This is a genomic window from Pseudomonas sp. 34 E 7 (assembly GCF_900005715.1).
Classification (GTDB): domain Bacteria; phylum Pseudomonadota; class Gammaproteobacteria; order Pseudomonadales; family Pseudomonadaceae; genus Aquipseudomonas; species Aquipseudomonas orientalis_A.
The window spans coordinates 1-53796 of record NZ_CVTX01000105.1 but is presented as its reverse complement, the minus strand read 5'-3'; the positions used below and the strand labels follow the sequence as shown (position 1 = coordinate 53796).

Below are 53796 nucleotides of genomic sequence, written 5' to 3'. Positions count from 1 at the left end.
TGGCGGGCAGTTTGGGCGGCCAGGGGTGCTGATCATCGAGTTCGACGGCCACCAGCAAGGCTCCATCGCTTTGCATCTCGCTGACGCCGCCGCTGACGTGATGCAACTGTTCGGGGGCGGCATCGTTGACCCCAAGCCGTTCGCTGCTGGGCATCAGGCGTTCGCGCAGTTGGGCGTAGCCGGGCAGGTTGAGGTCCAGGCGCAATGCCGCACGTCCGATTTTCCAGCGCCACAGGCAGAACAGGGCAAGGACCGCTCGGGGCAACAGGCCGTAGACCAGCAGCACGCCCACCAGCCAGGCGGCCCAGGCTTGGCGGGCGCTTTCGATATTCAGGGCGGAGTCGCCGCTGGCGCGGATCATGTCGACGGTCGGCACGTTGAAACCGAGCAAAGCGGGCAGGGTGCCGAGGGCCTGGGTGACAGCGATGAAGGTGTCGGCACCGAGGATGGTGGTTTCCCACACAAAGCCGTAACGCCGGGTGGCGAGCAGCATCAGCAACATCAGCATGGCGCTGAGCAACGCCAGTGACCACAGGCTGTTGACCAGGACGCCGACGGCCCAGCGATTGAGCTTCTGGCGCTGTAGCAACAGCAGCAGCGCCGGCGCCAGTTGTGCGGCCTTGGCGTCGCGGGCGAGTTTTTCACTGAGCCACAGCCACAGGCGACCGAGGCTGGCGCTGTGTTCGCCGGCAAACACCAGGCCCAGGGCCCAGCTGAGCAGCAGGATCAGGTTCAGGCCGAGCAGGCTGCCCAGGGCCCAGAACACATTCACTGGGGTCAGGCCATTGCCCAAGGCGGCAAACGCCAGGCCGGCGCCGCTGATAATCGCGACGATCGCCAACAGCACCAGGGCCAGGCGTGCGCCTTGCAGCCAGCGTGTGAGGGCGCCGGTCAGGCCATCGCGTTCGGCCAGGTGCAGCGCGCGATGCACGATGCGCGTCGGCAGGTCGCCACCGGCCGTGCGGGCCAGGCGGTTGGCTTCGAGATCTTCCAGAGGGCCTGCGTGTTCTTCGCGCAGGCGCACGGTTTCGGTCAGCCAGAGGTTGTGCAGCGGGTTTAGTGCAGTCACGCGCCATCCTGTTGTGTTCGTGAGGTTGGAGCATAACTGCTGACTCGCAGCTCTGGTATTCTCGTGACCATGAAAAAAACTCTCCCTTTAAGCCTGATCGCAGCCCTCGGTGAAAACCGCGTGATCGGCGTCGACAACAGCATGCCCTGGCATTTGCCGGGGGATTTCAAGTATTTCAAGGCCACCACCCTGGGCAAGCCGATCATCATGGGGCGCAAGACCTGGGATTCCCTGGGCCGACCGTTGCCGGGGCGGCTGAACATTGTGGTCAGTCGTCAGACCGACCTGGTGCTCGAAGGTGCGCAAGTGTTTGCGTCACTGGAGGCGGCGATAGCGCGCGCGGAGGAATGGGCCAAGGCCCAGGGCGCGGACGAGCTGATGCTGATCGGCGGCGCGCAGTTGTATGCCCAGGGGCTGGAGCAGGCGGATCGCCTGTATCTGACGCGGGTGGCGTTGAGCCCTGAAGGGGATGCGTGGTTTCCGGCGTTTGATGCGAACCAGTGGAAGCTGGTGTCGAATGTGGAGAACCCGGCCGAAGGGGATAAACCGGCTTACAACTTTGAAGTCTGGGAGAAAGCTTAAAAGCATCGGGGGCAATCCCCCTCCCACATTGGACCGCATTCTTCTGTTGGAACTCGGTCAACTGTGGGAGGGGGCTTGCCCCCGATAGCGCTCTATCAGACCTGCGCTAACTCAGCATGCTCATCGGCATCGAGCAACGCCTTGTCCGTCTGCCCCATGATCTGGCTGGTAATCGCCCCCGCCGTCATCGAGCCATTCACGTTCAGCGCCGTACGGCCCATGTCGATCAGCGGCTCCACGGAAATCAGCAGCGCCACCAGTGACACCGGCAAGCCCATGGCCGGCAGCACGATCAATGCCGCGAAGGTCGCACCACCGCCCACGCCCGCCACACCGGCCGAGCTCAGGGTCACAATCGCCACCAGCGTCGCGATCCACAGCGGGTCCAGCGGGTTGATGCCGACGGTCGGCGCGACCATCACCGCCAACATCGCCGGATAGAGCCCTGCACAGCCGTTCTGGCCGATGGTTGCCCCAAACGAAGCGGCGAAACCGGCAATGGACTGCGGGATACCCAGGCGGCGTGTCTGCGCTTCAATACTCAAGGGGATCGAGGCGGCGCTGGAGCGGCTGGTGAAGGCAAAGGTCAGTACCGGCCACACCTTGCGGAAAAAGCGCAGCGGATTGACCCCGGCCAGCGACAGCAACAGGCCATGCACCACAAACATCAGGCCCAGGGCCAGGTACGACACCACGACAAAGCTGCCGAGCTTGATGATGTCCTGCAGGTTGGAGCTGGCGACCACCTTGGTCATCAGCGCCAGAACACCGTACGGGGTCAGCTTCATGACCAGGCGCACCAGGCGCATCACCCAGGCTTGCAGGGTGTCGATGGCGTTGAGCACCTTCTGGCCTTTTTCCACGTCGTCCTTGAGCAGTTGCAGCGCGGCAACCCCCAGGAACGCGGCGAAAATCACCACGCTGATGATCGACGTCGGCTTGGCCCGGGCCAGGTCGGCGAACGGGTTGGCCGGCACGAACGACAGCAGCAATTGCGGGATATTCAGGTCGGCGACCTTGCCCGCGTAATCGTTCTGGATCACTTGCAGGCGCGCCATTTCCTGGGTACCGGCGACCAGCCCTTCGGCGGTGAGGCCGAACAGGTTGGTCAGGCCGATACCGATCAGCGCCGCGATCGCGGTGGTGAACAGCAAAGTGCCGATGGTCAGGAAGCTGATCTTGCCCAGGGACGAGGCGTTGTGCAGGCGCGCCACGGCACTGAGGATCGAGGCGAACACCAGCGGGATCACGATCATTTGCAGCAGTTGCACATAGCCGTTGCCGACCAGGTCGAACCAGCCGATGGAGGCCTTGAGTACCGGGTGACCGGCCCCGTAGATGGCGTGCAGCACCACACCGAACACCACGCCAAGCACCAGGGCGAACAGGACCTTCTTGGCCAGGCTCCAGTTCGTACGGCCGGTTTGTGCCAGGCCCAGCAGCAGGGCCACGAACACCAGTAAGTTGAGAATCAGGGGAAGATTCATTGAAGCTCCGTTGAGAAGGCAGCCAATCGCGTGAGCCTGCGATTGCGAACCGGGAAGCCTAACAGCTTGAAATATATTGATTTAATACCGATATGGAATGGTGACTGTCGTTTTTGGAATAAGCGCTTGACGCTCTGGCGTACGACCGTGGCGGGATCAGGATGCACACGGTCGGGCTCGACACGGGAACTGTCACAGGGATTTGTTAGCGTCGATGTTTTTCACTCAGGAAGAAACGCTTATGAAGCTCGCGCCGAAATTGCTTGCCGCCGCGCTTTGCCTCGGACTCGCCAGCCAGGTATTCGCCGCCACCGAGTTGAAACACTGGCCGGCGCCTGCCGCCAAACAGTTGAACGAGATGATCGCCGCCAACGCCAACAAGGGTAACTTCGCGGTGTTCGACATGGACAACACCAGCTACCGCTACGACCTTGAAGAGTCCTTGCTGCCGTACATGGAAAACAAGGGCCTGATCACCCGCGACAGCCTTGATCCGTCGCTCAAGCTGATGCCGTTCAAAGACACCGCCGACCATAAGGAAAGCCTGTTCAGTTACTACTATCGCCTCTGCGAAGTGGACGACATGGTGTGCTACCCGTGGGTGGCCCAGGTGTTTTCCGGGTTTACGCTCAAGGAACTCAAGGTCCAGGTCGACGAGTTGATGGCCTCCGGCAAACCCGTTCCCGTCAGCTATTTCGAAGGCGATACGGTGAAAAAGTCCGAGGTGCAGCCACCGAAAGTCTTCACCGGCCAGGCCGAGCTGTACAACAAGCTGATGGAAAACGGCATCGAGGTGTACGTGATGACCGCCGCCTCCGAGGAACTGGTGCGCATGGTCGCCGCCGATCCGAAGTACGGCTACAACGTCAAACCCGAGAATGTGATCGGCGTGACCACCCTGCTCAAGGACCGCAACACAGGCGAACTGACCACCGCGCGCAAACAGATTGCCGCCGGCAAGTATGACGAGAAGGCCAACCTCGGCCTGGAGCTGACGCCTTACCTGTGGACTCCGGCCACCTGGATGGCCGGCAAGCACGCGGCGATCCTCACCTATATCGACGAATGGAAAAAACCGGTGATCGTCGGCGGCGACACGCCAACCAGCGATGGCTACATGCTGTTTCATGACGTGGATGTGGCCAAGGGCGGCATTCACTTGTGGATCAACCGCAAGGACAAATACATGACCCAGCTTAATGGCATGATCGCCAAGCATGCGGCGGCGCAGGCCAAGGAAGGGTTGCCGGTGACGGCGGACAAGAACTGGGTGATCGTCAAGCCGGAAGACATTCAGTAACAGGCTGGGCGCAGTAAAAAATGTGGGAGGGGCTTGCGCTAATAACGCTCTTTGTAGGAGCGAGGGGGGCGCCTAGCTCTTGCTCGCGAAAAACTCACAGGCACCGCGTTCATTCAGGAAGCGCGCGTTATCGTTGACGTTTTTCGCGAGCAAGCTCGCTCCTACAGACGGCGGTTTACGCCCTTTCCTGATTTTTCAGGCAATTCAGTGCTGGGTATTTAAAAAGTACCTATAAAATCAATGCCTCGAGCGTGAAGTGTTCAATAATTTGCAGGCATCAAGTACTCTTTGATAAGCGTATTCTACTGCGTCGGCGTTATATTGGTCCGCACCTGCCAGTTGATTGAATAATAAAGGCGTGAAGTTTTTTTGATCGTTATACGAAAACACCGTATAGGCTTCGTTAAGCGAGTGGCCTCCGCTGAAGGTGAGATAGGCCGCCGTCAGGGTTTTCGCATGCTCCATGGAAAATACCTTGCCTTCCTCGATCAGACTTTTAAATAAGTAGTTCAACACGTTGGTGCTGCCGGACATGCCGGTGCCTATTGCACGCTCAGCGTGCAGCGCGGCTCGATTGTGTGGAGTTATTTTCTGTGTGGTAAGTTGGTAGCAGTCAATCGGCCTGATGCCCTTGGTGCCCTGCAGGCGGGTCGGTTGCTGTGGTGCTGACTGGTAAGGTAGCAATAGCCCGTATCGATCGCTGCGAAAGTTGCTGTTTTCAAGAGATTCAATCCGCTCTCGCTGGTTCTCGATGACATCGATATAGTGCTGCGTTGCCACCTCCGCCAGTGGCCGTAAATTGGGGGCCACCAACATATATTTCACTGCCAGCGACAAGGTCAATGGAATCGCATAAGGGTCGCGACTTTGCAGCATGGCGGTAAATTTTTGCGTATCGAAGGCTCGCAGGAATTCTTGAGTTTCCTTGATCTGTTCGCGCCATCCGGGTGGGTCGTCGCGCATCCTCTGATGGATTTCCGCGCACAGCGCGATTTGCATGGCAGGTGGATAACTATTGAAGTCCGTTAGAAGTTTTTGCGTCAGCAATTCGTTGATGTGGTGCGATTGTGCCGTGGGATTATTAATTACATATTCTGAAAACGCAGTGTCGAAAAGCCGTCCATAGTAATTGTCATTGCGTTTGGTAATATAAAATTCCTTTTCCAGGGTATTTGATATCTCCTCTATTCTCGACAGCAACGCCTGGTTTTTTTCCGGTTCGAATGACAGGTCGCGCTGAAGCTGCGTTATAAGGTTTTGCGTAATGTCTCTTGAACTCCTGTTATCCAGCCAGCTTACTTTAAGGTGCTCGATGATGGGCGTTTTGATCGAGGTATCCAGTTCCGACTCTGCAATCGCAAGGGTCAACGCCAACAGCACTTCCTTGGGCGTCCTTATCAGCTCTTGCGCAGGCTGTGGGCGCTGAGTCAGTGGCGCAGTGATTGAATTGGAGATGTCTGTAAAGTTGCTGTTGGACAAGTGCCTGGGTTGAACTTTAGTGATCATGCCTCGGCTGTCCACCGTGACCATTTCCCTCATCCGAAACGCAGTTTCAGGGCTTATGGTTTTGCCGAGCAAGGTGTTGGCCATTTCGTCAGGACGTAAACGCCTGGTGCTTTTTTCAGAGCGCTGAGGTGCAGAGGGGGCGTAGTCCTGGGCCCGAAATTCTGCTGGAGGAACGCCGTCCGATATTTTCATCGCACACCCTTTGGTTAATCGATCGTCTCGCTTGGTGGGCGATTCGGTAAAAGGGTTCCAGATGGCAGTGCAAGGGACGCGGCGCGTCAGGCAGGGTAAAAAAATGCCCCGTGGGTACGGGGCATTTTTCAGGGGCAGCGATAGAGCGAAGGCAGATTAGACTTACAGCCCATCCAGCATCGCCTTGTTACGCACGGCGCCCTTGTCGGCGCTGGTCGCCAGCAGTGCATACGCCTTTAACGCGGTGGTCACCTTGCGTGGACGTTTCTCCACCGGTTTCCAGCCCTTCTTGTCCTGCTCGACCCGGCGCGCCGCCAGTTCTTCATCGCTGACCAACAGGTTGATCGAGCGGTTCGGGATGTCGATCAGCACCTTGTCGCCATCCTGCACCAGGCCAATCGCGCCACCGGCAGCGGCTTCCGGCGAAGCGTGGCCGATGGACAGGCCCGAAGTACCGCCGGAGAAACGGCCGTCGGTCAGCAACGCGCAGGCTTTGCCCAGGCCTTTGGATTTCAGGTAGGACGTGGGGTAGAGCATCTCCTGCATACCCGGGCCGCCTTTGGGGCCTTCGTAGCGGATGATCACGATGTCGCCTTCTTTCACTTCGTCGGCGAGGATGCCGCGTACCGAGCTGTCCTGGCTTTCGTAGATCTTGGCGCGGCCTTCGAACACGTGGATGGACTCATCCACACCGGCCGTTTTCACCACGCAACCGTCGAGGGCGATGTTGCCGTACAGCACGGCCAGGCCGCCTTCTTGCGAGTAGGCGTGCTCGACACTGCGGATGCAGCCGTTTTCACGGTCGTCGTCCAGGGTGTCCCAACGGGTCGACTGGCTGAACGCGGTCTGGGTCGGGATGCCCGCCGGGCCGGCCTTGAAGAAGTGATGCACCGCTTCGTCGTCAGTCTGGGTGATGTCCCACTTGGCAATGCCTTCGGCCAGGGATTTGCTGTGCACGGTCGGCAGGTCAGTGTGCAACAGGCCGCCACGGGCCAGGGAGCCGAGGATCGAGAAGATCCCGCCGGCGCGGTGCACGTCTTCCATGTGGTACTTCTGGATGTTCGGCGCGACCTTGCACAGCTGCGGCACGTGGCGTGACAGGCGGTCGATGTCGCGCAGGTCGAAGTCGATCTCGGCTTCCTGGGCGGCGGCCAGCAAATGCAGGATGGTGTTGGTGGAACCGCCCATGGCGATGTCCAGGGTCATGGCGTTCTCGAACGCCTTGAAGTTGGCGATATTGCGCGGCAGTACCGACTCATCATTCTCGGTGTAGTAACGCTTGCACAGCTCGACGATGGTGCGGCCGGCCTGCAGGAACAGCTGCTCGCGGTCGCTGTGGGTGGCCAGTGTGGAACCGTTGCCCGGCAAGGCCAGGCCCAGGGCTTCCACCAGGCAGTTCATCGAGTTGGCGGTGAACATGCCGGAGCACGAACCGCAGGTCGGGCAGGCGCTGCGCTCGTATTCGGCGACTTTCTCGTCAGACGCGCTGGAATCGGCGGCGATGACCATGGCGTCGACCAGGTCCAGGCCATGGGAGGCAAGCTTGGTCTTGCCGGCTTCCATCGGGCCGCCGGAGACGAAGATAACCGGGATGTTCAGGCGCAGGGCGGCCATCAGCATGCCGGGGGTGATCTTGTCGCAGTTGGAGATGCACACAATGGCGTCGGCGCAGTGGGCGTTGACCATGTACTCCACGGAGTCGGCGATGATCTCGCGGCTCGGCAGCGAATACAGCATGCCGTCATGGCCCATGGCAATGCCGTCATCCACGGCGATGGTATTGAATTCCTTGGCCACGCCACCGGCGCGTTCGATCTCGCGGGCGACCAGTTGACCCAGGTCCTTGAGGTGGACGTGGCCGGGTACGAACTGGGTAAACGAGTTGGCAATCGCGATGATCGGCTTCTTGAAGTCGTCATCTTTCATCCCCGTGGCACGCCACAATGCGCGCGCGCCGGCCATGTTGCGGCCGTGGGTGGATGTTTTCGAGCGGTAATCAGGCATTGGAGCACTCCGGGCGGCTAATCGGTATCAAAGGGGAGTGAGCTTCTATTGACGTCTGGAACACTCAGAAAATGGCCGTGTGTCCGGAAGTTGCCACTCGCGTCGCGGGATCGCCGCGTGCTTGGGCCTCGAGCTCATAAACCCGCCGGGGGATGACTGGCGATGAATAGGGCCGATTCTACACCGCTGGCGGCTGGAGGGAATGGCCGTCTACCTGTAGGAGCGAGCTTGCTCGCGAAGATCGTCAACGATAACGCAGCGCTATCAGGTAGCCGGTGGCGTCTATTTGTTTTTCGCGAGCAAGCTCGCTCCTACAAGGACGGACATATCCAGAACAATTGTTTGAGGGCTGATTGGCGCTTCAGCTCCTACGGTTTCTCTTCCAATCACAGAAGAGGACGAAGGAATGTCCACTCAGCAAAATGCTTATCGGCTGCGCAAGGGGCGCTATTCAGAGTCGGGCCGTATCTACTTGCTAACGGCTGTCACCCATCAACGGCAACGCATTTTTCAAGACTGGCTTATCGGTCGCTTGCTGGTCCGCGAATTTAGAAAGGCTCAGGAAGATGGAGATGCAACGTCACTGGCCTGGGTGGTCATGCCCGACCATTTCCACTGGCTGGTGGAATTGCACAACGGCGATTTGCCCAGGCTCATGCAGCGAACCAAATCGCGAAGTGCCCGTGCAGTCAATAAGGCAAGACAGTCCTTCGGAGTGCTTTGGCAAAAAGGCTATTTCGACAGGGCGCTGCGTCGTGAGGAGGACTTGAAGGCAATGGCTCGCTACATTGTCGCAAACCCACTGCGCGCAGGCTTGGTCGAGCACATTGGCCAATACCCGCTATGGGACGCCATCTGGCTATAAGGCACCTTCCCCTGTAGGAGCGAGCTTGCTCGCGAAGAACGTCAACGATAACGCAGCGCTATCAGGTAGCCCGTGGCGTCTATTCGTTCTTCGCGAGCAAGCTCGCTCCTACAAGGGGAAGGCGTCAGCGACGGATCCTGGCATTCGTCAACCAACCCCACAGGCTCAAAACAATGAAGCTGACAGCAATGGTCATCAGTAAATGGGCACCGGTTTGCGCGAGGGCGGCGCTGCTGACGGCGGCGGTGAGGAACATGATGCTGTTACCCGCTGATGCCGCCGTCCCCGCGCTGCTTGAAAACAGCAACATTGCCGCCGAAATGGCGGCCGGGCGCACCAAGGTCACGGCCAGGGCGCTGATCAGCATCGGTATCAGCAGGGTCACGCTGGTGATGGCTTGCAGGCTGACGATCAGCGTCAACAACACACCGGCGCCGAGCAACAAGCCGAGGCCGATATTGATCTGCCGTGACAGCGGGATGCGTTTCTGCAGGTAGGAAGCCACCAGGCCACCCAGCAGATAGGCGACGCCGTACACCATTAACACGAGCGCGTACTCGTATTCAGAGAGTTTCAGCGCATCCATGAAGATCAGCGGTGTCACACTGATCAAGGCGAAGTAGCAGGCGAACACCAACGCTGCAATCCACCAGTAGCGCAGGAAATCGTGGTTGGCGGCGACGGCCTTGAGTGTGCCGACGATGGACACCGGTGCTCGATGCGTACTGGCGGATTTGGTGGGCAGGATGCACTGCGCATGGATCAACATGCCCGTAGCCATCAGCGCGAAGCCGTAGAAGCTGCCTTGCCAGTCGAACGTGGTTTGCAGCCAGGAGCCGATCAGCGGCGACAGCGCGACGAACGAGCCACTCAAGGTCATGTAATACAGACGAACGCGGGCGCGGTCTTGCTCGTCGAACAGGTCTTCCACCAGCGCATGGCCCAGCACAAAGAAACCACAGCCCATGGCTTGCACTGTGCGAAACAATAGGAACGTCAGGTAGTCCGGTGCCCATGCACAGCCTATCGCGCCGAGGATGGAAAGCAGGATGCACCCGAGCAGGACTTCCTTGCGCCCCCATTTATCCGACAATGGGCCGGCGATCAGTTGCGAGATCGAAAACACCAGGGTGAACAGGCTGATGGACAGCGCGATGTCTGCGCTGGGCGTGTCGAATTGGGCAGACAGGGCAGGGAACGACGGGAGCAGGATATTGATCGGGAAGAAGCTAATCAGGGAAATGCAGGTGATGAGGGTGAAGCGGGAGAGCGTGGGCCCAGACATTGTTTTTGTTTTCCGGAGTAAAACCAGAAACCGATACTAGCCTGCGAAAAATGGAATTCAATCAGAAGTGCTGTGAGCCATTTCCTTTAATGGTGTGAGCCATCACTGTAGGAGCGAGCTTGCTCGCGAAGAACGTCAACGATAACGCGGGGTATTTGATACTCCGCGGCGTTCTCGGGTTTTTCGCGAGCAAGCTCGCTCCTACAAGGTGGTCGGTGTTAGCTATTGGGCAACAAACGGCACGTAATGCTCTTGATATACCGCGTTTCGACAATCGCCGGGTGCACCGGATGATCCGGGCCCTGGCCGCCGCGTTCGAGCATCTGGATGTTGCGGTCCAGGTGGCGGGCGCTGGTGAGCAGGATGTTCTGCAGGTCGTCTTCGGGCAGGTGCATGGAGCACGAGGCGCTGACGAGGATGCCGTCCTTGCTGAGCAGGCGCATGGCTTGCTCGTTCAAGCGGCGGTAGGCGCCTTCGCCGTTTTTCATGTCTTTTTTGCGTTTGATGAAGGCCGGTGGGTCGGCGACGATCACGTCGAAGCGTTCTTCGCTGGCTTTCAGTTCTTTCAACGCTTCGAAGACGTCGCCTTCGATGCAGGTCATCTTCTCGGCCACGCCGTTGAGCGCGGCGTTGCGCTCCACGCCGTCGAGGGCGAAGGCTGACGCGTCGACGCAGAACACTTCACTGGCGCCGAAAGCGGCGGCTTGCACGCCCCAGCCGCCGATGTAGCTGTACAGGTCGAGCACGCGCTTGCCTTTGGCATACGGCGCCAGGCGTGCGCGGTTCATGCGGTGGTCGTAGAACCAGCCGGTTTTCTGGCCCTGGATCACCGGGGCTTCGAATTTCACGCCGTTTTCTTCCAGCGCCACCCATTCCGGCACCAGGCCGAACACGGTTTCGACGTAGCGGTTGAGGCCTTCGGCGTCGCGCGCGGCGGAGTCGTTCTTGAACAGGATGCCGCTGGGCTTGAGCACCTGGGTCAGGGCAGCGATCACGTCTTCTTTATGGGCTTCCATGGTCGCCGAGGCGATCTGCACGACCAGGATGTCGCCGAAACGGTCGACCACCAGGCCCGGCAGCAGGTCGGAATCGCCATAGACCAGGCGGTAGAACGGCTTGTCGAACAGGCGATCGCGCAGGGACAGGGCGACGTTCAGGCGGTGCACCAGCAGCGACTTGTCCAACGGCAACTTGATGTCACGCGACAGCAGGCGGGCGCAGATCAGGTTGTTCGGGCTCATGGCCACGATGCCCAGGGTCTTGCCGCCGGCCGCTTCCAGGATAGCCTGGTCGCCTGCCTGGAAGCCGTGGAGTGGGGTGGCGGCCACGTCGATTTCGTTGCTGTAGACCCACAGGTGGCCGTTGCGCAAACGACGATCGGCGTTGGCTTTGAGACGCAGGCTTGGCAGGGACATGACGTCGCTCCGGAAAAAAGAGCGGGAGTATACCGTGTTGTGCATTGCTTGGCGGCGCCGCCGGACATGTGGGAGGGGGCTTGCCCCCGATAGCGGTGGGTCAGTCAGCTCATCTTTCACTGATATACCGCAATCGGGGCAAGCCCCCTCCCGCATTTGATCGAGTTTCAATCGGGCATTTGGGTGTCGGCCCGGTCTGCTTAAAGGGTAGAATCCACACCTAGCCCAGAGTGTGTACTTATGTCCCAAGAGCTTTCCGCCGAACAGATCCAGCAGGTCCTGCAAGGCATCAGCGTACCGCCCCAGCCGCAAATCATGGTGGATTTGCAGATGGAGCAGTACATGCCCGACCCGGACCTGGAAGTGATCGCCCGGTTGATCGCCCAGGACCCGGGCCTGTCCGGCGCATTACTGAAGATCGTCAACTCGCCGTATTACGGCCTGAGCAACAAGATCGCCTCGATTCAGCGCGCGGTGAACCTGTTGGGCAGCCGCTCGGTCATCAACCTGATCAATGCGCTGTCGATCAAGGGCGAGATGAGCGACGACACCATTGTCACGCTCAACCGCTTCTGGGACACGGCCCAGGATGTGGCCATGACTTGCCTGAGCCTGGCCAAGCGCACCGGCTCCCAGACGGTTGACGAAGCCTATGCCCTGGGCCTGTTCCACGACTGCGGCGTGCCGCTGATGCTCAAGCGGTTCCCGAACTACATGACGGTGCTGGAGCAGGCCTACGCCAATGCCGGTCCGGATTGCCGCGTGGTCGACACCGAGAACAACGCGTTCAACACTAACCATGCCGTGGTGGGTTACTACACCGCCAAGTCCTGGCGCCTGCCGGAGCATGTCACTGACGCCATCGCCAATCACCACAACGCCCTGGCGATTTTCAGCGATGAGTCGTCGCGCAACCCCGTCCTCAAGAACCTGCTGGCGATCCTGAAAATGGCCGAGCACATCTGTTCGTCCTATCGCGTGCTGGGCAACCAGACCGTTGACCATGAGTGGGATGCGATCAGCCCTCTGGTGCTCGATTACGTGGGCCTGTCGGACTACGACTTCGAAAGCATGAAGTTGTCGATCCGCGAACTGGGCGCGCACTGAGCCTTTCTTCCCGAGGTACACATGCCTGAGTTACCAGAAGTCGAAACCACCCGGCGCGGGATTGCCCCTCACCTGGAGGGCCAGCGCGTCAGCCGAGTGGTGGTGCGTGAGCGTCGCCTGCGCTGGCCGATCCCCGAAGACCTTGATGTGCGCCTGTCCGGGCAGCGCATCGTGCTGGTGGAGCGGCGCGCCAAGTACCTGTTGATCAACGCCGAAGTGGGCACCTTGATCAGCCACCTGGGCATGTCGGGCAACCTGCGCCTGGTGGAAGTGGGCATGCCTGCGGCCAAGCATGAACATGTGGACATCGAGCTGGAATCCGGCCTGGCCCTGCGCTACACGGACCCCCGGCGTTTCGGCGCAATGCTCTGGAGCCAGGACCCGCACAACCACGAGCTGCTGATCCGCCTGGGGCCCGAGCCGTTGACCGCGCTGTTTGATGGCGAACGCTTGTTCCAGCAGTCCCGTGGACGGTCGATGGCGGTGAAGCCGTTCATCATGGATAACGCCGTGGTGGTGGGCGTGGGCAATATCTATGCGACCGAAGCGCTGTTTGCGGCGGGGATCGATCCGCGTCGTGCGGCGGGCGGTATATCGCGGGCGCGTTACCTGAGGCTGGCGATCGAAATCAAGCGCGTGCTGGCTGCAGCGATCGAGCGGGGCGGTACCACCTTGCGCGATTTTATCGGCGGCGACGGGCAGCCGGGGTATTTCCAGCAGGAACTGTTCGTGTATGGCCGAGGCGGCGAGGCGTGCAAGGTCTGCGGGACCGAGTTGCGCAATGTGCTGCTGGGGCAGCGGGCGAGTGTGTTTTGTCCCAAATGTCAGAGCTGATTGCTGTGTGATGGCTGATATCGCCATCGGGGGCAAGTCGAATCGTCGCCCCGCCCCTCCCACATTTTGAATGTATTCACAAATCAAAGTGTGGGAGGGGGCTTGCCCCCGATGAGGCCTTTACAGGCGCTAAAGAACCTCAATCCTTACCGGTAATCTTCCGATACTTCTCCATCAACTGCTCTTCAGTCTCCGGATGCGCCTCATCCAGCGGAATGCAATCCACCGGGCACACCTGCTGGCACTGGGGTTCGTCGTAGTGGCCGACACATTGCGTGCACAGGTTGGGATCGATCACATAGATCTCTTCACCCTGGGAAATCGCAGCGTTCGGGCACTCGGGTTCGCATACGTCGCAATTGATGCAATCGTCGGTGATGATCAGGGACATGAAAACTCCTGCCAGGGCTGTCAGCCAGGGCATTGAAAACGAATGCGCGCAATTGTGCCGCATTGGCGCCCGCAGTGCGAGCGGGCGCCGAGTGAGCGGTCTTACTTCTTGAAGCGCAGGGTGAGCGCATCCGCGACGGCCGGGTGCACGAACTTGGTGATATCTCCGCCTAAAGCGGCGATTTCGCGCACCAACGTCGAGGAAATGAACGAATAACGTTCCGACGGCGTGAGGAACAGGCTTTCCACGTCCGGCGCCAATTGGCGGTTCATGTTGGCCAGCTGGAATTCATATTCGAAATCCGACACCGCGCGCAGGCCACGCAGGAACACATTGGCGTTCTGCTCCTTGGCAAAGTGCGCCAGCAGTGTCGAAAAGCCCACCACTTCCACATTAGGCAGGTGCCGGGTGACTTCACGTGCCAGCTCCACGCGTTGCTCCAGGGGAAACAACGGGTTTTTCTTGGGGCTGGCGGCAACCGCGATGATCACATGGTCGAACAGGCGAGAGGCGCGTTCGACCAGATCGCCATGGCCTTTGGTAATCGGGTCGAAGGTACCTGGGTACAACACTCGGTTCATCGCGTCGTCCTGGCGGAGTCCGTTGGGGAATCGGATGGTATCGCAGCCATCCCGGTCGGCCAAGTCGACTTATGGAGATAAATGCCGTGAATCGAACGGTTTTTCACGCTGTTTTCAGACGTTCGGCCAAGGCTGACGCCAGTTGGGCGCTCAATCCATACACCGACAACTGGGGATTTGCCCCAATGCTGGTGGGAAACAGCGAGCCGTCGTGAATCGACAGGTTGCGCAATTGGTGGTGGCGCCCAAGGCTGTCGGCCACCGCGTTTTTCGGGTCTTCGCCCATGGCGCAACCGCCCATCACATGGGCGCTGCCCAGGGTGGTCCGATGCAATTGGAGGTTCAACCCGTCAATTACGCTGCGCGCCTCGGCCAAGGTGTTCACGTAGCGGGCGTCGTGATGCAGGGGCTTGACCGAGTTGGCGCCCGCCGCGAACTGAATCTCGGCCATGCTGTGAAAGGCCCGGCGCAGGCCGTCCCAGGCATAGGGCGAGACTTGATAGTCGAGCACCGGCGTACCGTCACCGCGCAGTTCTACTGCGCCGCCGGGGCTGTCGGGGTGAAACCCGTCGCGCAACAGCGCGAGCATGGCGTGGGTATGGGGCAATCGGCTCATGTCCAAGGCATTCTGCGCCCCGTAGCCGCCAAACAAGGTACTCGCCAGCCCTGGATGTAAGGGCGGTGCTTCTAGCTTGTAGGACATTTTACCGGTAGTGCCGTCCTGCCACTGGAAGTGGTCGGAATAGATCGACTGCGGCGCCCCGTAGAACGGATTGATCACCTCGTCGAACAACCCGGCGGAGAAATTCACCAGGTGCAGGAAGGTGCGCTTGCCCAGCCGTGAATGCGGGTCGGGCGCGTCCGAGCGCATCAGCAGTGCCGGGCTGTTGATGCCGCCGCCCGAGAGTACGTAATGCTTGGCTTTCACGCTGATCGTGCGCCCGGTAGGGGCTACGCAGCGTGCGTCCATGGCCACGCATTCCAGGCTGCTGATCGTGTCGCCGCTGTAGTTGAGGCGCTCGGCTCGGGCCAGGTAGAGCAGCTCGCCGCCTTTGTCCAGGGTGGCGGGGATGGTGGTCACCAGCATCGACTGCTTGGCGTTGACCGGGCAACCCATGCCGCAATAACCCAGGTTGAAGCAGCCGCGCACATTGCGCGGGATCACGTGCCAGCTGTAGCCGAGCTTTTCGCAGCCTTTGCGGATCACGTCGTTGTTGGCGTTCGGCGGCAGGGCCCACGGCGCAATACCCAGGCGCTGTTCCATGGTCTCGAACCACGGCGCCATTTCGGCGCTGCTATGGCCCTTCACCGCGTATTCGCTGGCCCAGTGGGCGAGGGTGGCATCGGGGGTACGGAAGCTGGAGGTCCAGTTGATCAGCGTGGTGCCGCCCACTGCCCGGCCCTGCAGGATGGTAATCGCACCGTCCTTGCTCATGCGCCCGATCCCTTCCTGGTACAGGCTGGCATAGGCTTCGTCTTCCAGCAGCTTGAAATCGCTGCTGGTCTTGAGTGGGCCTTCTTCGATCAACAGCACCTTGTAGCCGGCGGCGCTGAGAATTTCCGCGGTGGTGCCGCCACCGGCGCCGCTGCCGATGATGGCCACGTCGGCTTCCAGGGTCAGGTCGCTGTCGAGGGCGGCGCCATTGTGGGTTTTCCAGCCGCGGGCCAGGCCGTCGCGGAACAGATCGGGTACGGGCATCAGGGTCGTCTCTTTTTTATTGTGAGGGATGCAGATCAGATCTTCGGCGGGCCGGGGTAGCCGCAATGGGCCCAGGACTCGGGCCGGAAGTACCAGGCCATGATCACCAGCTTGAGCAGCGAGCCCTGGCCCATGCGCAGCAGGTTCAGGTAGCTGTTTTCCCAGCGGTGCAGGAAGTTGCGGATCTGCTCGCTGCCGGCGTTTTCCCAACTGCCCCAGATGCCGGTCAACGGTCCTCGGGTAATGCCCAGGCTCAACACGTCGAACAGCTGTTGGGTGAGCTTGAACATTTCCGGCGACAGGTGCTGAAGGCTGTAGTCGAGCTTTTTCAGCGTGTCTTCCAACCCGGCGCTGACGACCTGCGCGCTGGCTGCGCCTTCTAGCAGCACCGGGATGACCGCGCGCAGGAACGGCAAGTCACTGGTGCGCAACATTGCAAAACCGCTGGCCGGCGTGCTGCTTGAGCAACCGCTGAGGCTGGCGCCCAGCCCGGCGGTCGCCAGGAAGGCGCTGGCGCACAGGCCGATTTTCAAGACGCCGCGCCGCGACAGCGCAGGTGTTTCAGTCAGGCTGGGATTCATTGTCTTTATTGTCCCGGTGGTGGCGGTTTCAGCGGATAAACAGCTTCTGGATCAACGTCTGGATGGATTTCCCGTAGGGCGGGTAGATCAACTTCGCCGCGTTCAGACGCTGTTTGACCAGTACGCCCTTGGCCTTGCTGAATGTCAGGAAACCTTCGCGACCGTGGTAATGACCCATGCCGGAGGGGCCGATGCCACCAAACGGCAGGTCGTCCTGGGCCACCTGCAGCAGGGTGTCGTTCAGGCACACGCCGCCGGAGTGGGTCTCGTGGAGCACACGGTCCTGTTCGCGCTTGTTGTAGCCGAAGTAATACAGGGCCAATGGACGCGGGCGCTGGTTGATGTAGGCAAAGGCCTCATCAATGCCGCGATAGGGCACGATCGGCAACAGCGGACCAAAGATCTCATCCTGCATCACCGTCATCTCGTCACTCACATTCAGCAGCAGGCTGTGAGGCATGCGTCGTGCCTGGCCCTGGTCGTACAGCGCAATCAGGGTGGCGCCTTTGTCACTGGCGTCCTTGGCGTAGGCATTGAGCCTGGCCAGTTGCCGTTCGTTGATGATGGCCGTGTAGTCCGGGTTGTCGGTCAGGGTCGGATAGAACCCGCGAATCGCCTCGGAGTAAGCCTCGACGAAGCCGTCCACACGATCCTCCGGTACCAGCACATAGTCGGGTGCCACGCAGGTTTGCCCAGCGTTCAACGCCTTGCCGAAGGCGATACGCTCGGCAGCATCCTTGAGCGGCACATCGGCGGAGACGATGGCTGGCGATTTGCCGCCCAGCTCCAGGGTGACCGGCGTGAGGTGTTCGGCGGCCGCACGCATCACATGCCTGCCGATGCTGGTGGCCCCGGTGAACAGCAGATGATCGAAACGCAACGTGGAAAACGCCATGCCGACTTCGGCTTCGCCGAGCACCACGCACACCAGGTCCTCGGGGAAGATTTTCGCCAGCAATGCCTTGAGCAGTTCACCGGTGGCCGGCGTGGACTCGCTGAGCTTGAGCATCACCCGGTTGCCGGCGGCCAAGGCGCCGACCAGCGGGCCGACGGCCAGGTACAGCGGGTAGTTCCAAGGCACGATGACGCCCACTACACCCAGCGGCTGGTAGATGACTTTGGCCGACGCGGGTTGAAAGGCAATGCCTACAGCGCGGCGGGAAGGTTTCATCCAACCTTTGAGGTGCTTGCTGGCGTAGTGAATGCCCTGCAGGCTGGGCATCAGCTCGGCGAACAGGGTTTCGTCCGCGCTGCGATGGCTGAAGTCCTGGCTGATTGCGTTGATCAGCGCCTGGCGTTCGTTGCTGAGCACATCGCGCAGGGCCTTGAGCCATTGACGGCGTTGTGCGGCCGGCGGCATCGGGTTGGCGGCGTAGGCGCGACGTTGCGCTTCGAACAGGTCCTGGAGATGATCCAGCGCCTGGGATTCTGGCAGGTAGGCAACGTTGGCAGACATGGCGCGATCCCGATTGTTATAGGTCTGTCTGGATTTTTAGAGTCATTGCTCTAAATTGTCAAATAAACATTGCAGTAACATCTGGATTTAACCTGACCGGCATAGGCCGTAAGATGCCCCATCCCGTGTTTGGAAGCTGATCCCTATGGCACCACGAGTAAAGACCAGCGAGCGCATTGTGCAAACCAGCCTGGAGCTTTTTAACCAGCAGGGCGAGCGCAGTGTCAGCACGAACCATATCGCCGCCCATATGGAAATTTCCCCGGGCAACCTGTACTACCACTTCCCCAATAAGCAGGCGATCATCGCCGTGCTGTTCCGCGAATACGAAGCGTTGGTGGACAGTTTCCTACGCCCGCCCCAAGGGCGCGCGATGAGGGTGGAAGACAAGCGTTTCTACCTGCAGGCCGTACTGGCCGGCATGTGGCGCTACCGCTTCCTGCACCGCGACCTTGAACACTTATTGGAAAGCGACCCGGAGCTGGCCACTGGCTACCGACGGTTTTCCCAGCGCTGTCTGATTCAGGGCGGAGCGATCTACCAGGGCTTTGTCGACGCAGGCATTCTCACAATGGACCCGGTGCAAACCGAAGCCCTGACCCTTAATGCCTGGATTATCCTCACCTCCTGGGTACGGTTCCTGTGCACCACCAATGAAAACTCCACTCATTTGAGCGCCGAAGCGATAAAGCGTGGGGTATACCAGGTGCTGGTGTTGGAGGCGGGTTTCGTCACGCCCCAGGCCAAAGCCGCGGTGGATGCGTTGTTCAAAGAGTTTTACGTGCCATTGAACCAGGCACTGGAAGAAGTGAAGTAGGACCTTTCCCCTTTGTATGCACAGGAGTCAGTCATGCCGCTTGCCCAATTGATCAGCCCCCAGGCGTTGGCCGAGCGCCAGCAGTCGGCCGGGCTGGTGATCCTCGATTGCCGCTTTGCCCTGGAAGACCCGGATTACGGGCTGTGCAGCTATGCCGAAGGGCATATCGAAGGGGCGCAATATGCCGACCTGGAGCGCCACCTCAGCGGCAAGGTGATCAAGGGTGTGACCGGCCGTCATCCGTTGCCTGCGGCGGACACCTTCGCCGAACAGCTGCGAGCTTGGGGCATCAGTGCCGACACCGACGTGGTGCTGTATGACGACGGCGCCGGTGCCTATGCCGCCCGTGCCTGGTGGCTGCTGACCTGGCTGGGCAAGCGTGATGGCGTGTTTATTCTCGATGGTGGCCTCAAGGCCTGGCACAGCGCCGGTTTCCCCTTGAGCCTGGATGCGCCAGTGACTGAGCCGGGCACCTTCACCGGTATGCCGGATAATCGGCTGGTGCTGGATGCCGAGCATGTGCAAAAACGCCTGGGTCAGCCCGGTCTGACCTTGATCGACGCCCGCGCCCAGCCGCGTTTTCGTGGTGAAGTAGAGCCCATCGATCCGATTGCCGGGCATATTCCCGGTGCGCAGTGCGCGGCCTTCAATGAAAACCTGGGCAGTGATGGGCGCTTTTTGCCGGCTGAACAGCTCAGGCAGCGTTTTGCCGCGCAGTTGCAGGGGCGCCCGCCGGAAGAATTGGTGGCGTATTGCGGTTCGGGGGTAACGGCGTGCCATAACCTGTTTGCGCTGAGCTTGGCGGGGTATCCGTTGGGCAAGTTGTATGCGGGGTCTTGGAGTGAGTGGATTACGGATCCCAAGCGGGAAGTGGCAACAGGCGACTGAGCAATTGGCCTGTGAACTCAATCAAAATGTGGGAGGGGGCTTGCCCCCGATGGCGGTGGATCAGTAACAGATGTACTGACTGACACACCGCTATCGGGGGCAAGCCCCCTCCCACATTTTTACCTATGTTGTGCCAGTAGCCATTGGGGGATGCGGCGTTCCAGATAGTAGCCGGGGCGTTTCAGCGAACCCTCTACAAACCCCACATGCCCACCCTTGGCCAACAGCTCAAACTCCGTACAGTCTGATAGCTCACTGGCTTCGGGCAGGCTGTGGGCAAACACAAACGGGTCATCGGCGGCCTGGATAATCAGGGTTGGCGTGCGTATAGCGCCCAGGTAGTAGCGACTGGAGGCGCGGCGATAGTAATCCTCAGCACTCAAGAAACCATGCAGCGGCGCAGTCACTCGCCCATCGAAGTCCCAGAACGTGCGCATCTTCTCCAGAGAGCCCAGTGCCTCCAGGGTTTTCAGCCCTTCCTCACGGCCATCCTGCAGAAACTGACGTTGCTTGACGCGGATATACGCCAGCATCTCGCGCATGAAATGCTTCTGGTAGATCCGCGAAAACCCCAGTCCGATACGATCCGCGCATTGGTCCAGGCGAAACGGCACCGACACTGCCGCCGCGCCTTGCAGCCCCGAAGCCGCACCGGTTTCGCCCAAATGCTTGAGCAACACGTTGCCGCCCAGGGAATAACCCACCGCATACAGCGGCGCCAAAGGTCGCTTGGTGCGCAGATGGGCAATCGCTGCGGCCAGGTCTTCGCTGGCACCGGAGTGATAGCTGCGAGCCAACAGGTTCGGCTCGCCCGAACAACCACGCCAGTTCAATGCCGCGCTGGCCCAGCCTTGCGCGGCGAGGACTTTTTGCAGGCCGGCGACGTAAGGCGAATTGGACGAACCGGTCAGCCCGTGCAACACCAGCACCAGCGGCGCTTGCACGTCGTGGGGGCCGTGCCAGTCGAGGTCGAGAAAGTCGCCGTCTTCCAGCCACAGACGTTCGCGTTGGCGCTCGATGTGGGTGGTCGGGCGCCACAGCGGCCCCCACAGTGTTTGCAGGTGGGGGTTGCCGAGGCCGAAGGCGGGTTTGAAGCGGTCCACAGAGGGAGTCATGAAATACTCGCTGCCGGACGAGCTTGCCATGCCCCCCGTAGGAGCGAGCTTGCTCGCGAAAAACGTTAACGATGACGCAGCGCTATCAGGCAGCCCGTGCCGCCTGTTCGACCTTGGCGAGCAAGCTCGCTCCTACAGGGCGCGATGCCACAGCGCGTAATACACCCGCCCGGATTTCTGCTCCCGGTGCAGGCGCCAGCTGCCCGGCAGGCCGAGCGTCGACGGCGCGGTCTCGCTTTCAGTGTAGATCCACGCATCCGGCGCCAGCCACTGGCGTTCTTCCAGCAACGCACACACGGTCGGCAGCAGGTTCTGGTTGAACGGTGGGTCGAGGAACACCACGTCGTATTCGCTGGCGGCCTGGGTCTCCAGGTAGCGCAAGGCGTCGGCGGTCTGGACCTGGCCATTGGTGCAGCGCAAGGTACCCAAGTGTTCCTTGAGGCTGGACACCGCCACATTGCTCGCATCCAGCGCCTGTGCCTGGGCTGCGCCACGGGACAGCGCCTCCAGGAACAACGCGCCACTGCCGGCAAACGGGTCGAGTACCTTGGCGCCGCCGATGTACGGCGCCAGCCAGTTGAACAGGGTTTCGCGCACGCGATCCGGGGTCGGACGCAGGCCCACGACATCGGGGAAGCTCAGCTTGCGGCTGCCCCATTCACCGCCAATGATGCGCAGTTGGCCCACACCGTTATGCACGTTGTGGACAGGTTTTTTCGGGCGAGATGAACTGGCCATTAATGCTCCGGAACCCCGAGCGGCTGCTCGGCGGGTTTATCAGTGGGGGGCGGTAGTGGCTTTTGCGCAATCGTCGGGCCGGCGGTCACGATGACCATCTTGTCGGCGCTCAAGTGTTTGTTCATTGCAGCCTTGACCTGCTCTACGGTCAGGGCCTGGGATTGTTTCATGAAATCTTCCAGATAGCTCAGCGGCAGGTTGTAGAAACCCATGGCCCCCAACTGCCCGACGATATCGGCGTTGCTGGCGGTGGACAGCGGAAAGCTGCCGGCCAGTTCGCGCTTGGCGTCATCCAGTTCTTTCTGGGTGGGGCCGTTTTTGAGGTAGTCAGCCACCACGTCTTCGACCAGGCGCAGGGTGCCGCCGCTCATTTCGGCGCGGGTCTGCAGGTTGATCATGAACGGGCCGCGCACCTGCATCGGCGAGAAACCGGAGTACACGCCGTAGGTCAGGCCGCGCTTTTCGCGCACTTCGCTCATCAAGCGGGTGCCGAAGCCACCGCCGCCGAGAATCTGGTTGCCCAGGGACAAGGCTGCGTAATCCGGGTCTGCACGGTCGATGCCCAACTGGGCGAACAGCAGGTGGGTTTGCTTGGAGGGAAACTCGATACGGCTCAGGCCGGCCTTGGGCTCCGTCGGCTGGGCAATCTTCGCCAGGGCCGGGCCCTTGGGCAGCGCGGCAGAAACCTTGGCGGTCATGGCTTCGGCTTCGGCACGGGTCAGGTCGCCGACCACCGCGATCACCGCATTGCCCGCCGCGTAGGCCTTGGCGTGGAATGCCTGCATCTGTTGCACGGTAATCGCCGGAACGCTTTCAGGCGTGCCTTCGCTTGGGTGGGCATACGGGTGGTCGCCGTACAGGCGCTTGAACAGCTCGATGCTCGCCAGCTTGGCGGGGTTCTGTTTCTGGTATTCGAAGCCGGCCAGGATCTGGTTCTTGATGCGCGCCAGTGAATCGGCGGGGAACGTCGGCTTGCCGATCACGTCATCGAACAGCGCCAGTGCGGCCTCGCGCTTGTCGCTGTCGCTCAGGCTGCGCAGGGACACCAGGGCCATGTCGCGGTAGGCGCCATTGCCAAAATCGGCGCCCAGGCCTTCAAAGCCGCTGGCGATCTGGCTGACGTCCTTGCCCGGCACGCCTTCGTTGAGCATGGCATTGGTCATCAAGGCCAGCCCCGGCACGTTGCCGTCCTGGCTGCTGCCGGCGGCGAACAGGATGCGCACGTCGAACATCGGCAATTCATGGGCTTCGACGAACAGCACCTTGGCGCCTTCGGCGGTGGTCCAGGTCTGCACATCGAGCTTGCGGTTGGTCGGTGCTTTACCGTCCAGCTCAGCCAGTGATTGCAGCTTGCTGGCCGATTGAGCCTTGTCCAGCGCCGGGCTGGCAACCGATTCGCTCGGGCGCAGGAAGTACACGGCACTGGCCGCGCAGAGGGTAACGGCGATCAGGCCGGGCAGAATCAGGCGGCTGCTTTTGCGGTCACTCATGAGCGGTCTCCTCGGGCAAAACATGGGCGACGCTCAGACGTTCGCGGGTGAAATAGGTGCGCGAAGCCTTTTGGATATCTTCCGGGGTCACGCTTTGCAGGTCGGCAAGCTCAGTGTCCATCAGCTTCCACGACAGACCGACGGTCTCCAGCGAGCCAATGGCCGTGGCCTGGCTGGTGATGGAGTCGCGCTGGTAGACCACGCCCGCTATCACCTGGGCGCGGATGCGCTCGAGTTCTTCGGCGGTGGGCGGCTTGGCCTTGAGCTCTTCCAACAGGCGCCACAGGCCGGCTTCGGCTTGGGCGACGGTCTTTTTCTTCTGCTGGTTAGGCGTGGCGCTCAGCATGAACAGCGTGTCGCCGCGGGTATAGGCGTCGTAATTGGTGGAGGCGGCGGAGACCAGTTCTTCACCGCGCTCCAGCTGCTCGGAGATACGCGCGCTGTAGCCGCCGTCGAGCAGGGCCGAGATCAGGCGCAGGGCTTGTACCGAGCGCTTGTCCTCGGCAGTCGCAAGGCCCGGCACGTTGAAACCGAGCATGACGCTTGGCAACTGGGTTTGCACGTGCAGGGTCAGCAGGCGCTCGCCGGGCTCGGCCAGCTCCAGCGGAATCTTGGCGGGCGGGACGTCGCGCTTGGGGATCGGGCCGAAGTAGCGCTGGGCCAGGGTTTTCACCTCGTCCGGCGTGACATCGCCGACCACCACCAGGGTCGCGTTGTTCGGTACGTACCAGGCCTGGTACCAGTGGCGCAGTTCCTCGACCTTCATGCGTTCCAGGTCGGCCATCCAGCCGATGGTCGGCGTGTGATAGCCGCTGGCCGGGAAGGCCATGGCCTTGAAACGTTCAAAGGCCTTGGACATCGGGTTGTCGTCGGTGCGCAGGCGGCGCTCTTCCTTGATTACCTCGATTTCGCGGCTGAACTCATCGGCCGGCAGGCGCAGGCTGGCCATGCGGTCAGCTTCCAGCTCGAAGGCCACGCCCAGGCGGTCACGGGCCAGCACCTGGTAGTAAGCGGTGTAGTCGTCACTGGTGAACGCGTTTTCTTCGGCGCCCAGGTCGCGCAGGATCAGCGAGGCTTCGCCGGGGCCGACCTTGGCGCTGCCCTTGAACATCATGTGTTCCAAGGCGTGGGACAAACCGGTCTGGCCCGGGGTTTCGTAGCTCGAGCCCACTTTGTACCAGACCTGGGAAACCACCACCGGCGCACGATGATCTTCGCGCACGACGACCTTGAGGCCGTTGTCGAGGGTGAATTCGTGGGTGGGTTGTGGATCGGCAGCCAAAGCTGAAAGGGGCAGACAAACTGTGCTGAGCAGCAGGCCTGCGGCGCGGCGGGCTAGAGCATTCATTCGTTTTTTAACCTGTTGGACTGCCCGCTTGGTCTTAGCGTCGGCGGGCGAGGAGGTGCTAGGATACTGATCCGACTCAGGGACGGCCACTGTGGCTGTCCTGTTAAGGCTCTATTTAGGCCTTCAAAATGTTGCGCATGAACGAGCTGGCTAAAAAACAGTCTGTTACGCATCGAATTTTATTTACCGAAGCGCCCCTTGGCGCGTCGCTACCTTGAGATAGCCGTCTCCATGTTTGGTTCCAACGACGACAAGAAGACCCCAGCTGCGGCTGGCGAGAAGAAAGGCCTGTTCGGATGGCTGCGCAAAAAACCGCAGGAAACCGTCGTCGAACAGCCGCAGGTTCAACCCGAACCTACCCCTGAGCCTATAGTAGAAGCCGAACCGGTTGCCGAAACGCCGGCACCGGTGGTGTTGCCTATCGCGGAGCCGGTGTTGCAGCCGGTGGTCGAGGCAGAACCTGCGCCTGAACCTGAACCCGAGCACAAACCGTGGCTGGAGCTGCCGGTAGCCGAGGAGCCGGTGGCACTGGTTGAGGATGTGCAGGCTGAACACGTGACGCCGCCCATTCCTGTGGCGCCGCCGGTAGAGGTTGTCGTCACGGCGCCCCCAGCAGTCGAAATGCCTGCTGAAATCCCTGCTCAAGTGCCAGCTGTAGCTGCCGTGCCTGCGGTCATCGAAGAGCCCGCCGCACCCGCCGAAACCAGTAAAACCGGCTTCTTCGCCCGCCTCAAGCAGGGCCTGAGCAAAACCAGCGCCAGTATCGGCGAAGGCATGGCCAGCCTGTTCCTCGGCAAAAAGACCATCGATGACGAGCTGCTGGAAGACATTGAAACCCGCCTGCTTACCGCAGACGTGGGCGTCGAAGCCACCGCCGTGATCATCCAGAGCCTGACCCAGAAAGTCGCGCGCAAGCAGTTGACCGACGCCGACGCGTTGTACAAGTCTCTGCAGGCCGAGCTGGCCGCCATGCTTAAACCGGTTGAAGCGCCGCTGGTGATTACGCCGAAGAAGCCTTTCGTGATCCTGGTCGTGGGCGTCAACGGCGCCGGCAAGACCACCACCATCGGCAAGCTGGCCAAAAAGCTGCAGGGTGAGGGCAAGAAAGTCATGCTCGCCGCCGGCGACACCTTCCGTGCCGCTGCCGTCGAGCAGCTGCAAGTGTGGGGTGAGCGCAACAAGATCCCGGTGATCGCCCAGCACACGGGGGCCGACTCCGCTTCGGTGATCTTCGATGCCGTGCAGGCCGCCAAGGCCCGTAACATCGATGTGTTGATCGCCGACACCGCCGGTCGCCTGCACACCAAAGACAACTTGATGGAAGAGCTGAAGAAAGTCCGCCGCGTGATCGGCAAGCTCGACGCCGATGCCCCCCATGAAGTGCTGCTGGTGCTCGACGCCGGTACCGGCCAGAACGCCATCAGCCAGGCCAAGCAATTCAACCAGACGGTGCAACTGACCGGCCTGGCCTTGACCAAGCTGGACGGCACGGCCAAGGGCGGTGTGATTTTCGCCCTGGCCAAACAGTTCGGGTTGCCGATTCGTTACATCGGCGTCGGTGAAGGCATCGACGACCTGCGCACCTTTGAAGCCGAACCCTTTGTACAGGCACTGTTTGCCGAGCGGGAGCGTTCATGATTCGATTCGAACAGGTCGGTAAACGCTACGCCAACGGGCATGTGGGCTTGCATGAGCTGAGCTTTCGAGTACGGCGGGGCGAGTTTTTGTTCGTCACCGGTCACTCCGGCGCCGGTAAGAGCACGTTGTTGCGCCTGCTGCTGGCGATGGAGCGTCCGACCACCGGCAAGCTGTTGCTGGCGGGCCAGGACCTAGCCACGATCAGCAATGCGCAGATCCCCTTCCTGCGCCGCCAGATAGGCGTAGTGTTCCAGAACCACCAGTTGCTGTTCGATCGCACGGTGTTCAACAACATCGCCTTGCCCCTGCAGATTCTCGGGCTGTCCAAGGCCGAGATCGTCAAGCGGGTGGATTCGGCCCTGGAACGCGTGGCGTTGTCGGACAAGACCGACCTCTACCCCGGCGACCTGTCCACCGGCCAGCAACAGCGCGTGGGTATCGCCCGCGCCATCGTCCACCGCCCGGCCTTGCTGCTGGCGGACGAACCCACCGGTAACCTCGACCCGCGCCTGGCGGCCGAGATCATGGGGGTGTTCGAAGACATCAATCGCCTGGGCACCAGCGTATTGATCGCCAGCCACGACCTGGCCCTGATTGCCCGTATGCGTCACCGCATGCTGACCCTGCAACGCGGCCGCCTGATCGGCGACGGGGAGGCCGGCGTATGAGTGCGACACGCAGCCCTAAAGTATCCGAACGCGTGGCGCCGAAACCGGCCGACCCGCAACCGAAAAAGAAAAAACGCGACGATGACGACGGTCCGGACTTCGGCACCCTGTTGCGTGCCTGGATCGAAAGCCACCGCGCCAGCCTGCTCGACAGTCTGCGTCGCCTGGGCAAGCAGCCGATCGGCAGCTTTTTCACCTGCCTGGTGATGGCCGTGGCCTTGAGCCTGCCGATGGGCTTGTCGTTGCTGCTCAACAATGTCGAGCGCCTGGGCGGTTCCTGGCAGCGCGCAGCGCAGATTTCGCTGTACCTGAACCTGGATGCCAGCACCCAGCAAGGCGAAGCGCTGCGCGACGAAATCAAGAACATGCCGGGCGTGGCGGAGGCCGAATACATCAGCCGCGACCAGGCGCTTGAGGAGTTCCAGCAACAATCCGGCCTGGGCGAGGCGCTCAAGGAGCTGCCGCAGAACCCGTTGCCGGGCGTGGTGCTGGTGACGCCGGACGAAGTGGACAAACCGGCCCTGGAAGCCCTGCGCCAGAAACTTGCAGAGATGCCCAAGGTGCAACAGGCGCAACTTGATCTAGTCTGGGTAGAGCGCCTGGCCGCGATCCTCAAGCTGGGCGACCGCTTCGTGTTCGGTTTGACGGTGTTGCTGGTGTCTGCATTACTTTTGGTGATAGGTAATACCATTCGTCTTCATATTGAAAACCGCCGCACCGAGATAGAAGTGATTAAACTGGTCGGCGGCACGGACAGCTATGTGCGTCGTCCTTTTCTGTACATGGGCGCGCTTTATGGCTTCGGTGCCGGGGTTTTGTCCTGGGGATTGCTGGCTTTTGGCCTGGACTGGCTGAACGATGCGGTTATCGGGCTGGCCGGCTTGTACGGCAGCGATTTTGCCCTGGCCGGCGTGCCGGTGGCCGATGGCCTGAGCCTCTTGCTTGGCGCGGTGCTGTTGGGGTATATCGGTGCGTGGATTGCGGTCGCACGGCATTTACGTGAGCTGGCACCGAAGTAGTTAATGTCAGGGTAATGTAGTTTCGTTTGTATTGACCTTGTCAGCAGTTTAGGGAACTTGTCCTACGGTTCCCCGGTCAATTTTCGCAGTGCTGAACTGCACGAGTTATGTGAGTCGGAGGTTTTTTCGTATGACCACTTCTTTGCAACCTGCTTATGCCTTGGTCCCGGGTGCGAACCTGGAAGCCTATGTGCACACGGTAAACAGCATTCCTTTGCTGACGCCCGAGCAGGAGCGTGAACTGGCCGAGAGTCTCTACTATGAGCAGGATTTGGGGGCGGCTCGGCAGATGGTGCTCGCCCACCTGCGTTTTGTCGTACATATCGCCCGTAGCTATAGCGGCTACGGCCTGGCCCAGGCTGACCTGATCCAGGAAGGCAACGTCGGCCTGATGAAGGCTGTAAAGCGTTTCAACCCCGAGATGGGTGTGCGCCTGGTGTCGTTTGCCGTGCACTGGATCAAGGCGGAAATCCACGAGTTCATCCTGCGCAACTGGCGCATCGTGAAAGTGGCGACCACCAAGGCCCAGCGCAAGCTGTTCTTCAACCTGCGCAGCCAGAAGAAACGCCTGGCGTGGCTGAACAACGAGGAAGTCCACCGCGTGGCCGAAAGCCTCGGCGTGGAGCCCCGTGAAGTGCGCGAGATGGAAAGTCGCCTGACCGGCCATGACATGGCCTTCGACCCGGCTGCCGAGGCAGACGACGACAGCGCCTTCCAATCGCCGGCCAACTATCTGGAAGACCACCGGTACGACCCGGCGCGTCAACTGGAAGATGCCGACTGGAGCGACAACTCCAATCACAACCTGCACGAAGCGCTGGAAGTGCTGGACGACCGCAGCCGTGACATTCTCTACCAGCGCTGGCTGGCGGAAGAAAAAGCCACGCTGCACGACCTGGCGCAGAAGTACAACGTGTCGGCCGAGCGGATTCGTCAGCTTGAGAAAAGCGCGATGAACAAGCTGAAGTTGTCGATCGCTGCCTAACGCTACTGGCAGCACTGGGTAAAAATGTGGGAGGGGGCTTGCCCCCGATAGCAGAGTGTCAGTCATTACATACAGTGACTGGTCCATCGCTATCGGGGGCAAGCCCCCTCCCACAGTTGTTTTGTATTGTGTCAGTTGGACCAGGGGGCCTTGCGGGCGTTGTTCAGCTCAAGCAGGTAGCCATCGCCACCCAACTGACTCATCTGCTGGCGAATCCACGCCGCCCGCCGCGCTACATAGGCGGTCGGGTGGCTGGCACTCCAGACTCGCGGGTTAGGCAACACCGCTGCCAGATAGCTGGCCTGTTGCCGTGACAGCCCCTTGGCGCTCACGCCAAAGTGATGCCGCGCCGCCGCCTCTGCGCCAAACACGCCCTCATCCCACTCCACGCTGTTGAGGTACACCTCAAGAATGCGCTGCTTGGGCCATAGCACTTCGATCAACCCGGTAAACCAGGCCTCCAGGCCCTTGCGCAGATAGCTGCGGCCGGCCCACAGGAACAGGTTCTTCGACACCTGCTGGCTCAATGTACTGGCGCCCCGGATCGAACCGCCACGTTCGTTGTGCACGATCGCTGCCTGGATGGCGCCAAAGTCAAAGCCCCAGTGCTGCGGGAAACGCTGGTCTTCACCGGCCATCACCGCCACTTTGAGGTCATCGGAAATCTCGTCCCACGGCACCCAGCTGCGCTGCAGGTCAATGGGCTCGCCGTCGATCCAGGACTCGGCCTTGCGTTCCACCATCAGCGCGGTGAACGGCGGCGGTACGACGCGAAACAGCAGCACCAGCAGCACACTGCCGATGGCGAACCATTTCACGACGTTGAGAAAGCGTTTGAAGAAGATACGCAGCATAGAGATGGCTTGGCCGAACCCGTTGAGCGGGCCATTATACAGACCCTGCCCGATGAGTCTGACTGGAGTTCCTCATGCTGCGTAGCTTTCTGATGCTGGCTGCCTTTTTCGGTTTCACTGGTGTCGCCCTGGGCGCCTTCGCCGCCCACGGCCTGAAGAACCGCCTGAGCGCCGATTACCTGGCGATCTTCCACACCGGCGTGACCTATCAACTGGTGCACGCCCTGGCCTTGTTTGGGGTGGCCCTGCTGGCCGCGCATATTCCCGGCCGACTGGTCACCTGGGCGGGCATTTCGTTTGTCGTCGGTATTTTGCTGTTCTCCGGCAGCCTGTATGTGTTGACCATGACCGGCATCAGCAAACTGGGCATCATCACCCCGTTTGGCGGCCTTGCCTTCCTGCTCGGCTGGTTCTTCCTGGGCTTGACGGCGTGGCGCTTGCAGGTTTGACCGCTTGACGCCTGGAGCTGACCTTCAGGTGCCAATCGCGTTAGAATGCCGGCCCCTAAAAACGATGGCGGCCCGTGGCATGCGCATTCAGTTGAACGGCGAACCCCTTGAACTGCCCGACGGTGAAACCGTTGCGGCCCTGCTGACCCGCCTGGATTTGACCGGGCGTCGTGTCGCAGTGGAGCTCAACCTGGATATCGTCCCGCGCAGCCAGCACGAAGGCACCGCGCTCAGCGAGGGTGACCAGGTCGAAGTGGTCCACGCCATCGGCGGCGGCTAGTCGCGCCGGCGGTAACGCATTCTGCAGAACCTCACCCCATTACGAGGATTTCCCATGAGCATCGTTCGTAGCGACAAGCCCTTTGTCCTGGCCGGTCGTACCTACCAGTCCCGTCTGCTGGTTGGCACCGGCAAGTACCGCGACATGGAAGAAACCCGTCTGGCCATCGAAGCCTCGGGCGCCGAAATCGTTACCTTCGCCGTGCGCCGTACCAACCTCGGCCAGATCGCGGGCGAGCCGAACCTGCTTGAAGTCCTGTCGCCGGACCGTTACACCTTTTTGCCGAACACCGCCGGGTGCTATGACGCCATCGAGGCCGTGCGCACCTGTCGCCTGGCCCGCGAGCTGCTCGACGGTCACAACCTGGTGAAGCTGGAAGTGCTGGCCGACCAGAAAACCCTGTTCCCGAATGTGATCGAAACCCTCAAGGCTGCCGAGACTCTGGTCAAGGAAGGCTTTGACGTGATGGTCTACACCAGCGATGACCCGATCATCGCGCGCCAGCTGGCGGAAATCGGCTGTATCGCGGTGATGCCGCTGGCCGGCCTGATCGGCTCCGGCCTGGGTATCTGCAATCCGTACAACCTGCAGATCATCCTTGAAGAAGCCAGGATCCCGGTGCTGGTGGACGCGGGGGTGGGCACGGCCTCCGACGCCACCATCGCCATGGAGCTGGGCTGCGACGCGGTGCTGATGAACTCGGCCATCGCCCATGCCCAGCAACCGATCATGATGGCCCAGGCCATGCACCATGCAATCGTCGCGGGCCGCCTGGCCTATCTCGCCGGGCGCATGCCGAAAAAACTCTATGCCAGCGCCTCTTCGCCGCTGGATGGTCTGATCAAGTAAGAGCTATTGATGACTGAATCAAACGAAACGCCGAACACCCTGGAAGCAGGCGACGAGTCCAAGCACCGCCGCATCAAGAGCTTCGTGATGCGCGCCGGCCGCATGACCGAAGGCCAGCAAAAGGGCCTGGAGCAAGGCACGCCGCTGTTCGTATTGCCGTTGGCCGACGCGCCGGTGGATTACGACCAGGTATTCGGCCGTTCGGCCCCGCGTTCCCTGGAAATCGGCTTTGGCATGGGGCACTCCCTGCTGGAAATGGCGGCGGCCGCGCCGGATCAGGATTTCATCGGTGTGGAAGTGCACCGCCCAGGCGTCGGTGCGTTGCTTAACGGCGTGCTGACCCAGGGCCTGACCAATCTGCGCGTCTACGATTGCGACGCGATTGAAGTGCTCAACCGCTGCATCGTCGACAACAGCCTCGACCGGCTGATGCTGTTCTTCCCCGACCCCTGGCACAAGGCCCGTCACCACAAGCGTCGCATCGTCCAGGCTTCCTTCGCGGAACTGGTGCGCAGCAAGCTGAAAGTGGGCGGCATCCTGCACATGGCCACCGACTGGGAACCCTATGCCGACTACATGCTGGAAGTGATGAACGTCGCCCCCGGCTACCGCAACCTGGCCGAAGATGGCAAATGCGTACCGCGCCCTGCGGAGCGCCCGATCACCAAGTTCGAACGCCGTGGCGAGCGGTTGGGGCATGGGGTGTGGGATTTGAAGTTCGAGAAGCTGGCTTAACTCGCCCCTGACTTGAAATGCAATCAAATGTGGGAGGGGGCTTGCCCCCGATAGCGGTGTATCAGCCAAAGATTTGGTGACTGATCCACTGCAATCGGGGGCAAGCCCCCTCCCACATTTGGTTTTGTGTTGGGTTCGGAATCAGCGGCGGTCGGCGACTACGCCAATCAACACCAGCACCACCACCAACACCGGCGCCAGGCTGTAGTTATTGAACTGGCTCAGCCCCCGCACAATCCACGGTGTGGCATAGATCAGCGCCGCGCCGCTGCCGATCATGCACAGCAGGGCCATCAAGGGCACGCGCAACGCACCGGCGATGCTGCCCAGGCGGGCTTCGACCCAGCCCTTGATATCGGCGCCGAACAGCACCAGCAGGCAGCCGACCAGGGCCAGGGAGATTTCCGACAGGTTGCTACGGCTCCAGCGGGACACGGTGGCGAGCAGGTCGAGTACCAGATCCATTTGATTTCCTTAAAAAGCGTCAGCTCAAAAACGTCTGCAACAGGTCATTGAGAAAGAGTTGCCCGCGGTCGGTCGCCGCCAGGCGTGACGGTTCGACCTGCATTAAGCCACTTTGTTCTGCCTCGCGGCGGCCTTCGTCGAGGCTCGCCAGCTCAAGGCCGGTGCGCTCGGCATAGAGCCTGGCATCCACCCCTTCGGTGAGGCGCAGGGCGTTCATCAGGAATTCGAACGGCAGCTCTTCGTTGGTCAGCTCTTTCGCCCCGGCCTGGAAGCTTTTGGCCGGGTTGAGGTAGTCCTTCGGTGCGCGGGTTTTCCAGGTGCGCACGATGCGCCCGTCCGGGTGGCTGAGCTTGCCATGGGCACCGGCGCCGATACCGATGAAATCGCCAAAGCTCCAGTAATTGAGGTTATGCCGCGCCGGCCGCCCCGGTTGGGCGTAGGCCGACACCTCATATTGCGCGTAACCGTACTCGGCGAGCAGCGCCTGGCCGGCTTCCTGGATATCCCACAGCGTATCGTCTTCGGGCAGCGCGGGCGGCTGGTTCCAGAAGACGGTATTGGGTTCCAGGGTCAGTTGATACCAGGACAGGTGCGTCGGCTTGAGCGCAATGGCCTGGCGCAGGTCGCTCAACGCATCGTCCAGGGATTGGTTGGGCAAGCCGTGCATCAGGTCCAGGTTGAAGTTATCGAACCCGGCCTGGCGTGCCATATCCGCTGCACGTACGGCTTCGTCGCCATTATGAATGCGGCCCAGCGCCTCGAGTTTTTCCTGCTGGAAGCTCTGGATGCCGATGGACAGGCGATTGATCCCCAGCTTGCGATAAGCGACGAACTTCTCTTGTTCAAAGGTGCCCGGGTTGGCTTCCAGGGTGATCTCGATATCGCCGGCAAACGGGATGCGCGCTTGCACGCCTTCGAGCAGGCGCCCCAAGGCTGCGGCGCTGAACAGGCTGGGGGTGCCGCCGCCAAAGAAGATCGAACTCAGCGCTCGGCCGTAAACGGCGTGCAGGTCCTGGTCCAGGTCCGCCAGCAAGGCGTCCACGTACTCTTCTTCCGGCAGCACGTTGCTTGCGGTATGGGAGTTGAAGTCGCAATACGGGCATTTGCGCACGCACCACGGAATGTGAATGTACAGCGCCAGGGGCGGCAGCACCGGCAGAGCCGCCCGGGGTGTTTGCGCGCCACCGTGGATCAGCGGCTGCGCAGAGGTGTTCTGGGTCATTTCAGGCCCAGACGCTGGCGCAGCAATGCCATGGCGCGGGCGCGGTGGCTGATCTGGTTCTTGTCGGCCGGGCTCAGTTCGGCGCTGGAGACGTTGCGCTCCGGTACCCAGAACAGCGGGTCATAGCCAAAGCCATGCTCACCGCTGGCCGCATGCAGAATGCGACCGTGCCACAAGCCTTCGCACAGGATCGGCAGCGGGTCATCGGCGTGCCGCACCAGCGCCAGCACGCAGACGAACTGCGCGCCACGGTCGGCATCGGGCACGTCCTTGAGGGCGTCGAGCAGCTTGGCGTTGTTAGCCGCGTCGCCCTTGCCATCGGCGTAGCGTGCGGAATAGATGCCCGGCGCGCCGCCGAGGAAATCCACCGCCAGGCCCGAATCATCCGCCAAAGCCGGCAGGCCGGAGACCCGTGCAGCGTTGCGTGCCTTGAGGATGGCGTTCTCGACGAACGACAGGCCGGTTTCCTCCGGCTCTACCTGGCTGAACTCGCCAATGGAGCGCAGTTGCACGGACTCACCGAGCATGGCCTGCAGTTCCTTGAGTTTGCCGGCGTTGTGGCTGGCCAGTACGAGTTGGGTAAGGTTCATCATTCGGCCGGGAACAGTTCTTGGTTGAATTGGAAACCATGGGCCTTGCCACCGGTTTCAACGTTGATGGTGAACGTCTTGTATTCCCGTTGCGTCACCGAGTAGGGCGCGAGGTAGCTGATGCCGCCTTTCTCTTCGATTTGCTTGAAGGTGAGGATTTCGCTCTTGCCGCCCAGGTCCTTGATGGTACCGGTTACCTGGGCTGCGACCGGGGTGACGCCCTTGATCACGGTCACATTGATCAAGCCCTTTTCCTTGCTGCGCACGATGCCGACGTTCTGGGCGGTCTCGGGTGGCAGGAAGCTGGAGGTGAAGGTGTTGTAATGAACGGTGATATCGCCGAAGTCTTTTTTGCGGTTAGCGTCGATAGCGTCCGCAGCCATGGCGTTGGCGCCCAGGCAGGCGGTCAGTAGAAAAACAGCCAGACGATTCATGAGCGTCCCTCTTGATAATGATTAGACGGCAATCTTGTGGTCGGTCAGGCCAGGACTGCTGACCCGGTAGATACCAATTTCGCCCAACAGGTTGGGCCATAGCTTACTCGCCCAGCCGTGGCGGTGCTGTTGATCGACGGCAAGGCGGTTGATGACCTTGGCTTCACGCTCGCCACACAGGGCTTCGAAGTCTTCGAAGGTGCAAAAGTGGATGTTCGGCGTGTTGTACCAGGTGTACGGCAGGAAGTCCGACACCGGCATGCGGCCCTTGGTGGCCAGGTACCAGCGGCAGCGCCAGTGACCGAAGTTGGGGAAGGTGATGATGCACTGGCGGCCGACCCGCAGCATTTCATCGAGGATACGGTCCGGGTAGTGCACCGCTTGCAGGGCCTGGGTCATCACCACGATGTCGAAGCTGTTGCTGGCAAAGTTGCCCAGGCCCTTGTCCAGGTCCTGCTCGATCACGTTGATGCCCTTGGCCACGCATTGGGCGATGTTGTCCGGGTCGTTTTCCAGGCCGTAGCCGGTGACTTGCTTGTTGTCGCGCAGCCAGCTCAGCAACTCGCCATCACCGCAGCCCAGGTCGAGCACGCGGCTGCCGGCGGGGATCCAGTCTTGGATGATTTCCAGGTCGGCTCTCATGGCGTTCTCCAAAAGCGTAAGCAATTCATATAAGCGCGATTCGGTTCATGTAATTGCTGAACGCCTGCAGATAACGGGGGATCGGAATCAGGAAGGCGTCGTGGCCCTGCGGCGCATCGATCTCCAGGTAGCAGACGTCTTTCTTGGCGGCCATCAGGGCGTCCACCAGCTCACGGGAGCGCGCCGGTGAGAAGCGCCAGTCGGTGGTGAATGACATCACGCAGAACTTGGCCGTGGCGTGCTCGAAGGTTTTCGCCAGGTCGTCGTCATGGTTCGCGGCCGGGTCGAAGTAGTCCAGCGCCTTGGTCATCAGCAAGTAGGTGTTGGCGTCGAAACGCCCGGAGAACTCCTCGCCCTGATAACGCAGGTAGCTTTCCACCTGGAACTCGACGCTGTGGAAGTCGTAGTTGAGCTTTTCGCTCTTGAGCCCACGGCCGAATTTTTCGCCCATGGAATCATCGGACAGGTAGGTAATGTGCCCGACCATCCGTGCCAGCATCAGGCCGCGCTTGGGGATCACGCCGGCTTCCTGGAACGAACCACCGTGGAACTCGGGGTCGGTGAGGATGGCCTGGCGCGCCACTTCGTTGAAGGCAATGTTCTGCGCCGACAACTTGGGGGCCGAGGCGATAGCCAGGCAATGACGCACGCGATCCGGGTAGGTGATGGTCCATTGCAGGGCTTGCATGCCGCCCAGGCTGCCGCCGATCACGGCGGCCCATTGGGCGATGCCCAGTCGGTCGGCGAGGCGCGCCTGGCTGTGCACCCAGTCTTCGACGGTCAGTACCGGAAAGTCGGCGCCGAAGGGCTTGCCGGTTTCCGGGTTGAGGCTGCTGGGGCCGGTGGAGCCGTTGCAGCCGCCGAGGTTGTTCAGGCTGACCACGAAGAACTTGTCTGTGTCGATGGGCTTGCCGGGGCCGATGCAGCTGTCCCACCAGCCGGGTTTGCGCTCGTCGACGCTGTGAAAGCCTGCGGCGTGATGGTGGCCGGACAAGGCGTGGCAGATCAGCACGGCGTTGCTCGCCGTGGCATTCAGTTGGCCGTAGGTTTCGTAGATCAGGTCGTAGGCTGGCAGCGAACGGCCACAGGCCAGGGCCAGCGGTTCGCTGAAGTGCGCCACTTGGGGCACCACCAGTCCAACGGAATCGGGGGGGAAGGCAGTTGGCATCGACCCTGCTCTCGTTTAAATGAGGCGTAAGTCTAAAGAGCGGGGGACCCAGCGGCAAGCAATGGTCTGCGCGCATTGATCGTTCCCACGCTCCGCGTGGGAATGCAGCCGATGACGCTCCGCGTCGCACCCCGCATGGGGGGACGCAGAGCGTCCCAAGAGGCGTTCCCACGCAGAGCGTGGGAACGATCATGCGGTCAGATCAGGCCGAACAGCTCTTTAGGCATGAACGCATAGAACGCCAGACGCGGAATCACCCAGCTCTGAATCAGCTGGATCGCGATAAACGCGAAGATCGGCGAGATATCCAGCCCGCCCAGGTTCGGGATCAGGCGACGGAATGGCGCCAATACGGGCTCGGTGATCTGATATACCAGCTCGGCACCCGGGCTGCGGCTGCCCGGTGCGACCCAGGAGAGGATCACGCTGATGATCATCGACCAGAAGATGATCTTCAAAAACAGCGAGAAAATGCCGATCAGCGCCCATGGCAGCAGCAGCACCGTAAAGGCCTGGTAGCCGTTGAGCATCAGGATCACCACAAACAGCAGAATCTGCAGCAGCAGTGCCAGTACCAGCGACGACATGTCCAGCCCGAACAGGCTCGGGATCACGCGGCGCAGCGGCTTGAGCAGGGGTTGGGTGGCCTTGACCACGAACTGGCACAGCGGGTTATAGAAGTTCGCCCGCACCAGTTGCAGGATAAAGCGCATCAGCACGATCAGCAGGTACAGGCTGCCCAGGGTCTGGATGATGAAGACGGCAGCGTCATTGATTCCGAGCATGTTTGATTACCTTGGTAAGGGACGACTATTTGCCCAGTTGTTCGGCCATCTCGGCTGAACGATGTGCCGCAGCACCCAGTGCTTTTTCCACCAGGGCTTCAAAGCCTCCGGCCTGGAACGATTCGATGGCGGCTTGCGTGGTGCCGCCCGGAGACGTTACGCGACGGCGCAGCTCGGCCGCATCCACCTCGCTGGACACCGCCATCTTCGCGGCGCCCAGGGCGGTCTGCTCGGCCAGTTGCTCGGCAACGTCGGCGGGCAGGCCCAGTTTCACCCCGGCGGCGGTCATGGCTTCGATCAACAGGAAGAAGTACGCCGGGCCACTGCCGGAAACGGCGGTGACCGCGTCCAGTTGCTGCTCCTGCTCCAGCCACAGGGCGATGCCCACGGCGGATAACAGTTGCTGGGCTTGATCACGCTGCGCGGCGCTGACTTCGGCGGTGGCGTACAAACCGCTCACGCCCTGGCGCAACAACGACGGGGTATTCGGCATGCAGCGAACGATCGGTTGGGCGCCGAGCCAGTTGTTCATGCTGGCGCAAGTGATGCCGGCCGCGATGGACACCACCAGTTGATGGGCCTGTAGGCTCGGGCGCAGGCTTTCGCACACGGCTTTCATGGCCTGGGGCTTGACCGCCAGCAGGATCACGTCGACGCCTTCAATGGCCTCGGCGTTGTCGGCAAAGGTTTCAATGCCGTGTTCGGCGCTGACACGGGCGCGGGTCTCGGCGCCCGGGTCGCTGGCGCGAATCTGCGCAGCGTCCAGGCCCTTGGCCCGCAGGCCGCCGATCAGGCTGGCCGCCATGTTACCGGCGCCGATAAAGGCAATACGCATGTCTTTCATGACAGGTCCTTAGCTAAATGAACGTCAGCCATTTCACGGCTGGCCGTAGTCGCGGGCGCCAAACAGCGCGGTACCGATCCGCACCCAGGTGGCGCCTTGAGCGATGGCCGACTCGAGGTCGTGGCTCATGCCCATGGAAAGTGTGTCCAGTGGCAGGTTCAGGCTGCCTTGCAGCTCGCGCACCGTGGCGAACGCGGCATCCTGCGCCGCGCGATCTTCAGTCGGTTCGGGGATCGCCATCAAGCCCCGCAGCTTCAGGCGCGGCAGGGCGCTGATGGCGTTGGCCAGGGCCGGCAGGTCGGCGGGCGTACAGCCGGACTTGCTGGCTTCGCCACTGACGTTGACCTGGATGCAGATATTCAGCGCAGGCAGGTCGGCAGGGCGTTGTTCGGACAGGCGTTGTGCGATTTTCAGGCGGTCCACGGAATGCACCCAGGCGAAGTTCTCGGCGATCGCGCGAGTCTTGTTCGATTGAATGGGGCCGATGAAGTGCCAACTCAAGGGCAGGTCGGATAATTGCGCCTGTTTGCCCAGGGCTTCCTGCAGGTAGTTTTCACCAAAATCATGCATCCCCGCGGCATAGGCTTCACGTACCGCTTGCGCCGGTTTGGTCTTGCTCACGGCCAGCAGGTGGATGCCGCTTGCGTCACGCTGCACGGCGTCGGCGGCGGCGCGGATGCGCTGGCTAACCAGGCCGATGTTGTCTGCTATCGTCGACATTCAAGTTGCGCCCGTGGATATGGAGTCCGCGGCATTCTACTGGAAATGGAAAGCCCTATGGATATCACTGAATTACTGACGGCCAGCGTGCGCCGTGGCGCCTCCGACCTGCACCTGTCGGCCGGCTTGGCGCCGATGTTGCGCATCGATGGCGAGGTCTGGCCGCTGGATGGCCCGGTGCTGGCCGGGTCGCAGGTAGCGGATTTATTGAGCCCTTTGCTCAACCAGCACCAACAAAAGGATTTCGAAACATCTCTTGAAACAGACTTTGCCTTCGAACTGCCCGGCTTGGCGCGCTTTCGCGTGAATGTGTTCCAGCAGGCGCGGGGCGTGGGGGCGGTGTTTCGCACCATCCCCAGCGACATCCAGAGCCTGGAAAGCCTTGGCCTGGGTGAGGTGTTCCAGCGTATAGCGCAGCTGCCGCGCGGCCTGGTGCTGGTGACCGGGCCCACCGGCTCGGGCAAGTCCACTACTTTGGCGGCGCTGATCGATTATCTGAATCGGCATCGACGCCAGCACATCCTTACGCTGGAAGACCCCATCGAATTTATCCACCGGCCGAAAATGGCGCTGATCAACCAGCGGCAGGTGCATCGCGATACCCACAGCTTCTCGGTGGCGCTGCGCTCGGCATTGCGCGAAGACCCGGACGTCATCCTGGTGGGCGAGCTACGTGACCTGGAAACCATCCGCCTGGCGCTGACGGCCGCTGAGACGGGGCATCTGGTATTTGGCACCCTGCACACCACCTCGGCGGCAAAGACGGTAGACCGGCTGGTGGACGTGTTCCCTGGCGGGGAAAAGGCCATGGTCCGCTCGATGCTGTCGGAGTCGCTGCAGGCGGTGGTGTCCCAGGTGCTGGTCAGGAAGATCGGCGGCGGACGTGTCGCGGCTCACGAAATCATGCTGGGCACGCCGGCCATTCGTAATCTCATCCGCGAAGACAAAGTGGCGCAGATGGTCTCGGCGATCCAGACCGGCGGGGCGCTGGGGATGAAAACGCTGGATATGAGCTTGAAGGCGCTGGTGAGCGAGGGTGTGATCAGCGCAGAGGAGGCGCGAGGGAAGGCGAGGGTGCCGGCAGACATTTGAGATTCAGCAAACAATGAAACCAAATGTGGGAGGGGGCTTGCCCCCGATAGCGGTGTATCAGCCAATGAATCTGTTGACTAATACTCTGCCATCGGGGGCAAGCCCCCTCCCACATTGTTTACTGTATTTTCAGCCTGGAATCAGCGCTGCACGATCCGCAGGGTGTTGTTCTGCTCTTTGGGCAGCACCCGCTTGGCGATCACGTAGTTCTTGTCCCAGAACGGCTTTTTCAGTGTATCGATGCTCACCGACTTGCCACGACGCGGCGCGTGGATAAAGCGGTCGTTACCCAGGTAGATGGCAACGTGGTTTACCTGGCGGCTCTTGAGCTTGAAGAACAGCAAATCGCCCGGCTTCAGGTCTTTGCGATCAACTTTCAAGCCGTGGCCGGCCGCCATGGCGTTGGACGTACGCGGTAAATCCACCGCCTTGACGTCGTTGAACGCATATTTTACCAGGCCGCTGCAGTCGAACCCTTTACTTGGGCTGCTGCCGCCCCAACGATAAGGAGTACCGAGCACGTTCACGGCGCGGCTGAGGACATTGCTGCTCTGCTTGGTGTTCACGGCCAACTGGGTGGAAAGCACTTTGCCGTGGGCCTTGCTCAGTTGAGTCGGGCGGCTGACGGTGGGCTTTGCCGATTTGGCGGTGCTGGGTGTGCTATGGACTTTAGGGGTAAAACCGTTAACGTTTGGAAGACGTTGCTCACGATTGGTGGCGTGGGCGGCCAGTGGCATTAATAGGCAAATGGTTAGCCATGTCTTGATAAATGGTCGCATTAGGCGTGGCTCATATGGGTTTGCGCGCAACTTTATAACAGCTTTTTGTGCTGTTCTCAGGCCGTTTGTCGACTGAACCTTGGGGTCAAATTCGGAAAAAACGCGACGATTAGCCGCAATTGTCCGACACAAGTCAGGTGGCATAAGGGTTTGAGGGCAGAACGATACCATTTACCGTGCGTCGGGCGCCCGTAAAAAAGTCACAAAAAAAATGAACAAATTTATCTATTGAGTGAAAAGAGGTCCTTCATGAACACCTATCAACAGGTTGCTTCGCAGCAAGACACCCACAGCAAGGTGATCGGTTACCTGCTATGGATTTTCGGTTTCACCGGCGCGCATCGCTTCTATTACGGCAAGCCGGTCACCGGGACGATCTGGTTTTTCACCTTCGGCCTGCTGGGTATTGGCTGGCTGATCGACCTGTTCCTGATCCCGGCCATGGACCGTGAAGCCGACCTGCGTTTTACCGCCGGGCCGATCGAATACAACGTGGCCTGGATTCTGTTGGCGTTTCTGGGCGTGTTCGGCGTGCACCGCATGTACCAGGGCAAATGGATCACCGGCCTGATCTACTTGCTGACCGGCGGTTTGTTCCTGATTGGGGTGCTGTATGACTTCTGGACATTGAACAGCCAGGTTTCGCTCCGCAATGCCGAGCGCAATGGCGGGCGCTGATCTCCCGGCCAAATAGAGAACCACATGTGGGAGGGGGCTTGCCCCCGATTGCAGTGTGTCAGCCAATAGATTTGGTAGCTGACACTCCGCCATCGGGGGCAAGCCCCCTCCCACATTTACTGAGCCCACTTGAAATTTGTTTCAAGCCTGGTAGCTGATCCGCCCATCCATCAGGGTGTAGCGCACCGTGGCCGGCAGGCTGTGACCAATGAACGGGCAGTTTTCGCCCCTGGACAGCCAGTGTTCCCCGGCAACCGTGGAACTGGCCGGGTCGAACAGCACCAGATCCGCCGCCGAACCCACCGCCAACTTACCCGCCGGCAGGCGCAAGGCCTCGGCCGGGCCGGCGCTCAGGCGTGCCAGCAGCGTAGGCAGGTCCAGCAGGCCATCCTCCACCAGGGTCATTGCCAGCGGCAGCAGCAACTCGACGCTGCTGATACCGGGCTCGGTGGCACCGAACGGCGCCAGCTTGGCATCGCGCTCGTGGGGCTGGTGATGGCTGGAGATCGCCGAGACCACGCCTGACTTCACCGCCGCACGCAAACCTTCACGGTCGGCCAGGGTACGCAGCGGCGGTTGCACGTGGTACAGGCTGGAGAAGTCAATCAGCGCCTCATCGGTCAGGATCAACTGGTACAACGCCACGTCCGCCGTCACCGGCAAGCCACGGGCCTGGGCCTGGGCGATCAGCGCGACGCCGCGGGCACTGGTCAACTGGCTGAAATGCGCGCGTACGCCGCTTTGTTCCACCAGCAACAGGTCACGGGCCAGGGCCACGGTTTCTGCGGTTTCCGGGATGCCCGGCAAGCCGAGGAAGCTGGCCACCGCGCCTTCATGGGCCAGGCCGCCTTCAGCCAGGTCGCGGTCCTGGGAATGAAAGATCACCGTCAGGTCGAACGTGGCCGCGTATTCCAGGGCCCGGCACAGGGTGCGCGTGCTGCGAAAGCTCTCCAGGCCGTTGCTGAACGCCACGCAACCGGCGTCGCGCAAGGCGATCAGCTCAGCCAACTGCTCGCCCTCCAGGCCTTTGCTCAGCGCGCCCACAGGGAACACTTTGCAGTTGCCCGCTTCACGGGCGCGGTCGAGGATCAGCTCGGTGACCGCCGAGGTGTCCAGGACTGGCTTGGTGTTCGGCGGGCAGCACAGGCTGGTCACGCCACCGGCGGCGGCGGCGCGGGTTTCGCTGGTGATGTTGCCTTTGCGACTGTAGCCCGGCTCGCGCAGGGCGACGTTGAGGTCCACCAGCCCAGGCGCGGCGACCAGGCCTTTGGCGTCGATGCTTTCGACTGCGCTGAAGCCTGCGGGCGCGGCACCGATGGCGATAATCTTGCCGGCGTCCAGGTGAAGGTCGGTGACTTGATCCAGGCCGCTGGCCGGATCGATGACTCGGGCGCCGAGAATGCTGAGCTTCACTGGGCGTTCTCCTGCTCGAATTGACGTTGCGCGGTTTGCCCGCTCATGGCCATGGACAGCACGGCCATGCGGATGGCGATGCCGTAGGTCACCTGATTGAGAATCACCGATTGCGGGCCGTCGGCGACCGCCGATTCGATTTCCACCCCTCGGTTGATCGGGCCCGGGTGCATCACGATGGCATCCGGCTTGGCGCCGGCCAGGCGCGCGGTGGTCAGGCCGAACAGGCGATAGAATTCGCCCTCGCTCGGCAGCAGGCCGCCGGCCATGCGTTCGCGTTGCAGGCGCAGCATGATCACCACGTCCACATCCTTGAGGCCTTCTGCCATGTTGGTGTAGACCTTCACGCCGTACTGCTCGATGCCGATGGGCAGCAGGGTTTTCGGGGCGATCACGCGGATGTCCGGGCAGCCCAGGGCTTTGAGGGCCAGCATGTTCGAGCGCGCAACCCGCGAGTGCAGGATGTCACCGACGATGGCCACCGAGAGGTTTTCAAAGCCGCCCTTGTGCCGACGGATGGTGAGCATGTCGAGCATGCCCTGGGTCGGGTGGGCGTGGCGACCGTCGCCGCCGTTGATGATTGCCACATTCGGGCACACGTGTTCGGCGATGAAGTGCGCGGCGCCGGAGTCACCGTGGCGCACCACGAACATGTCGGCGGCCATGGCTTCCAGGTTGCGCAGGGTGTCGAGCAGGGTTTCGCCTTTGCTGGCCGACGAGGTGGACACGTTCAGCGTGATCACGTCAGCCGACAGCCGCTGGGCCGCCAGTTCAAAGGTGGTGCGGGTGCGCGTGGAGTTCTCGAAGAACACGTTGCAGATGGTCTTGCCGCGCAGCAGCGGGACCTTCTTCACCGCCCGGCCACCGACTTCGAGGAACGAGTCGGCGGTGTCGAGGATTTCGGTGAGCAGTTCGCGGGGCAAACCATCGAGGGACAGGAAGTGTTGCAACTGGCCCTGAGCATTGAGCTGCAGCGGGCGCTTGGCATCTAGAGGCGTCATCGCGGGGACTCTGTACAAGGCGGTTTAAAGGGCAAGGTCTTGCAGTTCGAGTTCGAGCGGCGTGGGACCGGACAATTTTACCCGTTGGTGGGCTTCCAGGGACAGTGTCGCGCCGACCACATCCGGGCTGATCGGCAATTCGCCGGCGTCCAGGTCCAGCAGGCATACCAGCGTGATACTGGCCGGGCGGCCGTAGTCGAACAATTCATTCATGGCCGCGCGGATGGTACGACCGCTCATCAGCACGTCGTCGATCAGCACCAGGTGCTGGCCTTCAACCTCGAACGGCAGCGCCGAGGGTTGCACTTGCGGGTGCAGGCCGTTCTGGCTGAAATCGTCACGATAGAAGGACACATCCAGCGTACCCAGGGGCGAATCACTGCCCAGCGCTTCCAGCAAGGCCTGGGCCACCCACACACCGCCGGTGCGGATGCCAATGAAGCGCGGCTCGCTGATGCCACGGTGTTCCAGGTGCGCGTTGAGGCGTAACGCCATCTGACTGATCAGTTCGGCGGGATTGGGCAGGCTCATGGTGGCTCCTCATTAAGTGTGCAGGAGCGAGCTTGCTCGCAAAAAACCTCAACGATAACGCGTGAAGCCTGGATATACGCGGTGCCTGTGAGTTCTTCGCGAGCAAGCTCGCTCCTACAAAAGCGGCATAGCAACAAGCCGCGTCAGTCAGGATTCAAATAAAGCGGTGTTTTCATCCAGCCAGCCCTGCAACAACAGGGCGGCGGCGATGGCATCCACGGGGTTGTCGCGGTAGCTGCCTTTCTGTCCGCCACGGTCGCGTCGTTCGCCCTTGGCTTCAAAGGTGGTCAGGCGTTCATCGTGGGTATAGAAGGGCAGGTTGTAGCGGCCGTTGAGGCGGCGGGCGAATTTTTCGGCGCGCAGGCACATGTCGCTGGGCGTGCCGTCCATGTTCAAGGGCAGGCCGACCACCACTGCATCGGGCTTCCACTCCTTGATCAGCGCTTCGACCTGGTTCCAGTCCGGCACGCCGTTCTGGGCCTTCAATGTGCACAGCTCGCGGGCCTGGCCGGTGATGACCTGGCCCACCGCCACACCGATCTGCTTGGTGCCGTAGTCAAAGCCGAGGATCAGACGCAAGGCCATCAGGCGTGCCCCGCCTGGCTGGTCAACAGGCTGAGGTTGACCCGCAGCTTGGCGGCGGCGGCTTCCAGGCGCAGTTCGCTGGCGGTGTTGAACAGGATGTCGGCGTCGAAAGGGCAGGTCAGCCAGGCATTGCTGGCCAGTTCGGCCTCCAGTTGCCCAGCTTCCCAACCGGCGTATCCCAGGGTGATCACACTTTGTTCAGGGCCGACGCCGTCGGCAATCGCGAACAACACGTCCTGGGATGTGGACAGGGATACGCCCTCAAGGTCCACCGTGGCCTGGAATTTCGGCCCGGTGGGGTGCAACACGAAACCGCGATCGGTCTGCACCGGCCCGCCGATATAGATCGGCACGCCCTGGCAACTGGCGGGAGGGTCGATTTCCGGGCGCAGTTGCTCGAGGATATCGGCCAGGTTCAGCTCCTGCGGGCGGTTCACCACCAACCCCATGGCACCATTGGCCGTGTGCTCGACGATGTAGGTCAAGGTCTGCGCAAAGTTCGGGTCGGCCATGTGGGGCATGGCGATCAGGAAATGGTGCTTGAGGTAGGTCGGGCTGACATTTTTCATGTCCGCTAGTGTGGCGTCGGAGGGGCGAACTGACAAGCTGAGCGTGACCCGAATAGAGCGCCGTCTGCTTTTCTGTAGGAGCGAGCTTGCTCGCGAAGGTCGTTAACGATGACGCAGTGCTATCAGGTAGTCCGCGCCGCCTATGCGTTTTTCGCGAGCAAGCTCGCTCCTACAGTGAAGGAAAGTGCCAGAGTCAATTGCTGGACAGCCGATCGCCCCTGGCGAATTTCCAGGTACGGATGATTTCCAGGCGGTCCACGTCGTTCAAGTCGCCGGTAAAGGGCGCAAAGGGTGCGGCCAGGCGCACGATGCGCTGGGCGGCCTGGTCCAGCAGGGGCTGGCCGGATGACTCCAGCACCTGCACTTCATAGAGCGAACCGTCGCGGTTGATCGACACCAGCAGGCGCAAATTGCCGTAGATCTGCTGGCGGCGTGCCTCTTCCGGATAGTTGAGGTTGCCGATGCGCTCGACCTTCTTGCGCCATTCATCTTTATACCAGGCGCCTTTGTCGCGCATGGTCGAGGCGGCGTTCAAGCGGTAGATGCGCGGGCGTTTGGCGTAGAGCTGTTGTTCGTGGGCCAGTTCGGCTTCCAGGCTGGAAATTTCGTCGGACAGCGTCGAGCTGTCGAATGTCGGCGCAGGCTTGACGGGCTCGGGGTTGGGCTCGGTTTTGGTCTTTTCGCGCTGGGTCGGGGCTTTTTGCGGCTTGGGCGCGACGGTGGTCACGGCAGCCTTGGGCGTCGCCTGTTTGACTTCCGGCCTGGCGGCCGGTGGCGGGGTGACTTTGTTGACCTTGTTGTCCTGGAACGGCGCCACTTCGGTGGTCTTGGGCACGGCTTTCTTGTCGAGGGTGCCGCTGCCTTGCTGGTTTTCCTGGGCGAGAAAGTCGGCCTTCTCGGGCTTTTTATCGCTCTTGAAGGTGGCGAGCGTGATTTCCAGGGTCTTGGTGATCTGTTTGGGTTCGACCAAGGTGAAACCCACGCCGAGAATCAGTGCAAGGTGAACCAGCGCCGCCAGGAACAGGGTAAATCCGAGCCGATCAGCCGGGCGCACGCCGCTGTGGGAGAGTTCGGGGGGCAGATCGGACGGGAGCGTCATGACAAAAAAACCAACATCGCGCGTTTCACAGGTGGCGCATGATAACGCAATGTTGGTGTGTGTCCGGCTGTTCTATGTCACTTGGCTTGTAGCTTGCGCTCAATGGCCGCCATCAGCATTTCGCCGATGTTCGTGCCAAATGCGTGATCAATCTCGCGAATACAGGTCGGACTGGTGACGTTGATTTCGGTGAGGTTCTCACCGATTACGTCAAGTCCTACAAACAGCAGGCCTTTTTCGCGAAGGGTCGGGCCGACTTGGGCGGCGATCCAGCGATCCTTGTCCGACAGCGGTCGCGCTTCACCACGGCCACCGGCGGCCAGGTTGCCACGGGTCTCGCCGGCCGCCGGGATGCGCGCCAGGCAGTAATCCACCGGCTCGCCGTCGATCATCAGGATGCGCTTGTCGCCGTCCTTGATCGCCGGCAGGTAGGCCTGGCCCATGATCTGCTGGGTGCCCAGCGCGGTCAGGGTTTCCAGGATCACCGACAGGTTCGGATCGCCCGCGCGGTGACGGAAGATCGAGGTGCCGCCCATGCCGTCCAGCGGCTTGAGGATCACATCGCCATGTTTGGCGGCGAATTCACGCAGCACGTCGGCGCGGCGGCTGACCACGGTCGGCGGCGTGCACTGCGGGAAGAGGGTGGCGAACAGTTTTTCATTGCAGTCGCGCAGGCTTTGCGGCTTGTTGACGATCAACACCCCGGCGCGCTCGGCCTGCTCCAGCAGGTAGGTGGAATACACGAATTCCATGTCGAACGGCGGGTCCTTGCGCATCAGGATCACGTCCAGATCGCTCAGGGGGCTGTCGATTTCATCCTGCAGCTCGAACCACTTCTCGGGGTTGGCGAATACCTGCAACGGACGCATCCGCGCACGAGCCTCGCCGTCGCCCTGGTAAAGGTCGCGCTGCTCCATATAGAACAGGCTCCAGCCGCGGGCCTGGGCGGCCAGGAGCATGGCCAGCGAGCTGTCCTTTTTATAGGAGATGCTGGCAATAGGGTCCATGACAATGCCGACGCGAACGCTCATGGGTTATTTCCTCTGGCAAATAGGGCGCATAAAAGTGGCGTCAGAGTGGCGCTGCGGCTGTTGCGGGTCAAGGAAAAACCACCAGGCGAGTGCCTCGATAGATTGCGCCCGGAGACTGTGCTAAAAAGACTGCCACAGCGCAGCAGCCCTTGAATTCCAAGGCTTGCGGGGCTCATCCTGTGACACATCAGGCAGTACACACCGAAAACCGATTCGCTGTGGCGATGGTAGAGCAACTATGGAACAGCATTCCAACGCCTTGAGAGTGATGGTGATCGACGATTCGAAAACGATCCGCCGCACCGCCGAGACGCTGTTGAAGAACGTGGGGTGCGAGGTCATCACGGCCATCGACGGTTTCGATGCCCTGGCGCGAATCGTGGATCATCACCCGCACATTATCTTTGTCGACATCATGATGCCGCGCCTGGATGGCTACCAGACCTGTGCGCTGGTGAAGAACAACCCGGCGTTCAAGTCGATCCCGGTGATCATGCTGTCCTCCAGGGACGGCCTGTTCGACAAGGCCAAGGGGCGTACCGTGGGGGTCGATCAGTTTTTGACCAAGCCTTTCAGCAAGGAAGAACTGCTGGGTGCGATCAAGGCCTATGTGCCTGCCTTCGCCGCAGTAGAACAAGCACACTGACGCCGCCCCCGAGGGCCGGCGCCGACCAATGTAGTGGGGAAAACCATGGCACGTGTTCTGATCGTCGACGATTCGCCGACTGAAATGTACAAACTGACCGGTATGCTGGAAAAGCATGGCCACCAGGTCTTGAAGGCCGAAAATGGCGCGGACGGCGTGGCCCTGGCCCGCCAGGAAAAGCCCGACGCAGTGTTGATGGACATCGTGATGCCGGGCCTCAATGGCTTCCAGGCCACGCGCCAGTTGTCCAAGGAGCCGGAAACCAACGGCATCCCGATCATCATCATCACCACCAAGGACCAGGAAACCGACAAGATCTGGGGCGCGCGCCAGGGTGCCAAGGATTACCTGACCAAGCCGGTGGACGAAGAAACCCTGATCGCCACGCTGAACAAGGTGCTGGCCGGTTGACGGCACGCCATCATGACCGAGTCGCAAACCGCCTTTGAGCTGCTGCTGGACATTGACCGCCGCTGCCGCCTGCTGGCCGCCGACCTGCCGTCCCAGGAAACCCGCCTGCAACGCTGGAGCGGGATTGGCTTTCGCCTGGGGCAGCACTGGTATGTGGCGCCCATGGGCGAAGTCGCCGAGGTGTTGCATGAGCCGCGCTGCACCCTGATGCCTGGAGTAAAGCCTTGGGTCAAGGGCGTGGCCAACCTGCGCGGGCGCTTGTTGCCGGTGATGGACCTGGGCGGGTTTCTCGGCCGGGAACTGTCCAAGGCACGCAAGCAGCGGCGGGTGCTGGTGGTGGAATACAACGATCTGTTTGTCGGGTTGCTGGTGGACGAGGTGGTGGGCATGCAACATTTTGCACTCGACGCGTGGATGGCGAGTACTGCCTCCGGCGCGCCGTTTATCCAGGGCCAGTTCGATGGCGACCCGCAGTGGCAGGTCTTCAGCCCCTTCGCCCTGGCCCAGGCTCCAGGCTTCATGGATGTGGCCGCATGAGCACCGTGACCCCGCCCAAGCCCCAGGCTGCCTCGCGCAGCCGCTCGCAGATCATCGTGCTGTTTATCGCACTGATCGTGTTCATCATGCTGTTGTTCGCCAACTTCGCGTACCTCAACACCCAGTCCACCTACGACAAACAGTACATCGGCCACGCGGGCGAACTGCGGGTGCTGTCCCAGCGCATCGCCAAGAATGCCACCGAAGCCGCCGCCGGCAAGGCGGCCGCGTTCAAGCTGCTGGGCGAGGCGCGCAACGACTTTGCCCAGCGCTGGGGCTACCTGAAAAAAGGCGACCCGCAAACCGGCCTGCCGGCCGCGCCCACTGCCGTACGCGCCGAGATGCGCGCGGTGCAGACCGACTGGGAAGCCCTGCTGAAAAACACCGACGCCATTTTGGCCAGTGAACAGACCGTACTGTCGTTGCACCAGGTGGCCGCCACCCTCGCCGAAACCGTGCCGCAATTGCAGATAGAGTCGGAAAAAGTCGTCGACATCCTGCTCCAGCGCGGCGCCCCCGCGAGCCAGGTGGCGCTGGCCCAGCGCCAGTCACTGCTGGCCGAGCGCATCCTGGGTGCGGTCAATACCGTGCTCGCCGGCGACGAAACCGCCGTGCAGGCCGCCGATGCCTTTGGTCGCGACGCCAATCGTTTTGGCGTGGTGCTCAATGGCATGCTCAACGGCAACCCCGGCCTGCGCATCACCCAGGTCGAAGACCCTGACGCCCGCGCGCGGCTGGGGGAAATTGCCGAACTGTTCGAATTCGTCTCGGGCTCCGTGGATGAAATCCTCGAAACCTCGCCGCAGTTGTTTCAGGTACGCGCGTCGGCGAGCAATATTTTCAACCTGTCGCAAACCCTGCTCGATGAAGCCTCGCACCTGGCCACCGGTTTCGAGAACCTGGCCGGCGGGCGCAGCCTGGATACCCTCGGCGGCTATGCGCTGGGGCTGCTGGCGCTGGCCTCGATCATCCTGATCGGCCTGGTGATGGTGCGCGAGACCAACCGCCAACTGCGCGAAACCGCCGAAAAGAACGAGCGCAACCAGAACGCGATCATGCGCCTGCTGGACGAAATCGAAGACCTGGCCGACGGCGACCTGACCGTCACGGCCTCGGTCACCGAAGACTTCACCGGCACCATTGCCGATTCGATCAACTATTCGGTGGACCAACTGCGCGACCTGGTGGCCACCATCAACCTCACTGCCGGGCAAGTCGCCGGTGCGGTGCAGGAGACCCAGGCCACCGCCATGCACCTGGCCCAGGCCTCGGAGCATCAGGCCCAGCAGATTGCCGAAGCCTCCACCGCGATCAACCAGATGGCCCAGTCCATCGACCAAGTATCGGCCAACGCCGCCGAGTCCTCCGCAGTGGCGGAGCGTTCGGTGGAGATTGCCAACAAGGGCAACGAGGTGGTGCACAACACCATCCACGGCATGGACAACATCCGCGAACAGATCCAGGACACTGCCAAGCGCATCAAGCGCCTGGGTGAGTCGTCCCAGGAGATTGGCGACATCGTCAGCCTGATCGACGACATCGCCGACCAGACCAACATCCTCGCCCTGAACGCGGCCATCCAGGCGAGCATGGCCGGGGACGCCGGGCGAGGTTTTGCGGTGGTGGCCGATGAAGTGCAACGCCTGGCCGAGCGCTCGTCGGCCGCCACCCGGCAGATCGAAAACCTGGTGCGGGCGATCCAGACCGATACCAACGAAGCCGTTATCTCCATGGAACAGACCACCACCGAAGTGGTGCGCGGCGCGCGGCTGGCCCAGGACGCCGGGGTGGCGCTGGAAGAGATCGAAGGCGTGTCGAAAACCCTGGCGGCACTGATCCAGAGCATTTCCAATGCCGCGCAGCAGCAGACCTCGTCGGCGGGGCAGATTTCACTGACGATGAATGTGATTCAGCAGATCACCACGCAGACGTCGTCGGGTTCCACGGCGACGGCCGAAAGCATTGGTAACCTGGCAAAAATGGCCAGTCAGTTGCGCCGGTCGGTGTCGGGGTTCACGCTCCCGCCGCCCAAGCAGGTCGAAGAGTGAAATGAGCTCCAAAAATCACCACAGTCCAAATGTGGGAGGGGGCTTGCCCCCGATAGCGGTCTGACAGTCAATAAGTGGGTCGCCTGACACACCGCTATCGGGGGCAAGCCCCCTCCCACACTTAATCTCCATGTGTTTCAAGAACACCAGCAACCCATGAATTCCAAGCGGAGCAGTTATGGTTGATCGGCACGACTACGTGGCCCTCGAATGGGTCAAGGGCGATATTGCCGAAACCCTGAAGCAGGCCCGTTCGGCGCTGGACGTTTACGTTGAAACCGGCGACGCCATTGAGGCGTGCCTGGCCGGTATCCACCAGGTACATGGCGCGCTGCAGATGGTCGAGTTCTACGGCGCGGCGCTGCTGGCTGAAGAGATCGAAGCCCTGGCCCTGGCGCTGCAGGCCGGGCACGTCGGCCAGCGCGACGAAGGTATCCGCCTGCTGCAACAGGCCCTCGGCCAATTGCCGCTGTACCTGGACCGCGTGCACAGCGCCCGTCGCGACCTGCCGCTGGTGGTGTTGCCGCTGCTCAACGACCTGCGCAGCGCCCGCGGTGAAAGCCTGCTGTCGGAGACCAGCTTGTTCAGCCCGCAGTTGTTGACCATCGCGGCGCTGCCCGACGAGGCACTGGCCCAACGCACACCGCCGGACCTTCACCCGCAACTGCGCCAATGGCACGCGCTGCTGCAACAGGCCCTGGCCGGGTTGCTGCGCGAGGACCACGGGCCGAGCAACCTGGAAGACATGGCGCGGGTCTTCGCGCGCCTGGAAGCGCTGTGCCAGGGCGCGCCGTTGTTGCCGCTGTGGCAGGTCGCCTCGGCGCTGGTCGAAGGCATGCTGACGGGTGTGATCGCCAACAGCCCGGCACTGCGCAGCCTGCTCAAGGCCAGCGGCAAGCAACTCAAGCGCCTGCTGGCGCAGGGCATCGGCGGGATCAACCAGCCGGCGCCGGATGAATTGCTCAAGAGCCTGCTGTTCTACGTCGCCAAAGTCACTCGGCCGACGCCGCGCATGCAAAGTCTCAAGGAACGCTACGGTCTGGATGAGGCCTTGCCCGACAGTGCCGTGGTCGATGCCGAGCGCGCGCGCCTGGCCGGGCCGGACCGCAACGCCATGGGCTCGGTACTCGGCGCATTGTGCGAAGAGCTGGTACGGGTCAAGGAGCGCCTCGATCTGTTCGTGCGCAGCGACCGCCAGCATTCCCAGGACCTGGACCCGCTGCTGGCACCGCTGCGGCAGATCGCCGACACCCTGGCGGTGCTCGGTTTCGGCCAGCCGCGCAAAGTCATCATCGACCAGCTTGCCGTGGTATTGAGTCTGGTCCAGGGGCAGCGCGAACCCAGTGACGCCGTATTGATGGACGTCGCCGGGGCGTTGCTCTACGTCGAGGCCACGCTGGCCGGAATGGTCGGCACCGTCGAACCGCAAAGCCGTGAAGACAGCCGCCTGCCGACCACCGACCTGACCCAGATCCACCAATTGGTGATCCGCGAATCCTGTCAGTGCCTGCGCCAGGCCAAGGAATTGGTGATCGACTGCATCGAGGCCGACTGGGACCGCCAGCGCCTGGAATCCCTGCCTGAGCTGTTGAGCCAGGTGCGCGGCGCCCTGGCGATGATTCCACTGCCGCGCGCGGCGAGCTTGATGCGCGGGTGTACCGATTACGTTGATGAGCAGTTGATGGTCAATGACACCGCGCCCGCTGAGGCGCAGTTGGCGCGCTTTGCCGACGTGATCAGCAGCCTTGAATACTACCTGGAACGCATGCTCCAGGACCCCGACGCTGCGGGCGAAAAAGTCCTGGAACTGGCCACTCAGGCCCTGAGCGAGCTGGGCTATCTGCCGCAGGAAAAACCCTGGCGCCAGGCATTGGCTGCACCCGAGGGTGTCTTGTCCGGCGACACCGCGCCAAGCCAATCGCGGTTCGATGCGCTGGCCAGCCCCACTTCGCGCCTCAACCCGCCGGCCCTGCAACGTCCGGGCAGTCTGCTGCCGCCTCCCCGCGATGAAGCGCCGATTGACGACGAGTTGCGTGAAGTCTTCCTCGAAGAGACCGACGAAGTCCTTCAGGTGCTGCACCGTTACTTGCCCGACTGCGCGGACAAAACCGCCCAGGGCGAAATGCGCCGTGCCTTCCACACCTTGAAAGGCAGCGGTCGCATGGTCCGCGCCCTGGTCGTGGCCGAACTGGCCTGGGCCGTGGAAAACCTGCTCAACCGCGTGCTGGAGCGCAGCGTGGCGATCGGTCCCGAGGTGCGGCAGGTGCTGGATGAGGCGG

At 61.5% G+C, this 53796-nt stretch carries 54 protein-coding genes and 1 pseudogene; 22 read left to right on the top strand and 33 right to left on the bottom strand.

All coding sequences use genetic code 11. The annotated features are described in order from the left end of the window. A partial coding sequence (locus BFP96_RS08455; protein WP_065936022.1) for a DUF2868 domain-containing protein occupies positions 1–1069 on the bottom strand: 1069 nt, incomplete at its 3' end. Between the two features lie 69 nt (positions 1070–1138). Here BFP96_RS08455 and BFP96_RS08450 point away from each other — a divergent pair. After that, entirely contained in the window at positions 1139–1651 is a 513-nt protein-coding gene (locus BFP96_RS08450) for a dihydrofolate reductase (RefSeq protein WP_065891597.1), read from the top strand. 95 nt (positions 1652–1746) lie between these two features. On the opposite strand, the gene BFP96_RS08445 is transcribed toward BFP96_RS08450, so the two are convergent. Next, a complete protein-coding gene (locus tag BFP96_RS08445) occupies positions 1747–3138 on the bottom strand; it encodes an L-cystine transporter (protein ID WP_065891596.1) in 1392 nt (463 codons plus the stop codon). Positions 3139–3379: 241 nt separating this feature from the next. Here BFP96_RS08445 and BFP96_RS08440 point away from each other — a divergent pair, with 241 nt between their 5' ends. Then, on the top strand, positions 3380–4438 hold the full coding sequence (locus tag BFP96_RS08440) for a phosphorylcholine phosphatase (RefSeq protein WP_065896128.1): 1059 nt from the start codon (positions 3380–3382) through the stop codon (positions 4436–4438). Positions 4439–4675: 237 nt separating this feature from the next. Here BFP96_RS08440 and BFP96_RS08435 read toward each other — a convergent pair whose 3' ends face one another. Together BFP96_RS08435 and ilvD are read right to left on the bottom strand one after the other, a co-directional pair. Beyond that, entirely contained in the window at positions 4676–6136 is a 1461-nt protein-coding gene (locus BFP96_RS08435; protein ID WP_139113370.1) for a hypothetical protein, read from the bottom strand. Between the two features lie 162 nt (positions 6137–6298). Then, positions 6299–8140 (bottom strand): dihydroxy-acid dehydratase, encoded by a 1842-nt coding sequence (gene ilvD, locus BFP96_RS08430; RefSeq protein ID WP_065885327.1) that lies wholly within the window; start codon positions 8138–8140, stop codon positions 6299–6301. Between the two features lie 406 nt (positions 8141–8546). On the opposite strand from ilvD, the gene BFP96_RS08425 reads away from it, so the two are divergent. Then, positions 8547–9005, top strand: coding sequence for an REP-associated tyrosine transposase (locus BFP96_RS08425; protein WP_065896131.1), 459 nt, complete (start codon positions 8547–8549; stop codon positions 9003–9005). Positions 9006–9129: 124 nt separating this feature from the next. Here the strand turns inward: BFP96_RS08425 and BFP96_RS08420 are convergent, their stop codons facing one another. After that, positions 9130–10290: an MFS transporter gene (locus BFP96_RS08420; protein ID WP_065936020.1), complete on the bottom strand. Its 1161-nt coding sequence runs from the start codon at positions 10288–10290 to the stop codon at positions 9130–9132. 218 nt (positions 10291–10508) lie between these two features. Next, the gene (locus BFP96_RS08415; protein WP_015886370.1) at positions 10509–11705 is read right to left on the bottom strand and encodes a class I SAM-dependent rRNA methyltransferase; all 1197 of its coding nucleotides are present in this window, start codon (positions 11703–11705) and stop codon (positions 10509–10511) included. Positions 11706–11945: 240 nt separating this feature from the next. Between BFP96_RS08415 and BFP96_RS08410 the strand changes: the two genes are divergently transcribed. Next, on the top strand, positions 11946–12812 hold the full coding sequence (locus BFP96_RS08410; protein ID WP_065896133.1) for an HDOD domain-containing protein: 867 nt from the start codon (positions 11946–11948) through the stop codon (positions 12810–12812). A gap of 21 nt (positions 12813–12833) precedes the next feature. After that, positions 12834–13646, top strand: a complete 813-nt coding sequence (gene mutM / locus BFP96_RS08405) for a bifunctional DNA-formamidopyrimidine glycosylase/DNA-(apurinic or apyrimidinic site) lyase (protein WP_065885331.1) — start codon at positions 12834–12836, stop codon at positions 13644–13646. A gap of 139 nt (positions 13647–13785) precedes the next feature. Here the strand turns inward: mutM and BFP96_RS08400 are convergent, their stop codons facing one another. The 5 genes and pseudogenes from BFP96_RS08400 to BFP96_RS08380 all read right to left on the bottom strand — a co-directional run. Continuing rightward, the gene (locus BFP96_RS08400) at positions 13786–14037 is read right to left on the bottom strand and encodes a YfhL family 4Fe-4S dicluster ferredoxin (protein ID WP_065885332.1); all 252 of its coding nucleotides are present in this window, start codon (positions 14035–14037) and stop codon (positions 13786–13788) included. A gap of 101 nt (positions 14038–14138) precedes the next feature. Further along, entirely contained in the window at positions 14139–14618 is a 480-nt protein-coding gene (gene coaD, locus BFP96_RS08395; RefSeq protein WP_003234650.1) for a pantetheine-phosphate adenylyltransferase, read from the bottom strand. Between the two features lie 103 nt (positions 14619–14721). Next, positions 14722–16317, bottom strand: coding sequence for a GMC family oxidoreductase (locus tag BFP96_RS08390; RefSeq protein ID WP_065891589.1), 1596 nt, complete (start codon positions 16315–16317; stop codon positions 14722–14724). A gap of 35 nt (positions 16318–16352) precedes the next feature. Beyond that, on the bottom strand, positions 16353–16898 hold the full coding sequence (locus BFP96_RS08385; protein WP_065936019.1) for a twin-arginine translocation pathway signal protein: 546 nt from the start codon (positions 16896–16898) through the stop codon (positions 16353–16355). 28 nt (positions 16899–16926) lie between these two features. Beyond that, positions 16927–18366 (bottom strand): annotated as a pseudogene (locus tag BFP96_RS08380) (coniferyl aldehyde dehydrogenase); the annotation flags it as partial. Between the two features lie 133 nt (positions 18367–18499). Between BFP96_RS08380 and BFP96_RS08375 the strand changes: the two are divergent. Beyond that, positions 18500–19171 carry a TetR/AcrR family transcriptional regulator gene (locus BFP96_RS08375; protein ID WP_065891586.1) on the top strand — a complete coding sequence of 224 codons (672 nt, stop codon included), beginning with the start codon at positions 18500–18502 and terminating at the stop codon, positions 19169–19171. Between the two features lie 33 nt (positions 19172–19204). Beyond that, positions 19205–20059 carry a sulfurtransferase gene (locus BFP96_RS08370; protein WP_065936017.1) on the top strand — a complete coding sequence of 285 codons (855 nt, stop codon included), beginning with the start codon at positions 19205–19207 and terminating at the stop codon, positions 20057–20059. A gap of 119 nt (positions 20060–20178) precedes the next feature. Here BFP96_RS08370 and BFP96_RS08365 read toward each other — a convergent pair whose 3' ends face one another. From BFP96_RS08365 to BFP96_RS08350, 4 genes are all read right to left on the bottom strand, one after another. Beyond that, complete coding sequence (locus BFP96_RS08365) at positions 20179–21174, bottom strand: hydrolase (protein WP_065891584.1); 996 nt, start codon at positions 21172–21174, stop codon at positions 20179–20181. 132 nt (positions 21175–21306) lie between these two features. Then, complete coding sequence (gene rsmD / locus BFP96_RS08360) at positions 21307–21912, bottom strand: 16S rRNA (guanine(966)-N(2))-methyltransferase RsmD (protein WP_057723500.1); 606 nt, start codon at positions 21910–21912, stop codon at positions 21307–21309. Next, entirely contained in the window at positions 21912–23402 is a 1491-nt protein-coding gene (locus BFP96_RS08355) for a M16 family metallopeptidase (protein ID WP_065934208.1), read from the bottom strand. The genes rsmD and BFP96_RS08355 overlap by 1 nt, the downstream gene beginning before the upstream one ends. Beyond that, the gene (locus tag BFP96_RS08350) at positions 23395–24750 is read right to left on the bottom strand and encodes a M16 family metallopeptidase (RefSeq protein WP_065936016.1); all 1356 of its coding nucleotides are present in this window, start codon (positions 24748–24750) and stop codon (positions 23395–23397) included. Before BFP96_RS08350 ends, BFP96_RS08355 begins: the two co-directional genes overlap by 8 nt. A 231-nt stretch (positions 24751–24981) precedes the next feature. Between BFP96_RS08350 and ftsY the strand changes: the two genes are divergently transcribed. The 4 genes from ftsY to rpoH all read left to right on the top strand — a co-directional run bounded on the left by ftsY (position 24982) and on the right by rpoH (position 29060). Next, positions 24982–26388, top strand: a complete 1407-nt coding sequence (gene ftsY, locus BFP96_RS08345; RefSeq protein ID WP_065891582.1) for a signal recognition particle-docking protein FtsY — start codon at positions 24982–24984, stop codon at positions 26386–26388. Beyond that, positions 26385–27056 (top strand): cell division ATP-binding protein FtsE, encoded by a 672-nt coding sequence (ftsE, locus tag BFP96_RS08340; protein WP_003213784.1) that lies wholly within the window; start codon positions 26385–26387, stop codon positions 27054–27056. The genes ftsY and ftsE overlap by 4 nt, the downstream gene beginning before the upstream one ends. Beyond that, a complete protein-coding gene (gene ftsX / locus BFP96_RS08335; protein WP_065885342.1) occupies positions 27053–28075 on the top strand; it encodes a permease-like cell division protein FtsX in 1023 nt (340 codons plus the stop codon). Before ftsE ends, ftsX begins: the two co-directional genes overlap by 4 nt. Positions 28076–28205: 130 nt before the next feature. Then, positions 28206–29060: an RNA polymerase sigma factor RpoH gene (gene rpoH / locus BFP96_RS08330; RefSeq protein WP_003176698.1), complete on the top strand. Its 855-nt coding sequence runs from the start codon at positions 28206–28208 to the stop codon at positions 29058–29060. Between the two features lie 131 nt (positions 29061–29191). Here the strand turns inward: rpoH and mtgA are convergent, their stop codons facing one another. Beyond that, positions 29192–29914 carry a monofunctional biosynthetic peptidoglycan transglycosylase gene (gene mtgA, locus BFP96_RS08325; protein ID WP_065936015.1) on the bottom strand — a complete coding sequence of 241 codons (723 nt, stop codon included), beginning with the start codon at positions 29912–29914 and terminating at the stop codon, positions 29192–29194. Between the two features lie 74 nt (positions 29915–29988). Between mtgA and BFP96_RS08320 the strand changes: the two genes are divergently transcribed. The 4 genes from BFP96_RS08320 to trmB all read left to right on the top strand — a co-directional run bounded on the left by BFP96_RS08320 (position 29989) and on the right by trmB (position 32227). Continuing rightward, on the top strand, positions 29989–30363 hold the full coding sequence (locus BFP96_RS08320; RefSeq protein WP_065891580.1) for a DUF423 domain-containing protein: 375 nt from the start codon (positions 29989–29991) through the stop codon (positions 30361–30363). Between the two features lie 79 nt (positions 30364–30442). Then, on the top strand, positions 30443–30643 hold the full coding sequence (thiS, locus tag BFP96_RS08315) for a sulfur carrier protein ThiS (protein WP_065885539.1): 201 nt from the start codon (positions 30443–30445) through the stop codon (positions 30641–30643). Positions 30644–30697: 54 nt separating this feature from the next. Then, the gene (locus BFP96_RS08310) at positions 30698–31492 is read left to right on the top strand and encodes a thiazole synthase (RefSeq protein WP_065891579.1); all 795 of its coding nucleotides are present in this window, start codon (positions 30698–30700) and stop codon (positions 31490–31492) included. Positions 31493–31501: 9 nt separating this feature from the next. Then, positions 31502–32227: a tRNA (guanosine(46)-N7)-methyltransferase TrmB gene (gene trmB / locus BFP96_RS08305; RefSeq protein ID WP_065936014.1), complete on the top strand. Its 726-nt coding sequence runs from the start codon at positions 31502–31504 to the stop codon at positions 32225–32227. Positions 32228–32368: 141 nt separating this feature from the next. On the opposite strand, the gene BFP96_RS08300 is transcribed toward trmB, so the two are convergent. The 9 genes from BFP96_RS08300 to BFP96_RS08260 form a co-directional block, all read right to left on the bottom strand. Next, positions 32369–32692, bottom strand: a complete 324-nt coding sequence (locus tag BFP96_RS08300) for a DUF3392 domain-containing protein (protein WP_003176691.1) — start codon at positions 32690–32692, stop codon at positions 32369–32371. Between the two features lie 19 nt (positions 32693–32711). Further along, entirely contained in the window at positions 32712–33914 is a 1203-nt protein-coding gene (gene hemW / locus BFP96_RS08295) for a radical SAM family heme chaperone HemW (RefSeq protein WP_065936013.1), read from the bottom strand. Then, on the bottom strand, positions 33911–34507 hold the full coding sequence (rdgB, locus tag BFP96_RS08290) for an RdgB/HAM1 family non-canonical purine NTP pyrophosphatase (RefSeq protein WP_065936012.1): 597 nt from the start codon (positions 34505–34507) through the stop codon (positions 33911–33913). Before rdgB ends, hemW begins: the two co-directional genes overlap by 4 nt. Beyond that, positions 34504–34938 carry a DUF4426 domain-containing protein gene (locus BFP96_RS08285; RefSeq protein ID WP_065891576.1) on the bottom strand — a complete coding sequence of 145 codons (435 nt, stop codon included), beginning with the start codon at positions 34936–34938 and terminating at the stop codon, positions 34504–34506. The genes rdgB and BFP96_RS08285 overlap by 4 nt, the downstream gene beginning before the upstream one ends. Positions 34939–34959: 21 nt before the next feature. Then, on the bottom strand, positions 34960–35580 hold the full coding sequence (gene metW / locus BFP96_RS08280; protein ID WP_016972957.1) for a methionine biosynthesis protein MetW: 621 nt from the start codon (positions 35578–35580) through the stop codon (positions 34960–34962). 25 nt (positions 35581–35605) lie between these two features. Next, entirely contained in the window at positions 35606–36748 is a 1143-nt protein-coding gene (locus tag BFP96_RS08275) for a homoserine O-succinyltransferase MetX (RefSeq protein WP_065885349.1), read from the bottom strand. Between the two features lie 197 nt (positions 36749–36945). Beyond that, the gene (locus BFP96_RS08270) at positions 36946–37533 is read right to left on the bottom strand and encodes a YggT family protein (RefSeq protein ID WP_057723513.1); all 588 of its coding nucleotides are present in this window, start codon (positions 37531–37533) and stop codon (positions 36946–36948) included. A 25-nt stretch (positions 37534–37558) separates the two neighbouring features. Then, complete coding sequence (proC, locus tag BFP96_RS08265; protein ID WP_065885350.1) at positions 37559–38377, bottom strand: pyrroline-5-carboxylate reductase; 819 nt, start codon at positions 38375–38377, stop codon at positions 37559–37561. Positions 38378–38410: 33 nt separating this feature from the next. Next, positions 38411–39097, bottom strand: a complete 687-nt coding sequence (locus tag BFP96_RS08260) for a YggS family pyridoxal phosphate-dependent enzyme (protein WP_065885351.1) — start codon at positions 39095–39097, stop codon at positions 38411–38413. A 57-nt stretch (positions 39098–39154) separates the two neighbouring features. On the opposite strand from BFP96_RS08260, the gene BFP96_RS08255 reads away from it, so the two are divergent. Then, a complete protein-coding gene (locus tag BFP96_RS08255; protein ID WP_065936011.1) occupies positions 39155–40189 on the top strand; it encodes a type IV pilus twitching motility protein PilT in 1035 nt (344 codons plus the stop codon). 140 nt (positions 40190–40329) lie between these two features. Here BFP96_RS08255 and BFP96_RS08250 read toward each other — a convergent pair whose 3' ends face one another. Further along, positions 40330–40968 carry a C40 family peptidase gene (locus tag BFP96_RS08250; RefSeq protein ID WP_065885353.1) on the bottom strand — a complete coding sequence of 213 codons (639 nt, stop codon included), beginning with the start codon at positions 40966–40968 and terminating at the stop codon, positions 40330–40332. Between the two features lie 249 nt (positions 40969–41217). Between BFP96_RS08250 and BFP96_RS08245 the strand changes: the two genes are divergently transcribed. Beyond that, entirely contained in the window at positions 41218–41646 is a 429-nt protein-coding gene (locus BFP96_RS08245; RefSeq protein WP_065896144.1) for an NINE protein, read from the top strand. A 141-nt stretch (positions 41647–41787) separates the two neighbouring features. On the opposite strand, the gene BFP96_RS08240 is transcribed toward BFP96_RS08245, so the two are convergent. The 7 genes from BFP96_RS08240 to gshB all read right to left on the bottom strand — a co-directional run bounded on the left by BFP96_RS08240 (position 41788) and on the right by gshB (position 47875). After that, entirely contained in the window at positions 41788–43059 is a 1272-nt protein-coding gene (locus BFP96_RS08240; protein ID WP_065891572.1) for a dihydroorotase, read from the bottom strand. After that, positions 43056–44060, bottom strand: coding sequence for an aspartate carbamoyltransferase catalytic subunit (locus tag BFP96_RS08235; RefSeq protein WP_057723520.1), 1005 nt, complete (start codon positions 44058–44060; stop codon positions 43056–43058). The genes BFP96_RS08240 and BFP96_RS08235 overlap by 4 nt, the downstream gene beginning before the upstream one ends. Before the next feature lie 24 nt (positions 44061–44084). Further along, entirely contained in the window at positions 44085–44591 is a 507-nt protein-coding gene (gene pyrR / locus BFP96_RS08230) for a bifunctional pyr operon transcriptional regulator/uracil phosphoribosyltransferase PyrR (protein WP_065891571.1), read from the bottom strand. A 147-nt stretch (positions 44592–44738) separates the two neighbouring features. After that, on the bottom strand, positions 44739–45176 hold the full coding sequence (gene ruvX, locus BFP96_RS08225; RefSeq protein ID WP_003195067.1) for a Holliday junction resolvase RuvX: 438 nt from the start codon (positions 45174–45176) through the stop codon (positions 44739–44741). Then, positions 45176–45745 (bottom strand): YqgE/AlgH family protein, encoded by a 570-nt coding sequence (locus BFP96_RS08220; RefSeq protein WP_065891570.1) that lies wholly within the window; start codon positions 45743–45745, stop codon positions 45176–45178. The genes ruvX and BFP96_RS08220 overlap by 1 nt, the downstream gene beginning before the upstream one ends. 193 nt (positions 45746–45938) lie before the next feature. Beyond that, positions 45939–46844 carry an energy transducer TonB gene (locus tag BFP96_RS08215; protein WP_065885359.1) on the bottom strand — a complete coding sequence of 302 codons (906 nt, stop codon included), beginning with the start codon at positions 46842–46844 and terminating at the stop codon, positions 45939–45941. Positions 46845–46921: 77 nt separating this feature from the next. After that, positions 46922–47875 carry a glutathione synthase gene (gene gshB, locus BFP96_RS08210; protein ID WP_065885360.1) on the bottom strand — a complete coding sequence of 318 codons (954 nt, stop codon included), beginning with the start codon at positions 47873–47875 and terminating at the stop codon, positions 46922–46924. A gap of 238 nt (positions 47876–48113) precedes the next feature. Here gshB and pilG point away from each other — a divergent pair, with 238 nt between their 5' ends. The 5 genes from pilG to BFP96_RS08185 all read left to right on the top strand — a co-directional run. Beyond that, entirely contained in the window at positions 48114–48521 is a 408-nt protein-coding gene (pilG, locus tag BFP96_RS08205; RefSeq protein WP_065885361.1) for a twitching motility response regulator PilG, read from the top strand. A 45-nt stretch (positions 48522–48566) separates the two neighbouring features. Beyond that, a complete protein-coding gene (pilH, locus tag BFP96_RS08200) occupies positions 48567–48932 on the top strand; it encodes a twitching motility response regulator PilH (protein ID WP_014720320.1) in 366 nt (121 codons plus the stop codon). Positions 48933–48944: 12 nt separating this feature from the next. After that, a complete protein-coding gene (locus BFP96_RS08195) occupies positions 48945–49469 on the top strand; it encodes a chemotaxis protein CheW (protein ID WP_065885362.1) in 525 nt (174 codons plus the stop codon). Then, positions 49466–51517: a methyl-accepting chemotaxis protein gene (locus BFP96_RS08190; RefSeq protein ID WP_065936010.1), complete on the top strand. Its 2052-nt coding sequence runs from the start codon at positions 49466–49468 to the stop codon at positions 51515–51517. The genes BFP96_RS08195 and BFP96_RS08190 overlap by 4 nt, the downstream gene beginning before the upstream one ends. A 178-nt stretch (positions 51518–51695) precedes the next feature. Continuing rightward, on the top strand, positions 51696–53796 hold a 2101-nt coding region (locus tag BFP96_RS08185; protein WP_170875992.1), incomplete at its 3' end, for an Hpt domain-containing protein.

Bases quoted from the DNA above. Each gene is read 5' to 3' on its own strand.
- BFP96_RS08450 (WP_065891597.1), top strand. From the start codon at position 1,139: ATGAAAAAAACTCTCCCTTTAAGCCTGATCGCAGCCCTCGGTGAAAAC.
- BFP96_RS08445 (WP_065891596.1), bottom strand. From the start codon at position 3,138: ATGAATCTTCCCCTGATTCTCAACTTACTGGTGTTCGTGGCCCTGCTG.
- BFP96_RS08440 (WP_065896128.1), top strand. From the start codon at position 3,380: ATGAAGCTCGCGCCGAAATTGCTTGCCGCCGCGCTTTGCCTCGGACTC.
- BFP96_RS08435 (WP_139113370.1), bottom strand. From the start codon at position 6,136: ATGAAAATATCGGACGGCGTTCCTCCAGCAGAATTTCGGGCCCAGGAC.
- ilvD (WP_065885327.1), bottom strand. From the start codon at position 8,140: ATGCCTGATTACCGCTCGAAAACATCCACCCACGGCCGCAACATGGCC.
- BFP96_RS08425 (WP_065896131.1), top strand. From the start codon at position 8,547: ATGTCCACTCAGCAAAATGCTTATCGGCTGCGCAAGGGGCGCTATTCA.
- BFP96_RS08420 (WP_065936020.1), bottom strand. From the start codon at position 10,290: ATGTCTGGGCCCACGCTCTCCCGCTTCACCCTCATCACCTGCATTTCC.
- BFP96_RS08415 (WP_015886370.1), bottom strand. From the start codon at position 11,705: ATGTCCCTGCCAAGCCTGCGTCTCAAAGCCAACGCCGATCGTCGTTTG.
- BFP96_RS08410 (WP_065896133.1), top strand. From the start codon at position 11,946: ATGTCCCAAGAGCTTTCCGCCGAACAGATCCAGCAGGTCCTGCAAGGC.
- mutM (WP_065885331.1), top strand. From the start codon at position 12,834: ATGCCTGAGTTACCAGAAGTCGAAACCACCCGGCGCGGGATTGCCCCT.
- BFP96_RS08400 (WP_065885332.1), bottom strand. From the start codon at position 14,037: ATGTCCCTGATCATCACCGACGATTGCATCAATTGCGACGTATGCGAA.
- coaD (WP_003234650.1), bottom strand. From the start codon at position 14,618: ATGAACCGAGTGTTGTACCCAGGTACCTTCGACCCGATTACCAAAGGC.
- BFP96_RS08390 (WP_065891589.1), bottom strand. From the start codon at position 16,317: ATGCCCGTACCCGATCTGTTCCGCGACGGCCTGGCCCGCGGCTGGAAA.
- BFP96_RS08385 (WP_065936019.1), bottom strand. From the start codon at position 16,898: ATGAATCCCAGCCTGACTGAAACACCTGCGCTGTCGCGGCGCGGCGTC.
- BFP96_RS08375 (WP_065891586.1), top strand. From the start codon at position 18,500: ATGGCACCACGAGTAAAGACCAGCGAGCGCATTGTGCAAACCAGCCTG.
- BFP96_RS08370 (WP_065936017.1), top strand. From the start codon at position 19,205: ATGCCGCTTGCCCAATTGATCAGCCCCCAGGCGTTGGCCGAGCGCCAG.
- BFP96_RS08365 (WP_065891584.1), bottom strand. From the start codon at position 21,174: ATGACTCCCTCTGTGGACCGCTTCAAACCCGCCTTCGGCCTCGGCAAC.
- rsmD (WP_057723500.1), bottom strand. From the start codon at position 21,912: ATGGCCAGTTCATCTCGCCCGAAAAAACCTGTCCACAACGTGCATAAC.
- BFP96_RS08355 (WP_065934208.1), bottom strand. From the start codon at position 23,402: ATGAGTGACCGCAAAAGCAGCCGCCTGATTCTGCCCGGCCTGATCGCC.
- BFP96_RS08350 (WP_065936016.1), bottom strand. From the start codon at position 24,750: ATGAATGCTCTAGCCCGCCGCGCCGCAGGCCTGCTGCTCAGCACAGTT.
- ftsY (WP_065891582.1), top strand. From the start codon at position 24,982: ATGTTTGGTTCCAACGACGACAAGAAGACCCCAGCTGCGGCTGGCGAG.
- ftsE (WP_003213784.1), top strand. From the start codon at position 26,385: ATGATTCGATTCGAACAGGTCGGTAAACGCTACGCCAACGGGCATGTG.
- ftsX (WP_065885342.1), top strand. From the start codon at position 27,053: ATGAGTGCGACACGCAGCCCTAAAGTATCCGAACGCGTGGCGCCGAAA.
- rpoH (WP_003176698.1), top strand. From the start codon at position 28,206: ATGACCACTTCTTTGCAACCTGCTTATGCCTTGGTCCCGGGTGCGAAC.
- mtgA (WP_065936015.1), bottom strand. From the start codon at position 29,914: ATGCTGCGTATCTTCTTCAAACGCTTTCTCAACGTCGTGAAATGGTTC.
- BFP96_RS08320 (WP_065891580.1), top strand. From the start codon at position 29,989: ATGCTGCGTAGCTTTCTGATGCTGGCTGCCTTTTTCGGTTTCACTGGT.
- thiS (WP_065885539.1), top strand. From the start codon at position 30,443: ATGCGCATTCAGTTGAACGGCGAACCCCTTGAACTGCCCGACGGTGAA.
- BFP96_RS08310 (WP_065891579.1), top strand. From the start codon at position 30,698: ATGAGCATCGTTCGTAGCGACAAGCCCTTTGTCCTGGCCGGTCGTACC.
- trmB (WP_065936014.1), top strand. From the start codon at position 31,502: ATGACTGAATCAAACGAAACGCCGAACACCCTGGAAGCAGGCGACGAG.
- BFP96_RS08300 (WP_003176691.1), bottom strand. From the start codon at position 32,692: ATGGATCTGGTACTCGACCTGCTCGCCACCGTGTCCCGCTGGAGCCGT.
- hemW (WP_065936013.1), bottom strand. From the start codon at position 33,914: ATGACCCAGAACACCTCTGCGCAGCCGCTGATCCACGGTGGCGCGCAA.
- rdgB (WP_065936012.1), bottom strand. From the start codon at position 34,507: ATGATGAACCTTACCCAACTCGTACTGGCCAGCCACAACGCCGGCAAA.
- BFP96_RS08285 (WP_065891576.1), bottom strand. From the start codon at position 34,938: ATGAATCGTCTGGCTGTTTTTCTACTGACCGCCTGCCTGGGCGCCAAC.
- metW (WP_016972957.1), bottom strand. From the start codon at position 35,580: ATGAGAGCCGACCTGGAAATCATCCAAGACTGGATCCCCGCCGGCAGC.
- BFP96_RS08275 (WP_065885349.1), bottom strand. From the start codon at position 36,748: ATGCCAACTGCCTTCCCCCCCGATTCCGTTGGACTGGTGGTGCCCCAA.
- BFP96_RS08270 (WP_057723513.1), bottom strand. From the start codon at position 37,533: ATGCTCGGAATCAATGACGCTGCCGTCTTCATCATCCAGACCCTGGGC.
- proC (WP_065885350.1), bottom strand. From the start codon at position 38,377: ATGAAAGACATGCGTATTGCCTTTATCGGCGCCGGTAACATGGCGGCC.
- BFP96_RS08260 (WP_065885351.1), bottom strand. From the start codon at position 39,097: ATGTCGACGATAGCAGACAACATCGGCCTGGTTAGCCAGCGCATCCGC.
- BFP96_RS08255 (WP_065936011.1), top strand. From the start codon at position 39,155: ATGGATATCACTGAATTACTGACGGCCAGCGTGCGCCGTGGCGCCTCC.
- BFP96_RS08250 (WP_065885353.1), bottom strand. From the start codon at position 40,968: ATGCGACCATTTATCAAGACATGGCTAACCATTTGCCTATTAATGCCA.
- BFP96_RS08245 (WP_065896144.1), top strand. From the start codon at position 41,218: ATGAACACCTATCAACAGGTTGCTTCGCAGCAAGACACCCACAGCAAG.
- BFP96_RS08235 (WP_057723520.1), bottom strand. From the start codon at position 44,060: ATGACGCCTCTAGATGCCAAGCGCCCGCTGCAGCTCAATGCTCAGGGC.
- pyrR (WP_065891571.1), bottom strand. From the start codon at position 44,591: ATGAGCCTGCCCAATCCCGCCGAACTGATCAGTCAGATGGCGTTACGC.
- ruvX (WP_003195067.1), bottom strand. From the start codon at position 45,176: ATGGCCTTGCGTCTGATCCTCGGCTTTGACTACGGCACCAAGCAGATC.
- BFP96_RS08220 (WP_065891570.1), bottom strand. From the start codon at position 45,745: ATGAAAAATGTCAGCCCGACCTACCTCAAGCACCATTTCCTGATCGCC.
- BFP96_RS08215 (WP_065885359.1), bottom strand. From the start codon at position 46,844: ATGACGCTCCCGTCCGATCTGCCCCCCGAACTCTCCCACAGCGGCGTG.
- gshB (WP_065885360.1), bottom strand. From the start codon at position 47,875: ATGAGCGTTCGCGTCGGCATTGTCATGGACCCTATTGCCAGCATCTCC.
- pilG (WP_065885361.1), top strand. From the start codon at position 48,114: ATGGAACAGCATTCCAACGCCTTGAGAGTGATGGTGATCGACGATTCG.
- pilH (WP_014720320.1), top strand. From the start codon at position 48,567: ATGGCACGTGTTCTGATCGTCGACGATTCGCCGACTGAAATGTACAAA.
- BFP96_RS08195 (WP_065885362.1), top strand. From the start codon at position 48,945: ATGACCGAGTCGCAAACCGCCTTTGAGCTGCTGCTGGACATTGACCGC.
- BFP96_RS08190 (WP_065936010.1), top strand. From the start codon at position 49,466: ATGAGCACCGTGACCCCGCCCAAGCCCCAGGCTGCCTCGCGCAGCCGC.